The organism is Alteromonas infernus (genome assembly GCF_902705815.1).
The window spans coordinates 1-57,671 of sequence record NZ_CACSIG010000045.1 but is presented as its reverse complement, the minus strand read 5'-3'; the positions used below and the strand labels follow the sequence as shown (position 1 = coordinate 57,671).

Genomic DNA, 57,671 nt, shown 5'->3' with positions numbered 1-57,671 from the left:
CAATCAACAATGCCTGAATACGCAGAGAAACCACCGATAATCATTTTCGGCTTGTGCTCTTTCGCTAGTGCTTCAACCTGTGCGTAATCAATTTCGCCCGTTTCTTTATCTAAACCGTACTGTACCGCGTTGTACGTTTTACCAGAGAAGTTTACGTGTGAACCGTGAGTAAGGTGTCCACCTTCAGAAAGGCTCATACCTAGTACGGTGTCGCCCGCATCAAGTAGCGCCATAAATACGGCCGAGTTTGCTTGAGAACCCGCGTGCGGCTGAACGTTTGCGTAATCTGCACCAAATAGTTCTTTTGCACGGTCGATAGCAAGTTGCTCAACAACGTCTACGTGCTCACAGCCACCGTAGTAGCGCTTTCCTGGGTAGCCTTCAGCGTATTTATTAGTAAGCTGTGAACCCTGTGCTTCCATAACACGTGGGCTACAGTAGTTCTCAGAGGCAATTAGCTCAATGTGATGTTCTTGACGCTCAACCTCGTTGGCCATTGCATTGGCTAATTCAGGATCGAAGTCAGCTATATTCATTTCGCGAGAAAACATGGGGGCTCCTTAACTGCGGTTTTTATATGGCATTACGCACTGATTGCTCAAATTCGAGCCATATTCTAGTCATTTTCGGGTGCTTGTATACCGCTTTATGACCAAATTAATATAAATGGCGCAGGTTTAACGAAATACCTGCGCCAGCGGGAGATCAGACCTGTTTTTCAAGGGCTTTAACCCGGTCAAATAAACTGCCAATTTTAGCAAGGCGAACCGTATTCTTACGCCAATCACGATTTGTTTGTGCTGGCTGTCCCGAAGAATAAACACCGGGCTCTTTGATATCCTGAACAATCATGGTGTAGCCTGTTACCTGAACATTGTCACAAATACTGATGTGGCCGTTAATTCCTACACCACCACCAATGATGACGTGTTTACCAATATGACAACTCCCGGCAATGCCTGTCGCACCACAAATACACGAATGGTCGCCAATGATACAGTTATGACCAATTTGCACTTGGTTATCAATAATAACGTTGGTGCCTAAGATCGTATCTTCCATTGCGCCGCGGTCAATACTGCTGCTTGCGCCGATTTGGCTGTCGTCGCCAATGCAAACCGATCCGGTTTGAGGAATCGGGATCCACACGCCTTTATCGTTGGCATAACCAAAACCTGCAGCACCAATAACCGTTTGACTGTGAATAGTGACACGCTTTCCAATAACTACATCGTGATAAATAGTCACGTTAGGGTGGATGGTACACCCTTCTCCAATATGCGTTCCCTTCCGGATAACCGTATTCGCACCGACCGTCACTCTGTCGCCTAATACAACGTTTTCTTCAATAATAACGTTATGTCCAAGGGAGACATCACTGCCAATGCGGGCAGAGGGCGCAACCACAGCTGTTTCAGCAATCCCCGACGCCACAGCAGGTGTGGTATCGAATAATTGAGCTATGAGTGCAAAAGCCGCGTGAGGATTAGCCACAATAAGCGCGGCTACGGGGCTATCGCCTTTAAGACTCTCGTGCAAAATTACCGCGCCAGCCTTGGTGTCTTTCAACTGAGGCTTATATTTGGGGTTGGTAAGAAATGAAATTTGATGCGATGCTGCGCCTGATAGCGTACCTACTGCAGATATGATGATACTTCCGTCACCCTGCACTTCCCCACCAACGTGTTTCGCTAACTCGTCCAAACTGTATGTGCGTTTATTCATAGCGGTCATTTTAATTACCTGTTCGGATATATGAATAGTGTTTGAGTGTTAATACTCATTTTTATGGACGCTAAGTTTACATTAAATTGCCCTTTCAACCGACGCATAAATCATTCTTTTTGACATAAGCGCTTAAAATATCGCCAAGCACTAATTCAGCTAGCGTAAGTGACTGGCACAAACTACCCTGTTACGAGTAGAATATGGCCCCAGTTAGGACGTGTTGAACTTTAATGAATGCTTAGATGCGGTAAAGTTCAACACGCCTTAAACACATTTTATTTTTCACCGCTTATTCAGCGAGGATAGAGCATGGCTCAATACGTTTACAGTATGCATCGTGTGGGGAAAATCGTCCCACCTAACAGACACATTCTTAAAGATATTTCACTTAGCTTTTTCCCTGGTGCCAAAATTGGTGTGCTAGGTCTTAACGGCGCGGGTAAATCAACGCTACTTCGCATTATGGCCGGCGTTGACACTGAAATTGAAGGTGAAGCGCGACCTCAGCCTGGGCTAAAAGTGGGCTACCTTCCTCAAGAGCCTCAGCTTGATGAAAGTAAGGATGTGCGCGGCAACATCGAAGAAGCGGTAGCCGATGTGAAACACGCATTGACTCGTCTTGATGAAGTATACGCAGCTTATGCCGAAGCAGACGCCGACTTCGACGCCTTAGCAAAAGAACAAGGCGAGCTGGAAGCCGTTATTCAAGCGAAAGACGGTCACAACCTAGAAAACGCACTAGAGCGTGCCGCTGATGCCCTTCGCCTTCCAGCTTGGGATGCTGATGTAAGCAAACTATCGGGTGGTGAACGTCGCCGTGTCGCGCTTTGTCGATTGCTGCTAGAAAAGCCCGAAATGTTGCTTCTTGACGAACCGACTAACCACTTGGATGCCGAATCAGTAGCGTGGCTAGAGCGCTTCCTTCACGACTATGAAGGTACCGTGGTAGCCATTACCCACGATAGATACTTCCTTGATAACGTGGCGGGTTGGATCTTAGAACTTGACCGTGGCGAAGGCATTCCATGGGAAGGCAACTATTCTTCTTGGTTGGAACAAAAAGAAAACCGACTAGAGCAAGAAGAGCGCACCGAAACCGCCCGCATGAAAAGCATGAAACAGGAACTTGAATGGGTACGCTCGAATCCGAAAGGTCGTCATGCTAAAAGTAAGGCACGTATGGCCCGCTTTGAAGAGCTATCTACCAGCGATTACCAAAAGCGTAACGAAACCAATGAGCTATTCATTCCACCGGGTGAGCGTTTAGGCGACAAGGTTATTGAAGTAAGCAACCTTAAAAAGTCCTATGGCGATCGCGTACTTATCGATGACTTGACGTTCAAAGTACCAAAAGGAGCGATTGTAGGTATCGTTGGTCCTAACGGTGCGGGTAAATCTACGCTATTTAGAATGCTTACCGGCGCCGAGCAACCTGATTCAGGTACTATCGATTTAGGCGATACGGTGCAAATTGCTGCGGTAGAGCAGTTCCGTGACCACATGAATGAAGATAACACCGTATGGAAAGAAATTTCTGACGAGCAAGACATCATTCGCATTGGTAACTTTGAAATAAACAGCCGCGCCTACTGCAGCCGTTTTAATTTTAAAGGCACCGACCAGCAAAAGTTTATTAAAGACTTGTCAGGTGGTGAGCGCAACCGTGTACACCTTGCGAAACTGCTTAAAGCTGGCGGCAACGTGTTGCTGCTGGATGAACCAACTAACGACCTAGACGTTGAGACACTTCGCGCGCTGGAAAACGCGTTATTAGAGTTTCCGGGCTGCGCTATGGTTATCTCGCACGATCGTTGGTTCCTTGACCGTGTGGCGACACACATAATGGATTATCGCGACGAAGGTAACATTAACTTCTTCGAAGGTAATTATTCAGACTACGAGAGCTGGTTAAAGCAAGAGTTTGGACAGGATGTGGTTGAGCCTCACCGTTTGAAATACAAGCGTATGGCTAAGTAATAAGAAACACAAAGATAATAAAAAATAGGATTACCCTATTTTGACCCACAATATAAAGGGCTCTCATCTACGATGAGGGCCCTTTTTATTTGTCGGCTTTTGATTGCGAACGACAGCAATTTAGCCAATACTGACAACGTAGATGCAAACTAGGTACTTAAAAATGACGGATAAGCGCCAATTCCAAAGGGTTACCTTAAACGTAAGGGGCACCCTTGCCCATAACGACATGGTTATCGACGTGGTAGTCAGTGACGTGTCGCTGCAAGGAATAAAACTGTTTGCCAGCGAAACAGCGCTAACCCACCTGCCCTTTGACAGCCATGAGCCCTACACAGCTATGTTTCAAGCAAATGAAGATAGCCCTGTCATTACGCTTCATATTTCTCAGCTTTATCGCCATGCCGATAGCCGAAAAGAAGGGGTGTCGTTAGGTTGTAAGGTTGAAAGCATGGACCTAGAAAGCGTAAGCGCGCTTCGCCGCTTAATTACCTTAAATAGTGAAGACGCAAGTATTGAAGAAAAAGACCTTAATGCATTGGTTGATGCTGTTTACCGCGCATCCCACTAACACGTTCACGTAATATCGTGTTAGCAGGACGAAGAGTGCTGGAATAGGCGGTAGGTCAAGCCCTCTATTCTAGCGCATCTAAGGCTTCTGATAGACGGGCTACAGGCACAACTTTCATACCGTTTATGGCTTGCTTAGGAGCATTCGCTTTAGGCACAACGGCGCGTTTAAAGCCGTGTTTCGCGGCTTCAATAATGCGCTCTGTCCCGTTTGGAACAGGGCGAATTTCACCGGCTAAGCCCACCTCACCAAATACAATTAAATCGCGCGGTAAAGAGCGGTTTCGAAAGCTAGAAATCATGGCCAGAAGTAGCGCAAGGTCAGCGCTGGTCTCGGAAACGCGCACGCCCCCTACTACATTGACAAATACATCCTGGTCATTCATTTGCACATTGCCATGGCGATGAAGCACCGCTAGCAGCATGGATAATCGGTTTTGATCAAGGCCAACTGCAATTCGCCTAGGGTTAGACATTTGTGAGTAATCCACCAAGGCTTGTATTTCCACCAGCAATGGGCGCGTACCTTCCCAAATTACCATGACACTAGAACCCGGCGTTTCGTTATCGCCACGACTTAAGAAAATAGCAGAAGGGTTACTTACCTCTTTCAATCCTTTTTCTGTCATGGCAAACACACCAAGCTCGTTGACTGCACCAAAGCGGTTTTTGTGGCTTCGCAACGTACGGTAGCGGCCGTCACTCTCCCCTTCCAACATCATTGAACTGTCGATACAGTGTTCGAGTACTTTAGGGCCCGCGAGGTTGCCGTCTTTGGTTACGTGACCAACGATAAACATGGCAATATGGTTTTGCTTGGCAAAGCGGGTTAAATAAGCCGCACTCTCTCTAACTTGAGATACACTACCAGGCGCCGACTGAACATCAGAAACATGCATAACCTGAATGGAGTCGATAACCATAATTTTAGGCTTTTGGGTAAGCGCTAAATCGCAAATGGTTTCAACGTTTGTTTCTGCCAGCATCATCAACTTATCGTCAGGAAGGCTTAACCGCTTCGCCCGCATGGCCACTTGTTGCAACGATTCTTCCCCTGTTACATAGAGGGCGCTTTCGCTTTTCGCCATTTGACACATTACTTGCAAAAGCAACGTACTTTTACCTGCGCCTGGTGAGCCGCCTATCAACATGGCAGCGCCGGGGACAATACCGCCACCCAACACCCTATCGAGTTCTTTAAAAGTGGACGAAAAACGAGGAAGAGATTCAAGATCAATGGCGTTCAACGTTTCAATTTTAGCCGCCGTTTGTCCAGCATAGCCCGACGTAGTTTGACGCGTAGCGCTTTTTGCACTTGCTACAACAAACTCGCTTATGGTATTCCACGCTTTACATTCTGAACACTGCCCTTGCCAGCGAGGAAACTCTGCCCCACAGTCAGAACATACATAAGCAGTTTTACGTTTTGCCATATTCCAGTTTTATCCAAAGTCCAAAAAGAGTATTCTAACACTTAAAAAGAGTGAGTTAAGCACAATCCAACGTTCAGTTTTTGCGCACAATAGATCCAACAAAAGTATAAGGGTTCAGCGCATTAATGAGTTTTGCTGATTTGCCGATAACAACTAAAATAATGATACTTAACAACAAAGTTGCGCATTCATGAGTCAAGATTTAAAGCAGTACGCTGATATTATTGAACAGCTAAAGCCTATGGTGAACGAACCCGAGTTCAACCAGGTGTTGCTTCAAACTGCTGCAGACGTCCCTAAGGAAAAACGCTTTCTAATAAAAATGGAAGTAAAGCGTCTAGCCAAACCCTGTATGCGTACTATCGATTTGCGCGGTCATGTAGACGGTAAATGCAAAAAATATGTCCATGAAGGGCGAAGTCATTATATGGACGACTTAGCGGTTGATAAATTTGAAGAGCAGATACGCGTGTTTGGCCGCTACACTTATGGCGTGTATGAGGCGGTACAAAATACGGAAAACAATTTCCGCTTAATACGCGAAAAAGAACTTGCTCAAGAGCGGGCACACAAAGAAAATCCTACGGCCAAGAAGCGCTCTGCCGTGTTAGAGCAATTCAAAGTGCCAACGGTGAACCTTCTCGATTATCGACAGCGCAATACAGAGCGAATGAATTTCGCAGTGGCCGTAGAAGTTTTTAATAACGCCGGCCAAGCAATGCGCGGGCTGAGTGTTGATATTTCCCTCGAAGGTTTACAGATAAAACTCGCAAAAGACGCTTTTTTTAAAACCGGGGAAACCCTTTTTTATCTTTTTTAGGGGTCTTGAAAACGAATTTGCCATGGATAAAAAAAATGGCATAGCGTACAAACTCGTTAAAATAATAACGAAAAACGATGTGAACTATCTTGCGCTACAGCGGGATAAAGATTGCCCCAGCCCAGCATTTGACAAGTTTTTAGAAAGCTTTATACACGGCAACAAACGTCGTTATAAAGTGAACATGAGCAATACAATAGAAGCGATAACCAGCAAAACCTGCGAACAATACTTCTCACCAAGAAGCCCGACGCTTCCTGTCTATATCGATGTTATCAACAAAACATTAGTACCCCGCTTTGCGATGGTAAACGAGGTAAATAGAGAAACAGTACAGTATTGGCAAGACGAAGATGAAAACTGTCGGCTAAACTTTTTGCTTACACAAGAGCGACTTATGCGGCTTTTAAACAAGTCTGATGAAGTGCGCGAAATTTTTGTATTCAGCTTTACCCACCTACACAGTGATAAAGTTTACTTTTACTCGGCGTCTTTCGAAGAGTTATTGCAAAAAGACACGCTGCTTAAGGTCTTCTTAGGCTTTGGCTCAAAAAAGGCCAGTTGGAGAGTGTTCAAAATTACGCTTACCGACATGGTGCCCGAGCAGGCTCATATTCCCCTTTCCATACCTGACTCTGTGGGTAGCAAAGTCAAAAAGCTTAATACACCGCCATCGGCGCGACTCATGTCTAAGCTTAAAAACCTCAGGTATTTAGCTCACGTAACCGATGTGACGTCGGTAACCGGTCAAGAAACCTATAACGAGTTTACCTTCAATCGCGAAAACCTTTCTCATTTGCGAGTCTTTGGGCACCCTCGAAACCGAGCGCCCTCTAATATCCATTTAGTACGCTTTAAATATGAAGAACAACGTATTGAAAGCCGCTATCAGCTAAGAACGCAAATCGAAGCTCGCTTCAATAATGAGGATGTGGTTCACAAAGGCGTAAGTGAAGATATTTCTGTACACGGTTTGGGTCTGCGCGTTGAATTAAATAAAGAGTATAAAGGAAGCCTGGAAGGTAGAGTTGAAGTGGCTTTTCCCCGGCTGCAAGAAATTGCTAATACATTTGATGTTATGCACCTTCAATATGAAATTATCTACCATAACGTTGAGAAAAACATCTTACACCTGAAGACCATGCCAGGTGAGGAAGGAAAAAGCGCCCGCGCCTTCTTTGAAGAGCTAATTAAAAAGAATAAAGCTAACTTAAAAGTTGATAATGACGAAGAAGAAGTACCCGGTATCGGCCAGGCACTGCGCTGTATCAACGCTAGAAACGCGACCTCTTTGTCTTTTTTGATGAGCAAAGAAGGGGTTCGCTATACGCCTCAAGCGTGTATCGTTGGCAAGCAAGACGAGAGGATCACCACCCTCACCACGCAATATGCTGAGCAAGGCAAAGTTAATCTAGAGTTCCTCTTCAGAGACAGAAAACAGGATTCGCCTTTCGTTCAAAGCGGCATTAAAGCCGTAAAGCTTGAAAATATGCCGCTGCGCCAAGAGCTCTTTATTTCCTTTGATGCATCGCAAAAAGAACCGCGTATGGCAATTATCCCTCGTTACTCAGATAAATTTGAAAGTAATGAGCAGCGAAGAGCTTTTATTCGAGAAGCGATGGTTCGAGGCCAGTTTATAGCTATTCATGTGATGCTGACGACCACGGGTAAACCTGATATGAGCATGCTGCAAACTGAAATCAACTACGTGACTATGTATGCCATGCACAGAGCGCGAGAGCTTGAGAAAAAGATGTGGAGTATTGCCGCATGTTCACACCTTGTCGATGTGACTGACGAAGTGCTAATTCGTTATGGCTTCACCATGGAAGACATCACCGCTAATAAAACGTTAAAAAGCGCTGTAGCGCAGAACGTTGTATCAAGAATGACTTAAACACACCACCTATGCGCTACCCGTTTAGCGCATAGCACTTTTTCACGAACAAGCGTGCTAACTTCTTAAAAACGGCTAGCACAACCTCCCGCCTTCCTATTTATCAAGAAAATAAAGCATGCTGTGCAAACTGCCAATACGAATTGCGACATCGGCTTTTTCGTTAACCAAAGGCTTGCCGTGACAAGCGACACCCAGGGCCGATTCAGCCATCATCACCAAATCGTTTGCCCCGTCTCCCATTGCCACGGTCTGACTCGTTGGAATTTGCCACTTTTCGGCAAGCTGCTTAACCGTGCGCGCCTTAACATCGGCGTTCACTATTTCACCTTCAACTTTACCGGTAAGTAGGTTTTCGCTAACCGCTAATGTATTTGATATGGCAAAGTCTAATCCTAACCTTGCTTTTAAATGATCGGCAAAAAAGGTAAAACCACCGGAGGCAATAGCCAATTTCCAATTGTGCTGTTTAAGGTAAGCGAGCAAGCTTTGTATACCCGGCATGATTGGGAGGCTATCGCGAATTTTTTTAAGGTGTGCTACGGGCACGCCTTCCAAACACGCTACGCGGTGAGTCAAACTGTCGTTAAAGGCTATTTCACCGCGCATGGCCTTGGCGGTAACTTCTGCAACTTGCTCACCCAGGCCCGCCAATTTTGCAATTTCGTCAATACACTCTATGGCAATAACGGTACTGTCCATATCCATCACTAACAGACCTGGCTGAGACAGCGACGGACGAGAAGCCTGTAAACCGATATCAAAGTTGAAGGCAGATGACACATCACCAAGTAGCGGGTTTATATTTTCAAGCTGTGCGCTATTAAGCGTGCCACGAACCTCAATAACATCATCGCCAAGACATTGGTGTAGATGGTGAAAAGCCGCCCCCTGTCGGTGAAAACACATCCTTTATTTTATTGAGCACACCGTCCAAAAGGTAAGGGGTAATGGCTTGACCTATTACCGTAAGCGTGTGTGTATAGGCCTTGCTATTGTGATCAGTATTAATGTGTTGTGATAGCTGGGCAGCACTATGCTGTTCGTCATTGTTAATATTTGGGAAAAGCGTGTTTTTCATAGCGAAGCAGACACTGAGATAGTTGGCAAATGGTGGCCTAATGCTAACCAATTAGGCTAACTAATAAAATATCCTCTTTTAAATTATTTAGAATTAACCTACTGTTAGACAAACCTAGAGAATTTATGGAAATACGAATTGGTAAACGTGCTTAACAAAGCCACTACACAAACAAAGAATGACTCTCATTCATTGTATACGGCTCTGAAAAGACTCTTTCACACATTAGTTGTCAGCACGGTTTTTGCGTTAATCGTTGTATTGTTATTGTTGGTTCAGCAATACCAAAATGATTGGCTTACCGTTCAAACCCGTTCCACTGGCGAGAGCATTGCGCGCCAGTACGCCAAGCTTTTACAACCCGCCTTTTTTACTCAAGACCGCCCCATGCTAGGACAAAACCAAAAGGCTGAATCAGAAAGTGCACTAACACAAAGGCAGTATATTGAAAGCGTTGCGACTGTATTGAAAAACGAACCGCACATCCTCGCCCTATCTGTATTTGATAAAAACGGCAGGTATATCGCACCATTACCCCAAATAGACAGTATTGTCGCGATAAGCCAATCGCAAAATGTTACGCCACTTACCTATGTCGAGGCGATTAATGATGACAAGGGTAATTTATTGGGGTACGTGAACATTCATATGAATACACAGGCCGTGTTAGAAAGCCCCCTTACACTTCGGTATCAGCTTGCGCTTATCGCATGTATTCTCGTGTTTCTTGCTCTGATGCTTGGCATTTACCTTACCCGCGCGTTTTACAAATCTCGACCTTGGTTTATACACGTCATCGAGTCTAAAAAGAAACAGATGAAGCTCACTCAATAAGTGCTATTTAGCTCTCGCTAAACATGACTTTGCTCTATGCCAAATAGACGAAAATAGTTCGCTGTGGTAGTGGCTATTACTTCGCTAGGTGCAACGCTGAAAGTCGAGCTAATCGCCTCTACCACATCATTTAGGTAGCAGGGTTCATTAGGTTCGCCCTGCCGGCCGCACATGGGCATATCCGGCGAGTCAGTTTCAAGCAGAATGTGATCGAAGTGATGCTCTAATAAATAGCCTAAGGTTTCCCGTGTTTTTTTCGCGCGCTCATAGGTAATAGTGCCGCCTATTCCTAAATAAAAGCCTCGCTCTATATACCTTTTTGCTACTTCCACACTGCCCGAGAAGGCGTGGATCACCCCTTCTCCTTGATACCTTGCCTGCTTAAACGCCTCCAGTAACAGATGATGGCTTTTTCGATGATGTACAATTACGGGTAAAGAACAGCGCTCTGCAACGTTTAAATGGGCATTAAAAACCTGCTGCTGCAGTTTAAGAGGCACCTTGATATGCCCATCGATGCCGGTCTCACCAATGGCTTTTACTGACGGGTGGCGCATTGCTGCGGCATTTTCAAGTTCATAAAGCTGACCTTTTACAAGTTGCTCTTGCGATAATGAAGCAATACCGTTTTTTAAGTCGCACTCGTTAGATGAGAGGAAGTAAGGATGAACCCCAAGGGCAGTATCAATGGGAAGGAGATGTTGATACTCACTATTAAGCGCCTGTAGCGTTTGCCACGAATGAGGATTGATACTCGGCGCCATGAGGCGAGTGAGCCCCGCAGCTTTTGCCCTTTCTAAGGCTGTATTGAGGTCTTTTTTCGATGCGAGCAAATCAAGGTGGCAGTGGCTGTCTATCATGCGCAGGCGCCTCTGTATCGACTATTCAAGATGAAAACAGCGCTTATTACTGAACCGCAGAACGCTTTCGGCTAGGGCATCAAGCGCTGTGTTGACCACGTGCCATCTTCGGCTTTGTTGTATTCGAAACGGTCGTGAAGTCTATCTTCCCCGCCTTGCCAAAACTCAATTTGATGGGGAACAATTCGAAAGCCTCCCCAAAAGTCAGGTACAGGTAGCGTTTTGTTAGCAAACTTGTCTTTCAACTGCTTAAACTGCGTGAGAAGTAGCGCTCTACTCCCAATGGGTTTACTTTGTTTAGATGCGTACGCCGCGAGCTGGCTGTCTTTCGGACGAGAGAAAAAATACGCTGCATTTTCAGAAACAGACAGTTTCTCTACACTGCCGCAAACACGCACCTGGCGCTCCATAAAAAACCATGGAAAGTGGCACGAGACTTTAGGGTTTACAGATAGCTCCTGCGCTTTTCGACTACCTAGGTTGGTAAAAAACACAAAGCCTTTGTCGCTAACATCTTTTAATAAAACGATTCGCTGAGAAGGTTGGCCGGTGCTGTCTACTGTGGCAACAGTCATCGCTGTAGGGTCGGGAATACCCGCATCGATAGCGTCTTTTAACCAATGGTCAAACAAAGAAAAAGGGCTAGATGTGATATCTGACTCACTCAAACTACCTTTTGAGTATTGTCTACGCATATCTGAAATTGCCATACGACGCTCCTACAACGAAAATTAATTACCGTGTAACGCCTCTCGCTCCCTGCCTAGGGTGCCTAGCGGCGTTAATACAGTTTTACCGGGCTGGTAAAAAGCTAGAAGTTACTGTCGTCGCCATAGCCAAGAGAACGCAGTGCCCGCTCATCGTCGGCCCAGCCTTGCTTAACCTTAACCCACAGTTCTAGGAAGACCTTGTTATCGAACAAGTTTTCCATATCTTTACGGGCTTGTTCACCAATGGTTTTCAAGTGTTTACCACCCTTGCCAATTACCATTCGCTTTTGGGTTTCTCGCTCTACCAAAATAAGGCCATTAATACGGTAAACACCGTTATCAGCCATTTTGAACTGCTCAATTTCCACTGTGGTAGAGTAAGGCAATTCATCACCGGTGAAGCGCATTAATTTTTCACGAATGATTTCAGCAGCCATAAAGCGGCTTGAGCGGTCGGTGATGTAGTCTTCTGGAAAGAAGAACTCACTTTTCGGCAATGAGTCAGCAACAAGTTCTCTGATACCATCTACCATTTTTCCCTGTTTAGCACTAATAGGAACAATGTGCTCAAACGGGTGCTTTTCACCTAACTTTTGCAGATGAACCATAAAGTTTTCTTTGTCTTCCACCTTATCCATTTTATTTACGATAAGGTAGCAAGGAAGGTTTGCTTGTTTAACTTTACTTAACACCATTTCATCTTCGGCGTTAAAACGATCACCTTCGACAACAAACAATACCAGGCCCACTTCTGCAAGAGAGCTCGACGCGGCGCGGTTCATGTAGCGATTTATCGCTCGCTTCTCGTCTTGGTGAAGCCCGGGCGTATCAACATAAATCGCTTGATAGTCGCCGTCGGTGTCGATACCTAAAATACGGTGACGTGTGGTCTGAGGCTTACGAGAGGTAATACTTACCTTTTGCCCCAGTAAGCGGTTAAGTAGTGTAGATTTTCCTACATTAGGACGCCCTACAATGGCAACTAAACCACAGCGTGTTTGAATATCGGGCATTTCTGGCAAATTCGACTCATCATGCGTTGTCATCAAGCTTCTCCAATGTTAAACGAGCAGCTTCTTGTTCTGCTTTACGACGACTATTGCCAGACGCCACAACCGCGTCTGGTAGACTTTCTACTTTACAGCACACTTCAAATGTCTGTGCGTGATCTTTGCCTGAAATAGACAGCACCTCATAGGTTGGCAGCGCCTGTTTGCGCCCTTGTAAGAACTCTTGCAGGCGCGTCTTACTGTCTTTTGGGTGTGCATTAGGATCTAATTGATTAATGCGACTTTCCCATAGCCTGTCGATAACGCCTCGTACTTCGTCCATTCCTGAATCGAGGTAGATAGCACCTAAGATAGCTTCAACGGCGTCAGCCAAAATAGAACTTCTGCGGTGACCGCCACTTTTCAGTTCACCAGGACCTAAGTTGAGCAGCTCCCCCACACTGGCTTCTTTGGCCAACTCTGCCAGCGTATCACCTTTAACCAAGGTCGAACGCATTCTGGTGAGCTTGCCTTCTGGCACAGTAGGAAAGCGCTTAAATAAAGTCTCGCCTATAATCATGCCCAAAATGGCATCACCTAAAAACTCTAAGCGCTCGTTGTGCTGCTTAGCAGCACTTCGGTGAGTAAGCGCTTGTTCTAACAACGCTTCATTGTTAAATGTGTAGCCTATCGCCCTGTATAAGCGAAGATATTTATCAATTCCCTGCATTAATGAATGCCACCTGCTCGCTCAAATCGAACACCTGTAGGTACCCATGTTGGAAGGAAGTCTGATGGGCTGCGCTCGAATTCAAATGAAATCCAAATCGCCACCGCTTTTCCTACCAGATTGGCATCAGGAACAAAGCCCCAAAAACGGCTATCGCGACTGTTGTCACGGTTATCGCCAAGTACGAAATACTGCCCTTCTGGTACTATCCACTCATTGGCGCGTGTGCCGGGTTGGGTATAAAAATTAACCGGAGAAATTTCGCGAACTGGATGACGCAAGATATCGTGCTCTACCGTGCCTAAATCCTCGGTGTAACGCATAAGCTGCGCCATGTCTTGCACAAATTCGCCACGTTCTTGAAAGCTTAGTGGTACCGCCTTAAGTTTCGGGCAGTTATTACCCGTCTCGCACTTAGGCTTTATATAAACCTGTTTATTTTGATAAACCACGGTGTCACCCGGTAGCCCTATAACGCGCTTGATATAGTCAATTGAAGGCTCTTCTGGGTATTTAAATACCACTACGTCACCGCGCTCTGGCACGCCAGTTTCAATAAGCTTACTTCTGAAGACCGGGTCTTTCACACCATAAGCAAACTTTTCCACCAAGATAAAGTCACCCACCAGTAGGGTTGGCATCATAGAGCCTGAAGGAATTTGAAACGGTTCGTACAAAAACGAACGCAACACTAATACAAACGCGATAACCGGGAAGATTTGTTGCGAAGTATCAACTAAATATGGCAGCTGTGGATCTTCTCCGTAGCCCGCGCCTTCTGCGGTCGCCGCAGCCTGTAAACGGGCTTTTCGCTTTGGCGCAAACACGAGGCTATCAACTAGCCAAATCAAACCTGTTATTAAGGTGAGTGCCACCAAAATCAAGGAGAAGTAGTTCGCCATTATTTGCCCACCTTCAATACTGCAAGGAATGCATCTTGTGGCAACTCAACATTACCCACTTGCTTCATTCGCTTTTTACCTTCTTTCTGCTTTTGAAGTAGCTTTTTCTTACGACTAACGTCACCACCATAACACTTGGCGATTACGTTTTTACGTAGCTGCTTAACCGTACTTCTTGCAACGACGTGATTACCAATCGCAGCCTGAATAGCGATATCGAACATTTGGCGAGGAATCAATTCACGTAATTTTTCTACCAACTCACGACCACGGCCCTGAGAATTTTCTCTGTGCGTAATAACCGCTAGCGCATCTACGCGTTCGCCGTTTATAAGAATATCAACGCGCACCATGTCAGACGTTTGGAAACGCTTAAAGTTATAATCAAGGGAAGCGAAACCACGGCTGGTAGACTTCAAACGGTCGAAGAAATCGAGAACAACTTCAGCCATTGGTAGCTCGTAAGTTACCGCGACTTGCTTACCGTGGTACGTCATGTTGGTTTGCATACCGCGCTTTTCAACACATAGAGTAATTACGTTACCTAAATACTCTTGTGGTACCAGAATATTGGCTTCAACCATAGGTTCACGAATTTCAGCAATATCGTTAACCGGCGGTAATTTCGCCGGGCTATCAACGGTAAGTGTCTCGCCCTTTGTCGTTTCGACTTCGTAAATTACCGTAGGTGCAGTAGTAATGAGGCCTAAATCGTATTCACGCTCTAAGCGCTCCTGAATGATTTCCATGTGCAGCATGCCAAGGAAGCCGATGCGGAAACCAAAACCCAAGGCGGCTGAACTTTCTGGCTCGTAAAATAATGACGCGTCGTTAAGGCTCAACTTCGCAAGGGCATCACGGAAGTCTTCGTAATCATCTGAACTAATTGGGAATATACCCGCATAAACCTGTGGCTTAACCTTTTTGAAACCAGGAAGCATGGCATCAGCGGGGGCGCGAGCCAACGTAATGGTGTCACCCACCGGTGCACCTTGAATATCTTTAATCCCGGCAATAATGAAGCCTACTTCACCGGCTCTCAATACACCTGTATCCAAAGGCTTTGGCGTAAATACACCAATTTTGTCCACTTGGTGAGTTTGGCCATTAGACATAATTTGAATTTTATCTTTCTTGTTCAATTGGCCTTCGACAATACGTACTAATGATACAACGCCCTGATAGTTGTCGAACCACGAGTCGATAATTAGCGCTTTAAGTGGCGCTTCTCGATCGCCTTCTGGCGGTGGAATCTTATTGACGATAACTTCAAGGACATCTTCAATACCAATTCCGGTTTTCGCCGAGCAACGCACGGCGTCAAGAGCATCTATACCAACAATGTCTTCAATCTCTTCGGCCACGCGGTCTGGTTCGGCCTGTGGCAGGTCAATTTTGTTCAACACTGGAACCACTTCCATGTCCATTTCAATAGCCGTGTAGCAGTTAGCCAGTGTCTGGGCTTCTACGCCTTGCCCCGCGTCGACGACCAAAAGCGCACCTTCGCAGGCTGCAAGTGAGCGAGAAACTTCGTAAGTGAAGTCAACGTGTCCCGGAGTATCGATGAAGTTAAGCTGATAAGTTTCACCATCACGCGCTTCGTAGTTCAGCGTAACGCTTTGCGCTTTGATAGTAATACCGCGCTCTTTTTCCAGGTCCATAGAGTCGAGAACCTGTTCAGCCATCTCACGGTCTGTAAGCCCTCCACAGTGCTGGATGAGACGATCTGACAGCGTAGACTTACCGTGGTCAATGTGGGCGATAATACTGAAGTTACGAATGTGCGATTGTTGCATAATGCTGGAAATTACCTGCAGAAAAATTCATTAAACAAAAAATGCTGCTCACCTTAAATTAAGGGTTATACGCAGCGCGTGCGGATTTTACCCATTTCTCATGCGAAAAGCGAATTAGCGTATAGGAAAATTGCTACCCCGCAGTAAACCGATACTAAAGCGATGGCAATCAAGGCTGGCGGCAGTAGACTTTTTGTCCTAGATATCAGCAGTACTTAGCAACACAGGTTGGTACTTTGCACCTTCAATACGGCGCAACTTGTAAGCAATAAGCCGGTAAACTGCATAGGTAATGACCGCGCTTGGGACCATCGCCCATAATTCGTGTACAACGCCGCTTTGACTCAATAAGGTCTCAGCCCCTGCATACGCTGCAATGAACGCAACTAAGGGCAGTAAATAAAGCCATGCTGAGGCACTTAAAATACCCGCTTCAGGTATACCTACGGTGACCTTCTGACCTATGCGAACCGGCATCGGCGTACGCAGCGTTAGCTGTTGAGTTTTCGGGGCGATAGCACGAGAAATAACGCCCGTACCGCAATCGCTTTGCGCTTCACAGGCATTACACGTTGATTTAATTGCCGCTTCAACGGTGACGCTGTCGCCGTCAATCGCAACCACCGTAGCTGTTTCTCTAATCATTACTTAACATACTAGTTATTTACAGGCCTTAAGGATGTCGCAATCGCGTTAGCCGTTTGAAGTGGTATTTCACCAACCACTGTCACTTGCGCTTTTCCATCTGTTAAGGTCAAAAATGTACTAACTTCATTGCGCAGTGCCAATGTCTCACCTAACGCATCGTCGGCGGGCTGAACATATACAGACACATCCACCAACCCATCTGAGAAAAGTTTATACTCTACCACTTGCCCGGTTAAGGCTAGTCGTCTTGTATCTTGCTTTATCTCTCGCATTCCCGCGGGTAAATAAGTGACGTCCCACTTGTGCGCTCGCGCGGGTGCAGTACTTAACGCCATTGGGGCCGGTAACGACGCCGCGTTTATCCGTGAAAAGTACTCCGCTGGCGTAGGCGATATAGCAAACGCTGTTACTTGGATTTGTTCTAACAATGCTCCCTGTAAATCGAGCATGTTTAACTTGAGCAGCATTCCCGATGACTCATCAAGCCAAAGTTGATAACCAAAACGGGTATTATCGCGGCTGACAATTCTTATTTGCTGCGCTGAGCGCCCGGCTACACGCGCTCTACCTACGGCGACAAACTCATAAGCTTCTGCAAGCTGCTCGGGGTGATAAAGCAGGGCGCTGGGAATAGGCCCATTGATATGTTTAGAGCGCAAGCTATATGGCTGAACATCCGGCTCGAAAACGCTAACCACATCGTTGATGCGAATAAGCTCCCGACCAGGGCCATTTTGAAGGTTTAACTGCTCTAACTCAGAGCCATCTTCCATAATGCCATGACGCCAAAGGTAAGGAACCGTTTCCTTACCGGCAATTGTTTGAACAAACGATACTTGGAAATTGGCATTAGTAATTATATTTTGAAGCTCGGCTAACCACTGGCTTGCTGACTGGGGCTGGGTCTCAGCAGAAGCTGTAACGTCACGGGTTTCATTTACCTGAAAGTTATGCGGTGCGTCTTGCGTAGGGTCGACTTCGGCTTTATCACTCACCGCAGGAGATTGAGAAGAGGTTCTAGGTACCTGAGAAACAGCAGAAGAACTCTGGGCGTGTGTTGTTTGAACAACCGCACCCGAAATGAAAAAAAGTGCAACAATAGAACTACAGCGCATTTTTCCCGCCTTAAAACAAACATACCAGCAGTATATGCTGGTATGGTTAAAATATGAAATCGCATCTATGTCACAAACCCAAAAACGACTGTGCGCTTCTGTTCACTCTTACAGCACGCTACATCATTTTTAAAGCGCGCTAAGTGCCTGATGCGTCACACCCTAGGTGCATTAACTCACCTTAGTGATGATGAATTAAGGACGTTGCGGTCCGCTAGTATCACCTTCACTTTCGTCTTCTTGCGCTTGCTTGAGCTTTATTTGCTGTTCATGGTCAGCAATAAGCGCATTTATTTTACGCTTTTTCTCAAGCACTTCATTCATGTCGTTACGCGGCAACGTACGAGTTTGCTCTAAACTAACAGGCGCTAAACCACCTTGAGGCGCAATAGTTGGCGCAGTCATAAATGGTTCTGTAGGGGCATCCTGATTGGTGTACTGAACACCGAAGATTACCGCTACGGCTACCGAGGCAGCGACTGCAAGTTGGCCAGATTGTTTCGCAAAAGGAACAACACTACCAATCACTGGGATTGATTGCCAACGCGAACGCTTCGGCGCAACAATGGCTGGCTCGTTTTCAAGTGCGGCTGCTACGCTTGCTGTAATATCCAGTTGAGGAGCAACACTTGCTTCTTTTCGCATTGCACCGCGATACACATGGTAACGTTGCCATTTGGCCTGAAGCGCTTCATCTTGCTTAATTGCATCGATGATATCATTGCCTTCTATCTCACCATCCATGAATGCGGACAATTTTTCTTGCTGTTGCGTCATATATTCATTTCCAGATCAATGTGATCGTTAACTACCCTAACACAGCTGTTAGTCATCGTAGAAAAAAGAAAGTTCACCTTTTTTTGATTTTATTTCTTTTTAATTCTCTAACAGCGGCTGAATAACTTTATCTATCGCTTCGCGAGCCCTAAAAATACGTGATCTCACAGTGCCAACAGGACACGACATTACGTTTGCGATTTCTTCATAACTCAACCCTTCAATTTCGCGCAATGTTATCGCCATGCGCAAATCATCGGGCAATTTCTCTACCACTTTAAAAAGGGTTTCTTCAATTTCTTCAGATAACAAGCTTCTTTCTGGCGTAGACTGCTCTTTTAACGCATCACTGCCTTCGTAAAAATCAGCTTCGTCGGCATCGACATCACTGGCCGGTGGCTTGCGACCTTGAGATACAAGATAGTTCTTGGCGCTATTTACCGCAATGCGATATAGCCAAGTATAAAATGCACTGTCACCACGAAAATTAGGTAAGGCACGGTATGCTTTAATAAACGCTTCTTGCGTTACATCAGCAACGTCACCGGTGTTTTTCACATAGCGAGAAACGAGATGCATAACTTTGTGTTGGTAACGTGTTACCAACAAGTTGAACGCATTTTTATCGCCCCGCTGTACTTTTTCGACCAGTTGTTGGTCGGTTATCTGCTCGCTCATTCGAGCCATTACTCCCTACTTCAACTACACAATAGCTCTAACAAGCATGTGTATAGACGCGTTCTTTTTACAAAAGTTCGGTAAAACCATTAAATATTTTAAAAAATGCTCAACTGTGTGCTTAAGAATGTTTGTGTTTTGCCTCTCATCCTTTAGACTTGCCGAACCTTTGCTCGTTTGAATTGATATAAAAATACATGAAATCTGTATCGTCTTCACTAACTTCCACATCAAATGCAATAGAACACCGTTGTGACGTATTGATTATTGGGAGTGGCGCGGCAGGATTAAGCTTAGCATTAAAGCTTGCCGACCATTGTCAGGTAATTGTACTTAGTAAAAGTGACCGCAACGAGGGCTCTACCCGTTATGCGCAAGGTGGCATTGCGGCGGTATTTGACGAGCAAGACTCAATAGACGCCCACGTTACCGACACATTAGCCGCAGGTGCAGGCCTTTGTGAAGAGCCAGCTGTACGTTTTACTGCCGAGCGGGCGAAGTCTTCGCTTGAATGGCTAATTGGCTACGGCGTGCCATTTGATACAGAAAAAAGTGAGTCTGGCGAAGAGCGCTTCCACCTTACCCGTGAAGGGGGACATAGCCACAGACGTATCCTTCATGCAGCCGATGCAACAGGTGAAGCACTTCAAATCACCCTTAATGATGCCGTCTCTACCCATCCCAATATTCATGTGTTCGAGCGCTACAATGCCATTGACCTTATTCCCTCTAAAGAAGAGAAGAATAGCATTGTGGGCGCCTATGTATGGAATAGACAACAAGAGCATGTAGAAGTAATTCGTGCGCCATTTGTTGCATTGGCGACGGGTGGCGGGAGCAAAGTATACCAATATACGTCAAATCCTGACGTTTCCAGCGGTGATGGTATCGCGATGGCGTGGCGTGCGGGTTGTCGCGTAGCGAATATGGAATTCAATCAGTTCCACCCTACTTGCTTATACCACCCGCAAGCGCGAAACTTTCTTATTACCGAAGCGCTGCGCGGCGAAGGCGCAAATTTGTGTCATGCAGACGGCACACGCTTTATGCACAAGTTCGACGAGCGAGGTGATTTGGCACCGCGTGACGTAGTCGCCCGAGCGATTGACTATGAAATGAAGCGACTAGGCGCCGATTGCATGTACTTAGACATCAGTCACAAACCTGCCGACTTTATCGTGAAGCACTTTCCGAATATCTATCGCAAATGCCGCTCCTTAGGTATTGATATTACGCGGGAACCCATCCCCGTTGTGCCTGCAGCTCACTATAGCTGCGGTGGTGTTATTACTGATTTTAACGCTAAGACTGATTTAAACAATGTATACGCGATTGGTGAAGTGGCTTATACAGGTTTGCACGGCGCAAACAGGATGGCGTCGAACTCATTGCTTGAATGTGTAGTATTTGCTAGCGCTGCCGCTGAAGACATTATAAAAAAATTACCTAGCGCAGACTGTGAAGAGTCGATTGCGCCTTGGGACGAAAGCCAGGTATCTAACTCTGACGAAGAAGTTATCATTCAGCATAACTGGCACGAATTGCGTCTTTTTATGTGGGACTATGTGGGTATTGTTCGTACCGACAAACGGCTTGAACGGGCGATGCGCCGTATAAAGCTGCTCGAACAAGAAATTGCCGAATATTATGCACACTTTAGAGTGAGCAATAATTTGCTCGAATTGCGTAACTTAGTAACGGTTGCCGAGCTCATCGTTCGTTGCGCTATGGCAAGAAAAGAAAGCCGCGGGCTGCACTTTAACCTTGACCACCCTGAGCAGATAAACAATCCAACGCCTACTATTCTCATTCCGAGAAAGCAGCTTTCAGGTGCCGATGTGGGTTCGTTAATTACCCACGACAGCTTTTGTGATGCTGACTAGCACAACCAAGGGATGCGCCTTGGTGATATTGCATTTAATACGCTTTCGGTAAACGCCAACAGGAGTAGATGACCTACTCCTTGGTAGTAAATGCGAGGCTGGCAGATAAATGCACTACGTTGTCATTACCGTCTGTAACATCAAGGAACACACTGGCTTCTGTTTTGCAGTGCTGCTGAATATGTAATTCATTTGGCAAGAAAACGGGCTTCTTAAAGCGACAGCTTACCTCGCTCACCGTTAACGCCTCGGCATTGTCTTGGTGGCTAACAAATGCGGAAACCGCCTGCGACAATGTCCACATGCCATGGGCAATTGCCTGTTTAAAACCGAACGCTTTTGCCGAAATAGTAGATAAGTGAATGGGATTATAGTCACCTGATAGTTTGGCATAGCGACGACCAGTGTTGGCATGTGCACAAATTTCACCAATCAACACTCTGTCGTGCATATCGCAATCATCATGCATGTCGCTTTTTACAGCAAGCGGCGCTACGTGAACCGCTTTTACTTTCACCAAATAACTACTTATAGCACGATAGACAAGTTGGCCCGATTGAAGCGCTTCTAGCATGACGTCCACTTCCCACCCGCGACTGTGCGGCCTAACATCGTAAAAGCGCACTCGACACTCAAAGGGCTCACTTAGATTACAGTGCTCCACCACCGTCACCTTGTTGGCAGCATGAATGAGACCGAGCAGTGGAAAAGGGCTTTGCTTATCAAGCAAGCACTGCATCTGCAAAGGTAATGATAACATTTGCAAATAAAGTGGATGAGGATGCTGACTCTCCGGCCAGTCAACTTCTTGGCAAAACGTGCCATAATGGGCGTTATCTATCGTTAATGTTTTCGTATAGATGCGCTGCGGCAGCGTAGGCGGTTTGAATTGCATTAACTGCCGAGCATCAACACGTTTAAATAACGCTTTAGTGTACTCACGAAACATCTATTTAATTCCTTGAATGCGTTGCTTTTCTAGCCAAAATTATGGCTCGTGCAAGGCGTCGATAGTCTGCCTCACAGCACTCACCTTTTAAAACCCAAGCTAAGTGGTTATGGTCTCTTTCAAACCATTTCCGTTTGTGGCGCAGTACGTTAATGCACAATCCCCACGCAAAGAGCTGCGAAGCATGGTGAATTTTCATAGCGGTACCCGCTTCTTTTGCCTCACGCAAAGTATGACTTAGCAAGTGGTTCTGCGTATAGAAACAACTGCGATTATTTGCCGCGTTATCATCGCCAACCACTCGAATAACGCCATCGCTTGAAAGCGAAAGTGCGTATTGAACAGGTAAGACATTGCGGCTAAGCACATCATAAAGACGCCAAGAAAACCACGATACTATTGCGATAGATACAAAGGTTAACGTGACCGGGAAGTTTATCCACGTCCAAAGGTATTGGGGAAGACTCAACATGGCAGCGTAAAAGCACACCGCCACACACGCCTCCCCCATTAGGGGCCTTAACTTATAACCGCTGATTTTAATTCTATGCTTTAACACGGTTCACAATGGTTGCTACCATCGCAGCGAACTCAGGGTCTTCACACTTTTGATGCCCCATTATCCAAGCAAAGAGATCGGGGTCGTCACTGGTCAGTAGCCGTTCAAATGTTTCTTGTTCTTCGTAGCTAAGAGAGTCAAACGCTTCTTCAACGAAAGGCAGTAATAGTACATCTAATTCCAGCATACCTCTGCGGCATGCCCATTTTAAGCGGGCTAATCTTTTTGGTTCAAACATATGTCTTTCTTACCGTTTTTTATTCGATATCAATAATACCATGCCCTGTATAGCGGGATCACTGCTCTTTTGGTCTGATAAAGAAACTAAATAGAACTTAATCTACGTATAATCGTGCACTTTACCCTTGAATAATGATGGTTTTGCCATACCTTGACTAAATACAGTTAAACGAATAAGTGGTGAACATGACCTCTATTGCATCATTACACGAGCTTCCCGACGAATTCATAGTTGATCTTTCAGATACCATGGTGATTTCATTGGAAGGCGAACAAGCCGACAGCTATTTGCACGGCCAAATCACGGTGAATATCAATAAGCTTGATGATAAGTCGGCGCGGCACTTCGCACACTGTGATAACAAAGGTAAAACCTGGTCTACGGGTTATGTCACACGCCATTTAAGCAAATTGCTACTGGTGGCTAATAATGATGCGGGCAATCACTCATTAGCACAACTTAATAAATATGGGGTTTTCTCCAAAGTAGATATTTTAGATGATACGCCAAACTACAGTGCTTATTTCCTGTCGCTAAAAGCGGCGAAGAATAGCGGTGTAACGTCTGTCCTTTCAAAAATGTTTGATGTGACAGACTTAGAAGCGCTGCTAGATACCCAACACGGTGATAACCACGCGCTTCAAAAGATAGAGAGTGAAAGCGGTCTACTGTTTACAGCGAACACTGCCCAAGAGGGTTTTGTATTGCTTCTAAACAAAGGCGCGCAGCAACTGGTTGAAGAAGTGAACACCCAATCAATTCCTTGCTATCCCGCCGTTGTATTTAACGCCATTCAGATTAAAAGTGTCCACGCCATGCTTCAAAAAGAAGCAGTAGGTGAATACATTCCACAAATGATTAATGTGCAAGCGCTTAACGGCATCGACTTTGACAAAGGCTGCTATATGGGCCAAGAAGTTGTTGCCCGTACTCGCTTTCTTGGCAAAAACAAGCGCGCCGCGTTCAGCTTCAAATTAGAAGGTAAAGTTGACGTCACCCCTGGCGATGCCCTTGAAAAGCAGTTAGGCGAGAACTGGCGGGTTGCAGGTAAAATAATCGATGTGGCTATACTGGACAACGAAACGTGGTTCATTGCTGTGCTCAGTAATGATACAACGCCTGAAGATTTACACAGACTGGCTGAAAATGACGCTATTACCTGTTACCCTAACGCCTTGCCGTACAGTATTGAGCAACAAGCTAGCAATATTGTGAAAAAACGTCGCTAAGCAGTATTTTTACTGCATTTCATTCATTGCCCTATTTTCAATGATAGTTTTGGAATAGGGCCGATATAGGATTTGTTATGACAATTACTTCTGACAGCGTTGTAACGCTACACTACACCGTATCTACCGAAGACGGCACAACGCTAGACTCTTCAGAAGGGAAATCTCCGCTAGTTGTGTTATTAGGTCGCCGTTTCTTAATTGAAGGGCTTGAAGACGCGCTAATCGGTAAAACAAAAGAAGATAGCTTCAACGTTTCTGTTGACCCAGAAAAGGCCTACGGTGAACGTGTTGATGAGCTAGTTCAAACAGTACCTCGCTCTATGTTTGAAGGTATGGATGTGGAAGTTGGTATGTCTTTTCGTGCAACCACACCTCAGGGCGAGCAATCTGTCATTATCATTGAAACCACAGACGAAGAAGTCGTTGTTGATGGTAATCACCCACTAGCAGGTATTCCGCTTACATTTGATGTAACCGTTGTTGATGTGCGTGAAGCTACGAAAGAAGAACTAGAGCATGGCCATGTTCACGGTGAAGGTGGCTGCGGTCACGACCACTAATTGCGCCTTTTCACCAAAATCGAATAAGGTGATTTTTCAAAACTAAAAAGGGAGCGTTCTGCTCCCTTTTTTAATGGAAAATGCTAACCGGTTAGTGTTTTAGATAGCGTCTTCGTTCTGCTCGCCAGTTCGAATGCGTACAGCACTCTCTACACTGTAAACGAAAATTTTCCCATCGCCAATTTTGCCTGTTTTAGCCGATGACTGAATGGCTTCAACCGCTTGTTCAACGCGATCGTCATCCAGTACTAATTCAATTTTAATCTTTGGAAGGAAGTCAACTTGGTACTCGGCACCGCGATAAAGCTCAGTATGGCCTTTCTGACGACCAAAACCTTTCACTTCTGACACAGTCATCCCTGCGATACCTACTTCAGCTAGCGCTTCCCTAACATCGTCCATTTTGAACGGTTTAATGATAGCTTCAATTTTTTTCATGACTACAACTCATCGTAAATTGTTGGAATTGGCACACGTTTATGTTGTGTGCGCTCATAAATATAGAGCAATTTCTCTTCCACTTCTGCAGAAACGTGTTTGCCTTCTAAGAAATCATCGATTTGATCGTAAGACATCCCTAGCGCTTGCTCATCGGCTTTTTGCGGAGAAAGGCTTTCCAAATCGGCCGTAGGCGCTTTTGTAATAACGTTGTGGGGTGCACCTAAATGGGCAGCGACTGCACGCACTTGGCGCTTACTCAACCCAAACAGAGGTGCCAGATCACACGCACCATCTCCGTATTTGGTGTAAAAGCCTGTAATATTTTCAGCAGAATGATCAGTGCCTAGGACCAAACCGTCTACCATGCCTGCAATTTCGTACTGAATAACCATACGAGTGCGCGCCTTAACATTGCCTTTTACAAAGTCTTGCTTTGCTTCACTTTCAGGAAGAAGATTAGCATCTGATAAAGCCTGTGATGTGGACGCATGAATAGCATCAGCACCTGGCTTTACGTTTACTGCAATGGAATGGGTGGGCTGAATAAAGTCGATAGACTTTTGCGCATCTTCTTCGTCAGCTTGTGTATCGTAAGGCAAACGAACCGCAATGAACTGATAGGTTTCGTGATGCTCTTCATTCAATTCATCTACTGCCAATTGGGCTAAACGGCCCAGCGTACATGAATCAATACCCCCACTGATACCAAGTACCAGAGAATTTAAGCCTGAAGTAAGCAACTGCTTTTTGATAAACGAGACTCGACGTGCAACTTCATATTCCACGTCAATTTCAGGCAGCACTTTCATTTCATCAATAACTGCTTGTTTTTGCATTATAATATCCACGTATTTTTGAGGCGTCCTGGAACTCGATTCTACGACAATATCACTACAGATGTTAGTGGTATCCTCGTATCAATTAGGAATACCTTGACCTTCCTCAGCCACAGTCAGGTCAGCTTATCGTTTTTTTAATGTTGAAACATCGGTACTCTCCGTGGAAGGCCATTAACCATAAGGCGTATGGTCAAATATGCGATAACACGGTAAAACATACCTTTGCCGTTGCGTTTTAGTTTACCCTAAAATAACGAGGAGTAGCGCACATTTATCCCGCTGTATCATTACATTGAAGATAGAAAGCGTTAGCCTAGCGCTCGTTCTCTTAGGTGAGTGTTAACACAGAGCTAAATTGCGCGCGTACTATCGCAGTTTATAAATAAGGTCGACCCATAGCTTATAAAACGTATTACGTACTGTATTTACGAGTAAACCATTGAAAATTAGCGTTCAAATTATGACAACACAAAGGCAAATAAAAAGACCTCACCCAGCATTAACCCAAGCAGGACTTACCCTGCTAGAAATGCTGGTCGCGGTAGCAGTACTTGCCATTATTCTTACCACGGTTGCGCCGGGCATTCAGAATATAATCATCAAAAATAGAATCACTGCTGACTTGAACAACTTAAGTGCCGTTGCTCAGCGTGCTAGGTTCACCGCAGTAGACGAACAAACCAGCGTGACCCTTTGTCCAACAACTAATTACACGGCCTGCACCAATAATTGGAGAAATGCCAAAATGGTATTTGTTGACGCTAACGGAAATGGCAGCCGAGATAATAGCGAGGCGCTTATTATCGCAAGTGACCCACTTAATACTGCAAATGCGGTTTACGGCATCACGGGGAGCTTAGTATTTGACGAACAAGGGGGGATAAATAGAGCGGCGACGATTACCCTATGTCCTAGCGATAACAATGCGGATTATGCATCTGCTCTTTTACTTTCCCTTTATGGAAGAATTTCAGTGGCTGTAGATAGCAACGGAGATGATATAAAAGAAGACCTTGCTGGTGATGATTTAGCCTGCAGCTAACCCGTTTGTATTTATTCTATTTACACCTTTTTTTCGTGGCTTTTTTCGTCGCCTTAACAGTTACTATTTTATCGACTAGGCTGTGCGTAAAAGTAAAGTCTCATCATTTACCAACAGCTTTTAGGTGACAGAGCCGTTTCACTAATTTTTATTGTTCGACAGCTATCGTTTGCATCCTTAAACAAAAAAGTGGCAACAACCTCATATCCGCTACCTTGATGATTAATTTGACTAAAACTGACGTTTTGAACGTCAGCTTGTGGTAGTGCACTTAACGGGAGGTAAAGACCCGTTTCAAGCCAACTTCTCGATTGCATTGCCTGTATAGAGAGTAAGTAGGCCTTAACTTTATTTGTTTGGCTTAACTGCCAACTTGAATTAACGGCCGATGAAGCGGCAACACTCAAAATCCCCACTATCGCCATTGTTATCAGCGCCTCCACAAGCGTGAAACCTATTATAAGATAGCGCTTGCCACCCTTTTTGTAATTCCCTTCCATGGTACAGCTTTCTCTTAATCAATTATTCGATACATTGAGCCTATCAACTTACTCCCAACGCTTTAACTGGACTTACGCATGGCTTTTCACCTATCAAATGGGAAAGTAAAACAGACTCACGCACTTAACATGGTTATGGGGTTTACTCTGTTGGAGGTACTCATTGCGGTTTTACTTTTAAGCATATTGTCTATGATAGCCGCCCCCTCTTTTCAGCGATGGCAAGAGCGCCATGCTTTCAAGCATTTTGCTACCCATTTTGCGAACTTAGCAAGACATGCACGCATTTACGCGCTCACTCATAAAAAGCCTTTTTACCTCATTGCAAAAGTGGAAAATACGCACTGCGTAATAATAAGTGATGACGAAAACTGTACCTGCTCGACACACCAAAGTTGCGCAGTCAATGACGCTGCTTATTGGGAGCCTCCTACGCAATGGAGCACTCAATTTGCTACCTTAAACGGTACAGACAAAACTGTTGCTTTCAATCAGCACGGTACGCTGAACTTTGGTAGCAACACTACCTTCACACTAGCTAGTCAGCACTTTAACGCGAAAGTGACAATTAACGCACTGGGGCGAGTGAAACTATGCAGCGTGCAAAGCGTTGTTGGTGTTGCGTCATGTTAAAACAACGACAAAGCTCGAACAGTGAGAGTGGCTTCAGCACTACCGAACTTATGGTGGCGTGTGCTTTATCAGGCTTGCTGATCGCCGCTGTTAGCACGTATGCGGCTCAGTCTCACATTGACTTAGCTTCGCTACAACACGCCACCAGCATAGAAGAAGACATGCGTGCCGTGCAAAGTACTATCTCACGACATTTAAGCCGGGCGGGCTTCATCCAAGATACCAATGTACTTACACCGTTCATTTCACTTCAAAACAATAATAATGGCTTGTCCAACGTTGCAATTAGTCAGCGTGTGGGCGAGCCACCTAATAGCTGTATAACCTTTTCTTACGACAAAAATGGAGATGGCTTAATCTCTGCGTCCCAAGGAGAGTTTTTTGGCTACCGCCTTCACGATAAGGCAATAGAATACCGAGTGAGCGGAAAAACATGCCTGCAAGGCGGATGGTTTGATTTAACCGACCCTCAAACGGTTAAAGTAACGCAGTTTAGTGCGAACTTACTACACCAAAGCAGTTGGGGAGCAACCTATGAGATTGTTATAGCGTTAAAGAGCGCCATTAACCCAGTGGTGGAGAGTGAAGAAAAATTTGTGATTGAGGTAGCCAATGACAGTTAGAAAAGGCACAGGGTACTTAGCTGTTAGCTCACGCTGCACTCGCTTGCAACAAGGTATGGCCGTACTCACCATTGTGGCCATACTGCTTAGCGCAATTACTTTCGCTACCTTAAGCACGTCTCAAAAGGTCCAACAATACTACGCGATAGAAAAAGTAAGACTGCACACTGAAAACTCACAAGTCATGCTTAAACAGCATATTAGAGGTATAGCAAGTGCGCTACGTACACAAAGCGTGTCCAGTGTGTTAAATACAATAAACAACACTAACTTCCTGACGACAATACAGGTTGACGAACTAGAGGGTGCGCAGCACCAGCCCCTTACTCACTATGAAATAAGCGTATCTCACGATACAGAGAACATTAAGTACAAGGCAAAGTTTCTTCGCTACCCTGCTCTTTTAAGAATTCCAACGCCAGCCCAACAATTTTCGTGGGACAGTGAGTTAACCCAATGGTTATTCAATCGTGACGTGACAGCGCTGAGCGCTGACTTTTTCCCCAGTAGCATAACAGCCACCCAGTGCCACAATATAGTGCCTGCAAGTATATACTGGATCGATGGCAACTGCGTTTTAGATAGTAGCGCTCTGTCTCATAGCTCAAATTCACAGCCCACGTTACTGTTCGTTGTAAATGGTGATGTGAGCCTTAGCGCGAATACGCACTTTTATGGGCTTATTGTCATGCTTTCAACAACATCTTCTAGCTATACGCTAAACGTGAGCGCTTCAGCAAGTGTTACTGGTGCTTATGTCTCTAACGCCCCTATTTACAGCAATATTAATGGCATTATAGCTCCCTCACCTGCCCTGCTAAAAACGCTGCAGGCACACACCGCTTTGGCAAAAATTATTCCCATTCCAGGAACTTGGCATGACATTGATTAAAAAACGACACGTAACGGAAGGCCTGATAGGGTCCCCCCACTGCCAGTACGATTTAAATAGGGTAAGGACACGGTCTTTTGCTCACAGAGGCGGGACGCTAGTAGAGGTACTAGTTGCGCTGGTTATTTTCATGAGTACCAGCACTTATTTACTGTCCAGCAAAATCGACGCGTTAGGGCTTTGGCAGGCTACCCTTGATAAACGAACGAATCAAACCCTGGCGACGAACGCGGCGCGACTAGCCTACACACAAGATAATGTAGAGCAGCATTGGGGCGACATTGCGATATTTGGTAATTTGGTATACCTACCCCCCGACCAAATGGACCCTAGAGAAAAAGGGGTGCTACGAAGGTCGACTCTGAGAACGTTAACAAGACCAGCAATATTCGCTGGATTCTAGGCTACCATTGTTGTTCTTATCCCAGCCTTTTCTCCCATCGCTGAAATAAAACAGCGCGCCGTCTGTGGCTTGGGCCGAACCCGACACCGGCGTGGCTTTAAGTTCATAGGCAGTAGCACTAGCTGCAACAATAGACAGTGTATAACGCTTATTCGCTTGTGGTTCGGAAGACGGAGAGTAGGATGCAAAAATAGCGGGCGCCCCTGTGTTTGCTCCCCCACTTGCTGCTCCTTCATAGCTAAATGAGCCATTGTGGTGGCGCTCCATTGCCGAAGCAAAGCCCAATAAGTCTGCCTGCCCAGTACCGCGATACCCATCTGCGATAACTCCTTGGTATGAGGGGTAGGCTATCGCGGCGATAATACCGACAATAGCCACAACGATCATGAGTTCTATAAGTGAAAAACCCTGTTGAGATACTTTCGTTTTCATGATTACTCTCTTTCCGTTTCAGAATGCCAACTGCCGCGCTGAATGCGTTCGAAACGGCCATAGATATTTTCAGCTAAACATTCAAATGCATTGACGCAATCAACATCATTGCCGTCTTCATCCACTTCTATTACTGCAGACGCGCACTCGGTACCTAAACATACTACGGGGCTTACAATATCTTCGATTAGGATTTTCGTTTCTGCCGCTATACCCGTTTGTTTTAAATCAGCGGAGCGATCCTCTCCATTCACTTCACCATCGTTGTTGACATCGGTTACTGCATTACCGTTAAACATACTGACGAGATACGCGCGGCTGTTGCCTGTAGGCGGCGCACAGGCACTGGTACTACTCTCAGCAGGTACGTAGGTGGTAAAGAACACCTTGTAATCAATAATGAGCGGTGAAGACAGCACTTTTTCACCGTTGATTGTTAGATTTAGATACCAACCGGCTTTATTCGCGAAGGTTTGAGAAGCAAGTGCTCGCTCACTCTCATCGCTACTATTTAGAGCATGACTGGTGGCGTTATACATATCTGATTCAGTTACTGTACTCATGTAAGTGTAATCACCGTTCGTATCGCGGTTGAATACGCCACTGTCTTTTAGCATATAGAAATTATCTTCTACTACCGTATCTAAAGGAGATGCACGCCATCCGCTGCCTAGCGCTATGCCATAATATAGCTCATCGCCCAATGCGATTTCCGTGACATCAGGGCCATAATATAAACGGCGGTTTGTTTCTTCTGTATCACCACCAAAATCAGCAAGACGTGCCCCTTTGATAAAGTCTGCCCCAGACTCACCATTGTAGATGTCCAAGCGGAATAATTGTCCGCCTGTATCGGAAACATACATGTGGTCAGCGAACCCATCATTGTCCCTGTCGATGACAGAAAATACGCCCTGGCACACTGTACGTCATATTACTAAGGTTCAAGTCTGCATCTTCGTTACTCGCATGCCACAGTAAGCTTCCGGTATCTGCATCGAACATAAACACGGCGTTGCCCATCACATCACTCGCTCTTACAGAGCGATCATCCTGCGCGTCGTCGTAACCACCACCTATAATCATGACGTTTTTAACCTGCTCCCCCATATTTACTTTAGTAATAGTAGGTCTAGACCAAGTTTGCCCTAGTTTCGCAAGGGTACCTGCCCCCCCTTCTATTTTGAATTTAAGCTTCGGAGAATCTTTTTGTGTAACGTCAAATACATAGTAATTACGACCGCCTCGACGCATACCTACGTAAAGGTATTTTTTATCATCGACGGTTCGTAAGATCATGTCGCCATCTAGGCCATATTCATGCTCTAACGTGGGTGTGTCCTTATAAAAATGGTGCAAATTCTGCAGTAACTCTTTTGGCATGATGGCAAAATTCTCTTCCCCGCTTGAGGTATCGAAAGAATGCAGCATCCCCTGGTTAGTTGCGACGAAAATAGCGGAGTCGTTGGAGCCATAATTAACGATAATAGGCTGAGAGTGGATAGGATCTCCCATTTGTGTTCGGTAGTCACTGGTACTGCCATCACCATTGCTGTCTTTTACATCTACGCCTCTCGCCCACTTTAAAATGGCATCTCTTAAGTCGTCCGCATCGGTTTCACCTTGAATAGCTAGATCAGCCTTGGTGATGCTTGTGTTGTCTTCATGCAGCGCGTTTGCACTACTTGCAATGGTGCCAGCTCCGTCAAAGACATAGATATTTCTGTTTGCTCCCAAACGGCTAGATGCACCGCCTTCACTTACTTCACTACCATCAGCCAGCGTTGACCAGTAGCTATGTGCGTTTTCTGTAAAGAACCCTGTTTCGCTGTCTACGGCATTTAAGCTATTTTTGTCGAGAATTTTATCGCCGCTTAAGCGATAGCGTTTTAAATTACCCGGCCACATTGCGCCCTCGCTTGGCTTAAATAAAGCAAAGTAAAGCTCATCTCTGTGTGTAAGACGGTTAAGTTGGTTTACCGCCACGCCAGGCGAAACAAAGGTAGCATTAACGTCTTTTACTGAACGTAAAATGGTGTTGAAGGCCTCTAAAAGGTCAGTACTGTTGTCTGCTTGATAAAAACCACCGCCGCTTTGCAGCGCCAGTTGGTTTAGGAAGTTATTTGCGGTGTTATTCGCCGCAAACCCTATTGTATGGGTAATAACCCTGGGACCAATTACGGATGTCGAGGTATCGCTAATATTTCTAACCAGATCCAAGCCACACTTTTCTCCACCATTTCCCGTACAGCTTTGACCCAGTAAGGTTTGGATTTTCGAAACGCTATGATTGTTATTGGCTTCACCGTCAGATAGCAGCACAATATGATTATTGGTTTGGCACTGTAAGTCAGACACCGGAGATATGTAAGTTGCAGGCGTAGGGATTTGTTCGGTGATACAGTCACTGTCAGATAGGTTATCTTCGGTACACCCCCACGGTAAAATAGAATCAGCCCCTAAATAAGAACTGCGATGGCTCACTCGCGTGCTTCGCCTTACAGACCAATTCACGTCGTTTTCGCCACGCTTTCGCCCATAGTCAACGCTTCTACCACCATAATAATTGGCCGCTTCCAATAGCGTATCCACAATTGGAGTAAAGCCATTTGCACTTAATTCATCTATTTTACTGACTAGATGTTCACGCACGGTAGCCGATGCACCTGGGGTAGCAGCTCCATTAAATTTAACGATAAGCTTTGGCGCCTTTGATGGCGAGTTGTAAGTGTGAGCACCGCGGTAAGAAACAAAGTTATCCATCACGAACGCCATATCATTACCAGATTGCCAACCAGAGCGGTCGACTATTTGCTTCACAATGCCACTTATGTCGGGCGTTCTATAGACGTAATTGTTATAAAAGTCGGGCATTGACCAAGTGATACCAGAGGTCTTAGGAAGGTTTCGTAGCCGGTAGCGTCGGTTCGGGTGAAAGTCTGATGCATCATCGTCAGCCACCCCGCGAATGCGCATACTCGGGTTGCCATACGTTCGGGTAGAGTAGGCAGTAAACTCTAAATAAGCGTCGGTTATAACTGCGCCCTGTGGAATATTTACATTTCTAAAACGTACGCCAATATAGTCGTTGTAAGAAGAATTAAAAGACAGTTCGCCCCCCGTATTTGGGTAGCCATTTACATCTTCTTCGGAATTATCTTTCGCATCAGCAACCTGATAGATCCCCTCGCCCTGCACGCACCCTGATGCTGTAGAATCGTCGTAGGATACAACTAACTGTGGCGCACCACTTTGTCCCACATCACTCGCCCTTACTTCACGTGCACTGGCCGAGTCTGCGCTTGTACCTTCAATTAAAATATTTATGTTTTTGCCACCACACCACGCTGATAAATCCACCACCTCTTGAATAACTGCACTTATATCCGGCGTGGTTATTACTTCGCCCGACGCAGGAAAGCTGTTGTCGGTTGACCACTCAATATTAGCTGCGGTTTTAGTGCGTTCGCTAAGATTGTTGCTAGACGATGAAAAAGCGCTACTTGATGCTGAGGCTTCAGCTGATATCACCAGCGATGTGCCAGCCACATTGAATCTTTCAGACGTAAACCGAATGCTCGCATTTAAAATCGTCGCGCCCTGAGGGATATTTAATTCAGTAAAACGCAGTCCAGATGTTACCGTTTGGGTGCCGCTGCTTAAGATTAAATCATTACTATCTGTGGTCACACTTCCATTTATTTCATGGGCATCATGGTCGTCGTCATTGGTGGAAATGATAATTTCAGGCCGTACCGACTCATCAATATTGCGAACAGGGTATAGAATAGGGCCGCCGTAGTCAGAAAAGCGCATGAGCCCGGCATTGATATTCGTTGCTGAACTCAACGCCTCTTTGAGGGCATTTTGGACGCGAAGCATTCTTGTTTGGCTAGTGTTATCGTAATTACCCATACTGCCCGACGAGTCCATAATAAACAGTACGTTAGGATTGTAGGTTACCGCGTTACTGGCGTTTCCAAGGTAAATGTCTAGGTCATCACCAAAAGCGGAAAAACCGATACAGCTAAACAGCGAAATGGAAGCAAGGTAAGTTGTTAGTTTTTTCATTGTGATACCTATTGTGAAGCCGGGCCAAACACTGATGCAGCTAAACTATTAGCTACCACTGAGGATTTACCCGAAACTTTCCCACAGCCTCTTATAATAAATACGTGACAGTTAACGTTACTTCCCCCGATAACGTTACTAGACCCTCTGCACGCCTGCTCGCGTATAAATGCCGTTCGAGACCAACTTTTAGATGACGCTTCACTTTGATAAGTACCGTCAGTGATATGCCGGTCTCCAATCGAAAGTCCCCCTTCTGTCATATACCTATCTGTCCATTCTCCTTCGTCAAAACAGCTCATGGTATCTACAGTTGGGTCAAAAATATTACCTTGCCTTGCTTCAGATAGCGGGTCTGTCTTTGTTGCATCGGTTAAGAGGGTTTCATCTTCCGACTCAAAAAATACCCCCGCAATAGCCGCTTCAGCCGCATCGAACGCTAACCCGCTTTGCTGCATAGACACTGCCATTTTAGATTGTGACAAACTACTAGTAACCGCGCTTACACCTAAAACAGTAATAGAGAGTAATACAAGCAGTGCAAACACCATCACTAGCCCCTGCTGTTTCATTGTGAACTCCTGACAAAATTTTTCATATTTCGAAGTGCCAGCGTCTTTGAGAAAACCTGGTAGTAATGCGCCGTGTCCATGGTTTTAGGCGCTTCGTTTAACAGTGCAAACTTTTGCGCGTTAGTTTGCCTAACTTCATTTTGATAACTTTTAATCATGAGGGCCCATCGCAGTGACACAACTTGTTGATTAAGTGCTCTTAATCCCGCTATCTCATCGGCGGTTACGTAAGAGATGGCTTGTCCTTGAGATGTGCTGATACTGTCGGAAATGCCAAATTGCACTTGAAAGCTTTCTACGTTATCGAGAAGGGTGACAGTAACTGGTGAAACCGACTGCGGCTTTAACCCCCGCAAAACACGTCCATCGTATCCGGTACACTTAAGCGTACTGCCGCTCACAAAGTAGTGATTAACCACATGAAATTCGCTGCCTAAAGCGTAACCGTGTTGGTTTCCCGTGCAATCCTCTTGACCTAGCAGGCTCACTACAAGTTTATCGCTGCCGCCGCTAGACGTTTGCACGCTGCCTAAGGTAGCGTTGTTAACAAAATCACCAGCAACAGCAATAGGATGATTTTCAACGTAGGCAGCTTCGGCCACTATATCAACTGAGGTGTCTACATTCGCGGTAATCTGGTCATAGCGGCCTACTTCGTAAAATTCAGCGGAAAGGCGTCCCATGATAAAGCGCCCCGACTCTTGTACTTGAGCGACAGCTTGGTTCAGTTTGTTAGTAACACTGCTACTAACAAGTACTTGAATAATTGCACCAGAAATAACTAAACCTAAGGTTAAGGTAATCATGAGCTCGACTAATGAAAAGCCCCGCTGACTCATGTGTTTCACACCTCTCATAGTGTTATGTCCTTAAACACACAAGCGTTACTATCGCCATCGTTGGGGTTACAACGTGAGTTGAGCGTATATATTTGATTCCCTGATGAGGCAACTGGCCAGGTTAGCAATATTTCTACCCTAGAACCTGCACTACAGCTATAAATGTCAGCGTTATTGGTGTCATCACAGGAGACCGACACCTTCGTTTGAGGGTTGGTTTGCACTGCCGAGCAAGATAGAGCCCAGCCATCGTAAGCGGCCATTTGGGTTTCGCTGCAGGTTTGCCCTTCGCAATTGGGAATATCAGCGGGTCTCGATAGACAGCAGCCGTGATAGGGATGAGAAGCATTCGAACAGCTTAGACCTGAAAAGTTATAAGTCGTATTTGAAAAGTAGGCGTTATTCGCTACCATGCCATCGCCTACCGTAGCAGGCCGCGCTGCAGCTCTTAAACGTTCAGCAACCTGCGCAGCAACCATTTCAGCTTGCGTACGACTAATGGCATCCTTGTTAGCGAATGAACCAGTAAATTGTAATGCAGCAACGCCAAGCAAGCCTACCGCCAGGATAAATAGCGTGATTAAGATCTCTATCAGACCTACACCCGTTTGTGCGCGAATACCACTTCCTTTTGCTCGCTTCATTATCACCTTTTCAGCTTTCATTACCTTTGCCATATACCTAGTGTTTCGCTTGGTGTTATCACCAATTTAGTATAGTAAGACAAAAGCGTACTATGCTGGGTATCGTTGGTTATCAAAACGTATAATTTTAACAATCCTTTCTCATCGATTGGATTAGCGTGCCATTACCTAGCTTCTATGTCGTTTCACATCTGCATTACACGTTTAATGCCCTTCAATGCGGAAGATCACGGTACTTAAACAGAGGGATTCATAGTTTACTATGACCAGGCTCATCACGGAAAACGCCATCTACGTTACGTTTTAGTCACTTATGATAATACCTAAGGTATTATTATCTATCCGCAAGTGATTGAAATACCAGTAGACAAAAGCATAAAAAAACACCGCAACGAAGTGCGGTGTTTTTTTAAGTTCAAATAGGCTTTATGGGGTATCAGACTACTTGTTTAACCCTTAATTCTTTCGGTACAGCAAACTCTACGTTTTCTTCACGCCCTGAACGCTCAGAAGCTGAAACAGCCCCCCACGCTTTAAGCTTGTTTACCACACCCTGCACCAATACTTCGGGGGCAGATGCGCCAGCGGTAACGCCAATATGTTCAATACCTTCTAGCCACTCTTGCTGTATACAGTTGGCATCAGCGATTAAGTAAGCCTTCGCACCAATTTTTTCCGCTAACTCACGAAGGCGGTTGGAATTAGAGCTGTTCTGTGCGCCAACCACTAACAGTACCTGACAGTCTTGCGCTAAATCGCGCACCGCGTCTTGGCGATTCTGCGTGGCATAGCAAATATCATCTTTTCTCGGGCCATTGATTTTTGGAAACTTAGCGCGAAGGGCGTCGATAACATCGGCAGTATCATCAACAGATAACGTAGTTTGGCTGCAATAATAAAGGTTCGTTGGGTCTTTAACTTCCAATGTTGCCACATCAGCCTCAGACTCTACTAAATAAATACCGCCTTCGTCATTACTGTATTGGCCCATAGTCCCCTCTACTTCGGGGTGACCGGCGTGACCAATTAAGATACATTCAGTACCTGTTTTACTAGCGCGGGTTACTTCCATATGCACTTTTGTGACTAATGGACAGGTTGCGTCAAACACCTTAAGGCCGCGATTTTCCGCTTCCTTTCTAACCGCTTGCGACACGCCGTGGGCAGAGAAAATCACAATGCTATCGTCTGGCACTTCATGAAGCTCATCCACAAACAGCGCGCCGCGCTCACGTAATCCGTCTACTACGAATTTATTGTGCACAACTTCGTGGCGCACATAGATGGGCGGCTCAAACATTTCAAGCGCCCGTTCTACAATAGTGATAGCTCTGTCTACGCCCGCACAGAAACCACGAGGGTTAGCTAAATGTATCTGCATAACTAGTTTCCACCTTGAGCTGAAGCGCCAGGTTTAACATCAATAATTTCAACATCAAAAATAACGGTTTGGCCCGCTAACGGGTGGTTAAAATCAACCGTTACAGAGTCGCCCGCTGCACTTCGAATGATACCTGGAATTTCGGTGCCATCAGGCTGAGAGAAAGCTAAAATCATACCTTCCTCAACGTTTAAATCAGCGCCAAAACGACTTCTATCCATGTAGTGAATATTATTAGGATCGGGTTGACCAAACGCGTCTTGAGGGCCTAACGTGAAAGCCTTTTTGTCGCCTTTCGCAAGACCAAGTAGACACGCCTCAAAATTTGGCGTTAGGCTACCGTCACCCATCACCATTTTGGCGGGTTTATTGTTTACGCGCGTACTATCAGCGGCAGAACCATCTTCTAGCTTCAAATCAAAGTGAAGAATGACTTCGCTGTCAGCGCCAATTACTAATGAGTCTGTCATAACCTATCCAAATACTACTTAATGGTTTCGCTACTATTTGCAGAGCCTGCTTTTGACTCCGCACCGTTTTCTTCACTTTTCTTGTCGCCATTTTTAAACATGTCGATAATAAGTAAAGCCGCGCCTATAAATATTGCGCTGTCGGCAATGTTAAATGCTGGCCAGTGGTAATTATTTACGTAGAAATCTAAAAAGTCGATGACATAGCCATGAACTAGACGGTCGTAAACGTTACCTAGTGCTCCACCTAAAATAAAGGCAAAGGCAACCGGCAGCATTTTTTGCGAGCGAGGTGACTGCTTAAGCCACCACAAAATCACTACACTTACCACAACAGCAATGGCAGTGAAGAACCAACGCTGCCAGCCACCCGCATTTTCTAGAAAGCTAAATGCGGCACCGTAGTTATGAACATACGTGAAGTTAAAAAACGGTAACACTTGAATCGACTGATAAAGCGACATAGTGTCGATGACCGTATATTTGCTCCATTGGTCTAGGATAAACGCTAACGCGCTTATCCATAGAAATCGCAATCCAGTTTCGCGAAAAAGCTTAAGCATAATGACGCGTTTCCCCGTCACCATCAATGTTCGTCACACAGCGGCCACACAGTTCTTCGTGTCCTTCGTGTGAACCAACATCTTCGCGATGATGCCAGCAACGTACGCATTTTTCGCCGTTTGCCTTATTTACAGCTAACCACAAACCGTCGACGCTTGTCGCTTTAGCACCAATTGGCGCGCTATCTACTTTAGTCAGCGTTACGCCTGATGTAATAAGCACAAAGCGAAGCTCGTCTTCTAGTTTGTTCAATACGTCGTGTAGCGACTCTGTTGCATAGAGCTCAATACTCGCTTCCAGAGAACCACCTAGCTCACCATCTTTACGTGCCTGTTCCATCGCCTGGTTTGCCGCGTCTTTTACGCTTAGTACTTGATGCCAAAGGTTATCGTTAAATGTCTCACTTTGGGTGAAACCGTTAAAACCTTCATACCAGGTTTCAGTAAACACAAACTCGCTGCGCTCACCCGGTAACGTTTCCCAGATTTCCTGTGCAGTGAAGCTCATTACCGGCGCCATCCAGCGAACAAGCGCTTCAACAATATGGTACATCGCCGTTTGACAAGAGCGCCGTGCAAGACCATCAGCTTTAGCGGTGTATTGACGATCTTTAATAACGTCTAAATAGAATGAGCCCAGCTCAATTGAGCAGAAGTGCATAAGCTTTTGCGACACAACGAGCAAATCGTACTTTTCGTATGCTTCAATCAGCTCTTCTTGTAGCGCCTTGGCACGGGCAACAATCCAGCGATCCAGTGCTACCATCTCGTTTTCTGCTACCGCATCTTCAACGTTGAAGCCATTGAGGTTTGCAAGAAGGAATCGTGACGTGTTGCGTACACGGCGATACGCATCTGCGGCCCGCTTTAGAATTTCATCCGATACCGCTATTTCACCGCGGTAATCAGTCGACGCAACCCATAAACGAAGAATATCAGCACCTAGTTTGTTGGTAACTTCCTGAGGGGCTACAACGTTACCTACCGATTTCGACATTTTTCTGCCGTGCGCATCTACCGTAAAGCCGTGGGTTAACACTTCTTTATATGGCGCGTGACCGTGCATGGCGGTTGACGACATCAATGATGACATGAACCAGCCACGGTGTTGGTCTGAACCTTCAAGGTATAAGTCAGCAGAAGCCGGAATGTCATCGCGGCGGTCTACGACAAAGTAGTGTGTTACGCCTGAGTCAAACCACACATCTAAGGTGTCGGTAACTTTGTCGTAGTTATCTAAATCACTGCCTAGTAGCTCGGCGTCATCTAAATCCCACCACGCTTGAATACCTTTAGATTCTACTTCAAGCGCCACTTTTTCCATTAACGCTGAAGACTCTGGGTGAATTTCGCCGGTAAGTTTATGAACGTACAAAGGAATGGGGACACCCCACGTACGTTGGCGTGAAATACACCAATCAGGACGACCTTCGACCATTTTTTCAATGCGATTTTGGCCCCAGTCTGGGATCCATTTCGTTTGTTTGATTTGTTCAAGAGATTCAGCGCGTAGCCCTTTCTTGTCCATGCTGATAAACCACTGAGGGGTAGCGCGGAAAATAATAGGTGTTTTGTGACGCCAGCAGTGTGGGTAGCTGTGCTCGTATTTTACGTTTAATACAAGGTTACCCTTTTCTTTCACCGTCTCAATAATTTCATCGTTAGCTTTAAATACAAACTTGCCTGCGAATAACGGGGTGTTTTCAAGGTACACACCATTGTTACCTACCGGATTATAAACTTCGATATCGTATTGCTTGCCAACGTTGAAGTCGTCAACACCGTGGGCAGGTGCGGTGTGTACACAGCCAGTACCTGATTCAGTGGTGACGTGTTCACCTAGAATCAATGGAACTTCGAGTTCAAGGAAAGGGTGATTGACTTTAAGTTTATCGAGGGCTTCACCTGTGCACGTTGCCACTTCACGGAAGTCTTCGACACCATATCGGCTCATACAGCTTTCAAGCAGGTCTTGCGCTACTACCAACCATTCGTTTGATGGCTGCACTTCAACAATGGCATAAGTCAATTCAGGGTGTAAGCTAATTGCACGGTTTGCAGGTAGCGTCCACGGCGTGGTAGTCCAAATAACAACGCCAGCTTTGTGAGCGGTTAAATCAGCTTCAGACACGCCAAACGCTTCGGCAATAGCCGCCACATCAGCCACTGGGAACTTTACATCGATAGCTGGCGACACTTTATCTTTGTACTCGACTTCGGCTTCTGCAAGTGCAGAGCCGCAATCAGTACACCAATGTACTGGCTTAAAGCCTTTCTCTAAGTGACCAGAGTCAACAATTTTGCCTAGCGCTCGAATAATATCGGCTTCAGACTTGAAGTCCATGGTTTTGTAAGGGTTATCCCACTCACCAAATACGCCTAAGCGTTTGAAGTCAGCCATTTGACCGTCAATTTGCTTTTGCGCATATTCGCGACATTTTTGGCGAAATTCAGCCGCAGTAACTTTCTTACCTGGCTTACCTACTTTCTTTTCTACCATCAATTCGATTGGCAGACCGTGACAGTCCCACCCTGGAACGTACGGAGAATCGAAGTCAGAAAGGTTTTTAGACTTTACAATAATGTCTTTAAGAATTTTATTAACCGCGTGACCAATGTGAATATCGCCATTAGCATAAGGAGGACCATCGTGAAGAATAAATGGCTTTTTGCCTTTTTTCGCTTCACGAATTTTGCTGTATACCCCTTTTTCCTGCCAGTCTTTAAGCATTTTCGGCTCGCGCTGAGCAAGGTTACCGCGCATCGGGAACGCAGTTTCTGGGAGGTTCAGTGTGGCTTTGTAATCACTCATAAAATTGTATTATCCGGTTACCTTAGTTTTCACCCAATGCGGTAGCGCATTGTAAAGGCGATATTCATTTTGCGATGTTTATTTGCAATATTGCGTTGTTCTGGCAGAGGCAAGAGCAACTTAACGTGTTTTAGCACAGTGATGATGTTAAGCGGCTACTTCAATAAGAGACGAAGCTCTGTTTGAAAAATGAACCCAATACGCGCCATTACGGTCTGCGACTTTATCACGTTTAACTATGCTAATAACAGACGGGCTTTCGCCGCATCTGCTTGAATTTGGTCTTTTAATGCCTCAAACGAAGCAAATTTAATTTCATCTCTAATTTTTGCCATCGGAAAGACAGTAATTGGTTTTCCATATAAGTCAGATGACAAATCGAAAATATGTACTTCCAGCTGATTTCTGACACCGTTTAGCGTCGGGCGAGTGCCAATATTGGCAACCCCATTAAAGTGTTTTCCATCCACATCAACGCGCACCGCGAATACTCCGTGAATTGGCGTTTTTTGACGCTTTAACATTACATTAGCCGTTGGAAACCCAATAGTACGACCCTTTTTCTCGCCGTGAACTACCCTGCCATGAATAGCAAAGGGGCGGCCTAACATTTCTGTTGCCAGCCCAAAGTCGCCGTCAGCGAGCGCCTCGCGCACCGCTGTCGAGCTTATACGGTGAGCATGCATGGTAAAGCTATGGGTACTCACAACGTCGAAACCGTATTGTTCGCCAGCAGCTTGAAGCATTTTAAAGTCGCCTTTACGACCATGCCCAAAGCGGAAATCGTCACCTACAACTAAAAATTTTACGCCCAGTTTGTCTACCAGCAAATCGTGAACAAAGGTGTCCGCACTTTGTTGAGCAAACTGAGCGTTAAATCGAACCGCCAGTAGCCTACCCACGCCCTGCTGTCGCAATAATTCATATTTTTCACGAAGTGGACTGATGCGCGCGGGCGCTTTATCTGGCATGAACACTTCTTCAGGCTGTGGTTCAAACACCATAACGGTGGCAGGAAGCGAAAGCGACTTTGCCTTTTCAAGCACATTGGCCAGTACAGCTTGATGACCACGGTGTACGCCGTCGAACTTGCCAATAGTGAGCACGCACCCTTTGTGATGCGGTTTTACATTGTTTAGCCCGCGGATAAATTCCACTGTTAGCCACTACCTTTTTAACTGCTAGAAAATCAAAGCTCGCGATTATAGCCGACCCCGAGCACAATACCAAGCACGCGCGCGCTATTCGCGCGGCCAGCTTGAAGGACTATTCCCCGCCACTTCTAAAGTGCCGCGGGCGCATCCCCAGCCCCACCATCGTTATCATAAACAACAACACCGAGAGTCCAATGGTTATCCCTACCTCTACCATTTGTGCAGAAAGGGATAAATCAAAGAAGGCTAAGCCTTGGTCTCTGTAATAAATAAGCGCCCCCATCGCGGTGCTTGCAACAATAACGCGGGCTATAAATAACACCGATGTGCGACTTAGCGCAAACACCCCTTGGCGATGTAACGTAATGTAAAGCAGTACAGCATTGAGTGTAGCCGACATACTGGTAGCGATAGCCAAGCCTACGTATCCAAAAGGTATGGCCAAAACAACATTGAACACCATATTCGCTACCATGCACCAAATGCCAAATTTTACCGGTGTTTTGGTGTCTTGACGGGAGTAAAAACCAGGCGCTAAGACTTTTACCAACATGAAGCTAAGTAAACCAAATGAGTAAGCCGTTAACGAGTAGGACGCCATGATGGCAGTCTCTGCAGTGAACGCACCACGCTGAAAAATAACCGTTAAAATAGGGCGTGCCATTACGCCTAAGCCTACAGCTGCCGGTATGCCTAATAGGCACACCATACGAAATGCCCAATCAATATTGGCTGCGAAAGCTTTGGGGTTTTTGCTTACATGGTTTCGCGACAACGTTGGTAGGATTACCGTTGCAATGGCAATACCAAACAAGCCTAATGGAAACTCTAGTAGCCGGTCTGAATAGTACAACCAGCTTATGGACCCCGTAACAAGAAAGCTGGCAATAAAGGTATCAAATAATAAATTGATTTGACCAACCGACACGCCAAATAGCGCTGGGATCATTAACGTGCGTACCTTTACAACATTTTCATCATGCCAGCCCCATTTGGGCTTTACCAAAAGCCCCGCTTTAAATAAAAACGGAAGTTGAAAAAGGAACTGCACGATACCACCGATAAATACCCCCCACGCTAAGGCGTAAGCAGGCTGTTCTAAAGTAGGCGCTAACAGTATTGCGCTGGTGATAATACATACGTTAAGGAGAACTGGCGTAAAGGCGGCAACGGCAAATTTATTCAGTGTATTTAAAATTGCCCCGGCCAGTCCGGTTAGTGAGATAAACGCTAAATAAGGAAAGGTAATTTTCAGCATGGTCGAGGCCAAGACAAACTTATCCCCTCCCGCGTCACCCTCAAGCCACGCCACAAACCACCCTGTGCCGAACAGGGCCGCAAGGACGGGCGAGGCAATAACACCTATAATAGACACCACGAATACAATAGCGCCCAAAGTGCCACTTATTTTAGCCACGAACTCGCGAAGCTGTTTTTTATCGTCGTTTTCGTGAACCTCGGTTAATACCGGAATAAACGCTTGTGCAAATGCGCCTTCAGCGAAAAGACGACGCAGAAAATTGGGGATTTTGTTGGCAAAGAAAAATACGTCTGCTGCTGCCCCATCGCCCATTAAGCGAGCAACGACAACGTCGCGCACTAAACCTAACACGCGAGAGACCAAGGTCATAACGCTAACTATAAGACCTGATTTAATTAACTTCCGTGACACGCCACATTTCCACTAGATAAATAAAAGACAAGGCATTTTTTTGCAAAAGCCATCGCTGTAAAAGTATTGCCCTGCTACCCCGCCCCTAGGACGCTGCTACCGAGCAGACCAAAGGGAACGAGGTCTAACGCCTCTATTAAGCGAGCCATAATAGCGAAAGGCCATGACTGGTGAAACGATTTATTCAAAATAGTTGTGCATCTTTGTGAAGTTTCTTGCTATAATCCGCGCCCGATATGGGGTGCTGTATAACTGCATATCTAACGTTTTTAATGTTTGCAAAGGATATCTATTAAGATATACCTGTAAAATGTCGCAAAGAATGTGCAACGTGTTGAGCATACTTTGTGTTCAATAGCTTGCGCGTTTTAACGCGGAACGATTTAAGTTTTAAACCGTTTGACATTTGGGCGTTTGATAGGCACAATCCGCACCCTCGTTTTTGACATGAATTTATTTTGGGAGTTACACCTTGGCTAACATTAAGTCTGCTAAGAAGCGTGCAATCCAAGCCGAAAAGCGTCGCCAGCATAACGCTAGCCGTCGTTCGATGACTCGTACAAGCATCAAGAAAGTAATCGCTGCAATTGCTAGCGGTGACAAAGAAGCTGCACAAGCTGCACTTTCTGCTGCTACTCCAGTACTTGACAGAATGGCTACTAAAGGCTTGATTCACAAGAACAAAGCTGCTCGTCATAAGAGCCGTCTAGCTGCACAAATCAAAGCACTAGGCTAATCTTAAAGATTAGTAGTTAAAAAAGCGCCCTACGGCGCTTTTTTTGTATCTACTGCTTTTATACTACCTGGCTTGTGCATTATTGAATTTCTTACACTCGCCGTGGGCGCCCTTATTTTTCTAAGTATGCCCTTGTATACACGGTTAACTCATTTTTCTTATGCTGCTTGCCGGCGCAACTCGCATTACCCAATGTAATACCGACCAGGGCCAGCTTGGTACATAAGCGTTCGCCTTTTCTTTATTAATTGCCTTAACCATCGCGCGACATCCCACATCGGTATCCACAATAAAAGGGACTTTCTCAACTTTTTCGTTTATTTCACTACGAATGAACCCTGGATGAATGCAGGTCACTTTAATGGGGGTGTTCATCACATCCATTCTAATTCCCTCAGTCAATGACGTAAGCCCAGCCTTCGTGGCAGCATAGACCGTCATAGCACGCCTGAAACCACGCACCGCACTGATAGATGAAATCGTTACAAGATGACCACTGTTTTGCGCTCTAAAGATAGACATAGCCGCTTCACACTGGGCTAATGCCGAAACAAAGTTAGTCACTGCCGTTTGCTTATTAGCGTGAAAAAAACCCGTGCCCACCGACGCGCCTTTGCCCATGCCTGCATTAACGATTACTCTATCAAGGGACCCCATATCGGCTTTGAACCCGTCAAATATCTCAAAAACTGCATCGTGATCGTTAACATCTAAAGAGCGAATATAAACGTCTATATTTGGGTTTATAATAAGTAGCTCTTCTTTGAGTTTTTCTAAATTTTCAAAGCGTCTAGCACATAGCGCCAAGTTACAGCCTTGTTTGGCAAACTCTATAGCCATGCCTTTTCCCAAGCCAGAGCTTGCGCCTGTGATCAGAATATTTTGTCTTGTTGTCATTATGGTTTTCCTGATGCTTTAATGGCCTTATTACAACGCCACATTAAGTAATGAATGAAGATCCAAAAATTTTTAAAGGCTGGATTATTTGTTTGCTTGTGGTGATAGCGATAGTAAATTTGCTGGGCAATGCCGGCTAGGCGGAAAAGCCCGTAAACCTCATAAAAGGTAAAATCATCTACATCTATCTCCATTTCTTTACAATAATACGCCACCACTTGCTTACGACTTAGCATGCCGGGTAAATGCGTGGGCTGCCTACGAGTAGACTGGGCTAAAAAGTCGTCGTCGGCTTGTACCCAATAGGCCAAGGTGTTACCCAAGTCCATAAGTGGGTCGCCCAAGGTTGCTAGCTCCCAATCCAACACGCCCATAATTTGTGTGTAGTCTTCTGGCTTTAACACCACATTATCGAACCGGAAATCGTTGTGAGTAATACAAATACGCTCATTAGCGGGCATGTTATTTTCTAACCAGCGCATAACTTTTTTACCCGACGGTACGTTCCACGTTTTCGCTTTGCTATAGCGTGCGCTCCAGCCGCTGATTTGACGCTCTATGTACCCAGCGCCTTTTCCTAAGTGTTCAAGCCCCGCTTTTTGGTAATCGACTTTATGCAGCTCAATTAAACTATCAAGTACATTAGTGCAAAGCTGCTTTGTTTGCAGCTCTGTTGCCTTTAAACCTCGGGGTAAATTCTTGCGCGGAATAACACCGGTAAACTTTTCCATCACGTAAAATTCAGTACCAATTACACGCTCGTCTTCACATAACCCAAGCATCTCTGGCACATAGCGGTAGACGGGTTTTAGCGCATGCTGCAACCGGTATTCCCGGCCCATATCGTGAGCCCCTTTCGCCTTTGTACCCGCCGGAGCCCTGCGCAAGATTAGCGAGAATTGTTGGTAATTGTCTTGGCTACTCTCTTGGTTGTCACCTTGGTAGTCTAAGCAGTATGTCCAATTGGAAGCGCCACCGGAATACTGGGTTATTTTAGGCAGAGTATTGCTACTTCGAATAGCGACAGACAACGATGGATCGGTTGCGCTAATATTTTCTTTAAGCCAGCTGTGTACGGCACTGACGTCTAGTTCTTCGCCCTCGCGCACGCTGTCTGCTTTATCTACGACGTGTTGATGCATATGTCATTCTTCTTTTAATTATATTTTAAAACACTTATTCCCAACGAAGCTATTTAAGCGCCTATTTAAAAGCCTTTATAAGAACCGGCTTCTGCTTTTACCCTGTTTTTGCGCAAGTTCAAATGAGCATGCACAAAGAGTTCGGCGATAGTGTGTAGGGCAAAAAGATGTTAATTTATAAATTAGTTCTGCTTTTCCATTGCCCGTTTCATCGTCTTGGTTTGATTGAGCATATTGCTTATATAACGCTGAGTTGGTAGCAGCTTTTTCAGCAGGAAAGCGCGTTTACCTAATTTATGAGTAAGAATTAGGAACTGCTTTTTACTAACTTGTTGGTAAATGGACTCGGCTACGTCTTCCTTCGTCATATCAGCCTTGGCAAAAAACTTATTGATCATCTTGTGCGAGGCCGGATTATTGCTTCGCATCGACTCATCGAGATTCGTTTTAAAGAAGCTGGGACAAACCACACTAACATTAATATTGTCGGGGGCTAACTCCAACTTCATAGTTTCTGAAAACGATACCACAGCGGCTTTCACCGCGTTGTAACTTCCCATGTAAGGAATAGGCGTTAACCCCGCTTGCGATGCGATATTAATAAAGTAGCCACCGCCTTGTTTGCGCATTATCGGTAAGAGTGCACGACTTACTCTTACCATACCGAGTACGTTAATATCGAAAACCCATTGCCACTGGTCTATGGTTTCATCTAAGAGGCTACCGCCAGTAGCAACGCCGGCGTTATTAAACACAGTGTCAATGCCGCCCCAGCGCGCTTCAATAGTTTGAGCTAGCGTCTCAACATCACTATCAGAGGTGATATCACAATGCACATAGAAGGCTTTGGCACCTTGTGTAGTAAGCGTATTTACTGTTTCATCGCCCCTTTCTTGATTGATGTCAGCAATGCAAATTTCTATACCCCCTTCTTTGCCTTTCCACTTTTCCGCCCACTTAAAGGCAATGGCCTGGCCTAAGCCGGTGGCGCCACCGGTAATCAATACGCGCATGGTATGTTTCCTACTTGTTCTGGTTTCATTATTCTTATTCAGTTGTTCTTTTTGCACTGTACTTGGCGCATGTAAACAGAGCGCCTTATCAGTCCAGTCATACCGACTCTGTCTTGTGTAAAGATCCTAATTCTTGACCGTTTCGCATTGTTCGCTTTGCCCACACGGCTAATAAGGCGGGGCCAATATACATAGCGATACCATAAACGCCTGGCGCAATTGCATAGTCAGGCGCATCTAAAAAGGTTATGCATATCAGCATAGCAAGGGCAGCATTTTGAACTCCTATCTCAATTGCCAGGGTAAGTGAGTCTTTGAACACCAGTTTTGATGACTTGGCTAATAAAAGCCCTAGCAGCACCGAAGAAAGATTAAGCGTTACGCAAACCAAAAACGCGCTTTCAAGCGACGACGCTAAGCTATGTCTTTCAGAAACCAATACGCCAACGATCATGAGCAACATAAAGTACATGGAAAACTGTCGAAAGAAGTTCTCAGTCTTCATTGCAAACGGCGTATTAAAGCGACGAATTGTCATTCCAATGATAACCGGTAAGATTGAAACGCCAACCAGGCCAGTCACGGTTTGAAATATAGAAAACTCGGGGGCATTTTCTTTTACAAAGTAATCGATAGTAAATTGAATAATAAATGGCGTGGTGAACACGCAAGCAATGGTTGAAATTGCGGTTAGGCTAACTGAAAGGGCTAGGTTGGCTTTTGCAATATGGCTGATTAAATTACTGGTGGTACCGCCAGGACACGCAGCTAAAACCATTACGCCAACAGCAATATAGTCGGGCACTCCAAACGCAATACATAAACCTAAAGCTAGCAAAGGCAACAAGATAATTTGACCTATAAAGCCGGTTACGACCGCCTTAGGCGCTTTAATCAATCGGGCAAAGTCAGCAAGGGTTAGGGTTAGCCCCATGCCAAACATCACAAATGCCAACGCTAGAGGTAACAACACCTCGGTAAGTACAGATGCCTGCATGCACACGCCCCTTACAAAAGAAACCTTTTATTAACATTTAACACAGTGTACTCTGTTCAACAATAAATAGAAATGATGCCTTATTATGGAAACCCATAAATAATATGCATGGAAAATTAGATTTTAATTTGTTTGTGGTGCTACGTGCAGTCTATGAGCACGGCAGTATTACGAAAGCCGCTAATGCACTACATATTACTCAGCCTGCAGTAAGTCACGCATTAGGGCGGTTACGAGATAAATTTGATGATCCTCTGTTTATTCGTCACGGGCGACAAGTAATCCCTACCCCGTTCTGCCAAGGCATCATTACATCGGTCGTGACATCAATTGAAACCCTTGAAAATACCTTAAAAGGCAAGGTGGAGTTCGATATAGGTGATAAACCACGCACGGTTAATCTTGGACTGCGCGATATTCTAGAATCTATATTTTTTCCGACGATAATTCCTGAACTTGTTCAAAACACGCCTAATATCACGGTAAATAGCAGGCAGGTAACCTGGCCCGAACTTGCCCCGGCACTTACTAACAAAGAGATTGATATCGTCATTGATGCCCTCGTTCCTACCAGCAGTGAGATACGTTCTCAGTTTATCTGCGAGGAAACCTTTGTTGTGGTGTGTGCACCAACTAATAGCTACCTAGACAACCCCAGTATTGAGCACTACTCAGCAGCACAGCATGCGCTTGTGTCTTTAAAAGATTCCAAGCTGGACACTGTTGATCTCGCCCTTGCCCAACACAATTTGCATCGAAAAATATCCCTTCAATGTGAGCACTACTTTGCCGCTGTTAATGTAGTGAGTCAGTGCGGCCTTTTGCTGACAATGCCAGCACGATTTGCTCAACAATTCAGTAATAAATTCGATATTGAAATCTTGCCCCTTCCGTTTGAGGTACCGCCACTCCCCGTACACATGTACTGGCATAAAAATGCCGATGAGGATTTAGTAAATATATGGATGCGGGAGAAGCTTTTAGAAGTGGCGAATAAGTTGGGGCTATAAAAAAGCCGATACACTAAGGTATCGGCTTATATTCACATCACTTTTCTAGAGCTAAAGAATTGGAAGTGTTAACTTACCCGATGCATTTTCCCCAGCTTTTGTTTGATATTCATAACTAAAGGTCGCACTAACTGGATTTTCAGCAGTATTATCCTCTAGATATAGGCCGATACTATCTCTGTAGATGTACTCACCGTCGGCTACTGTAGTACCTCTTAGATAAGACATACCAGACTGGTTAGAAATACTCTCATTTTGGGCCACGTTTATTGCAAACTGACGCTGCATAAAAATGTTTTCGTCTCGAACTAGCTCATAGCTGTTAACAAACGCGTATTGATTTCCATATTCAGTGTAACTTTCGAAATTAATAATAAGGTAATTAAGCGACTCGACTGATGTTGGCAGCAAGATACTCACTGAATTTCCATAATTATTTGCCGAGTTTGAGACTCCAGCTGTATTTTCACTCACGATAACTGAACCATTAGAGTAAAAATTGCTGTTATCTAATTTTAGCGCGTTTATATCGAACTCTGCGGTTTCATCTGTGGGAGTGGTGAACGAATAATCGTCACCATAAACATTTGCTGAAACGCCACCAGAGGCTGGAGAAACCTCTCCTATTGCAAAACGGTAGTTAGTATTAGCTTGTAATTCGGTTGCGGGAGTAAATGTGTGCTTAACGCCGCTTAAGGCCACATTCTGACTTAGCTCTACGCTTGCCTCTTCACTTAAAATATAAGTGTAACCATTAGGAACGCTATCATCAGCAGACTCGTTACCACGAACAATTGAAACTTGGTCATAGGTCAGGCTGACCTCGTCAAGATCTATGTCGACTGCTTCGCTGTAATACACTGAATAAGCAAAACTAGACGGGTTAACATTCGTAGTAATAACTTCAACGGTTGCTTGAGGCTCAACTTCAGTAGGGACTAGTACTAAGTTAATAATTTCAGAATCGGCGACTGAGTAATAGCTATTTGATTCAAACCCACTCGTATTAACGTTAATTGAAGTTTCTCCCGTCGCATAACGTGTTGAACGACTGAGATTAATACTGCCCGTCGAATAGGTGATATCACCTACTTGGAAAGAGGACATTTCGAACGAAATACCACCATCAAATGGAACGACCAACTCGTAAGAACCACTTTCTTCATCATATTCAGATGTGTACGTCTCATCTGTCGAATCCATCATGAACTCAGCGCCTGCGATAGGCTCGCCCATACTGTCAATCAGACTTATTACAACAGTTTTCTCTTCTGCTGCCGCTTCATCGTATTGACTAAGGCTGATTTCCTCTTCTGAAAACTCACTTGCATCGTAAATAAACAGTGTATCACCAGAAATATTCACGTTGCCGGTGTTAGTGAAATCGAAGTCTGCTTCTCCGTCGTTATCTATGTCGATATTCGCGCGTAGTGTAACGTTCAAGTCACGCGGTAAAGTGATTTGATAAGTTTGTGTTTCGTCATTGAATTCGCTCTCATGGGCAAAGTCAAACACATTGCTGGTAGACGAACCTGAAAAAGAGAAACCGATAAAGCTAAGCCCGCTTATTGCTTCCCCACTTTCTGCGTCTGTAACGCTAAACTCTACTTCGACTGGTGCTGAAACCCCAACGATACCGATGTCATCGTAGCCTTCTCCTGAATCCACAGGCCCAGTAGTTATGAAGAATGCGCGCTCTAAATAGCTTTCATCAGTGGATGAAACAACAACGGTCAAGTCTGCACTTGCTGGTAAGCCTTCTAAGTTAAAACCGCCGTTCTCTGAGGTTACACCTTCAGCAACCAGTTTATTTCCTTGATAAACAGTAACATTTAATCCCACTAAAGGAGTATCAGTTCGTGTATCAACTACAGCGCCTGCCAGCGTAACCGATGTTTGATTATTTTCGATTTGCTCTGCAAGCAGGTTATTTTGTTCAGTAAGTACAGCATTTTGTTGATTAAGCGCATCAACAACTCCGTCGTTACTATCGTCATCAACTTCAATACATCCTGTAAGAGCGAGAGATACAAAAAGTGGGATCGGGGCGAGCTTTTTATTTATTTTCATGAGTGGCCTCTTAGTTTTTACGTTACATCGCAATAGAAACTAAGGACGAAGAGAGAACGAGAGGATATTAATAACGGTCTGAATACTGAGATTGAACTACCTTGTACGTTACGAAACTTCATCCTTGAAACACCAGAGTATCCGATACGAATTTAATTTGCATGTAATTTATAACGATAATTGCCGCCATCTTCTTATACTTTAGATTAAGTTTGTAACACAATAGTCAAGCAAGCGTCACGGTAGTGTCAATTTGCAGACCTATAGTGATGGTCCGAGGCATCGCTTTGGGAAACCGCTATGAAAAAGACACACTATCGTACGCTTTGGCTTTCAGATATCCATTTGGGAAATCGCGACTGCAAAGCTGAATACTTACTTTCCTTTCTGGACAGCATCACAGTAGACACCTTGTATTTGGTGGGTGACATTATTGATATGTGGCAAATGACGAAGCAATTTCGCTGGCCAAAAGCACACAATCAAGTCATGCATAAATTCATGCAAATGAGCCAGGAAGGTACACGTGTAGTGTATTTACCCGGCAATCATGATGAGCCAATTCAATCTTACTCTGGTATGGCCTTTGGTGATATTGAAATAGAACGAGAGCTGGTGCACACCACAGCGCAAGGAAAACGCTACTTGGTTTTACACGGCGATCAGTTCGATGGCGACGTTACCATGGGTAGATTTCACGCGTGGATTGGCGATAAAGGCTACGACCTTCTGCTGTTTTTAAATCGTGAATTTAACCGTTTTAGAGCTTGGCGAAAACGAGAGTATTGGTCTTTGGCTGGCTATATTAAAAAACACATTAAAGGCGCAAATGAAGCGATTGCTCGATATCGTGAAGCCTGCTGTAAACGCGCCGATGAAATGGGGCTTGATGGCGTTGTGTGCGGCCATATCCATCACCCTGAAAGCACAATGGAAAATGGTATTCATTACATCAATGATGGCGACTGGGTTGAGAACTGCAGTGCATTAGCGGAAGACGAAAACGGCGAGCTTTCACTAATTCATTACCTTGAGGTTGTCGAGTCAGCCAGCGTCACGTCGATCACAGTAAAAGACTCTTCGTCTAAAGCGGCATAGCAGAGCAGTGTTTACCGCATTGTTAGCTTGAATACTGGCGCAAAAGAAAATAGGGGCTGGTGACGCAATTACAATTTATTAACACTGTCAAATAACTGCCATTAAACTGTGTAAAAAGCGTCACATTGTATTGCTATTGTTCGCCAAAACCGAAAGAGAAAAAGGTTCTATGTTTACTGTAAATGAAGTACTGAACAAGCATTACCCTCAGGTAGCGAACAACCCCATTCTTTTTAAATCGCTATCTTTCGTATTGAGACACTTGCTCCATGAGCGTGAAATTACGGAGTTCGGTGAGACCTACCCTCATTATGAAGATATTGATTTTGTGGAGCAGGTTCTCGAGTACTTTAATATCAGCTATTCGACTCGCGACGTGGAAAAAGAACGGATTCCGAGTGAAGGGCGCGTGGTTATTATTGCTAACCACCCGATAGGCTCTCTCGATGCGTTGGCGTTGATAAAGCTTGTAAGTGAAGTACGTCACGATTTAAAAGTTGTGGCAAATGAAATGCTGATGGCCATTGAACCGCTGCACGACATGCTATTGCCAGTGAACAATATGCAAGGGGGCACACCCAAACAGCACTTATCGGCTATTCAGGCTCATTTAAACGGCGATGGTGCCATACTTATTTTTCCAGCTGGTGAAGTCTCGCGGCTGCGACCCCAGGGCGTGCGCGATACACGCTGGCACACAGGTTTTTTACGTATAGCAAGGCAAGCCAAAGCGCCGGTTTTACCGGTTTATATTGATGCCAAAAACAGCCCCCTTTTTTATGGGGTGTCTATGGTATATAAACCCCTTGCTACCGCACTCTTGGTCAAAGAAATGTTTAAGCAACGCAAAAAGCACCTGCCTATGCGTATTGGAGAACTCATTCCTTTCGAGTCTTATCAACAAACAAACATCCCGCTAAAAGAGCAAGTGAAGCTTTTTAAACGTCACTTGTACCGTATTGGCAGTAACAAAAAAGGCGTTTTCGAAACACAAGCATCAATCGCTATGCCTGAAGATAGAAAAGAACTTTCACGTGCAATACGTGAATGTGAGCATCTAGGTACCACGGGAGACGGTAAATCTATTTACTTGTATCAACATAAAAGCTGCTCACCAATTATGCGAGAAATTGGTCGCTTGCGAGAAGTCGCGTTCAGAGCCGTCGGCGAAGGTACAAATAAGCGCAGAGACATCGATCATTATGACTCTCACTACTATCATTTAGTACTTTGGGATGAGAGTGATTTAGAAATTGTTGGTGCCTATCGCTTCGGGGATGCAGAACTACTGACCGCCCCAGACCACCCTACCGGCTTGTACTCGGCCACCCTATTTAATTACAGCAAAAATAACGATAAACTTTTTAAAGAAGGGTTAGAGCTAGGACGGAGTTTCGTTCAGCCTCAATACTGGGGCAAACGCAGTTTAGATTACTTGTGGTTTGGTATTGGCGCATTTTTAAGTCGTTATCCCAAATATCGTTATCTATTTGGTGCAGTGTCACTTAGTAATGCCTATCCAGAACCAGCTAAAGACCTATTGGTACAATTTTACTCCACGTATTTTCCTGCAAAGTTTGGTGAAGCGACCTGTAAACGCCCTTATCAAATGGCTAACGATGCGCTGCACCAATTTACCGGCCATGACTATAAAGCTGAGTTTACACAGTTAAAACACCTATTGGCGAATATGGGTGTTAATGTTCCTACCCTTTATAAACAGTACTCAGAAGTAGCTAAGGACGGCGGCGTTGCGTTTTTAGGCTTTAACGTTGACCCGGATTTCAACGATTGCATTGATGGCCTAGTAGTAGTTGATATGCAGACCTTAACTGATAAAAAGCGCAAGCGCTATTTGAATGATATCCAATTAAAAGCGTCAGCCTAATGCAATAGACATGCGCGTGACAGTAAAGTGAATAAAAAGATAGGAGCGGTTAATTCCGCTCCTTTTTACGCTTTATTGATGCCGCAGTTCAAAACTAATACGCCAAGCCGCGCTTAGTTTTATTAGCTTTTATTTGCTTAAGTTAAGCAGGATATCAGTGTAGATATCTTCAAGAGTGAGTAAGTCTGACAGGTGAATATGTTCGTTTACCTGGTGAATTGTGGCATTCGGCACCCCCACCTCTACAACTTGCGTTTTTTCGCTGGCGTAGAATCGCCCGTCAGAAGTGCCACCCGAAGTACTGATTACGGGATAACGCCCTGTTGCCGCTTTAATGGCTTTTTCTACGCTAGTAATAAGACAACGTTTGGCGTTGTTATGTGGCTTACTTAAATAGGCTTCGCAAGGCCTCGAAAAACTAACTAATGCAGACATATCTACCGAACTGATGATTTGGCGAAGTAATTCAGCCAAACTACCTTGGTTGTATTGCCACGAGTAGCGTACGTTAAACTCTATTCTTACCGCACTAGGCACGATATTATCGGTAAAGCTTCCCGTGTCCATATGCGTTATTTGAAGCGTGGTACCTGGAAAGTCATCACTTCCCTCTTCGAAGGGATAGTGGGTGAGCGCATTAACGATATTGCTGGCTTTGTGGATAGCATTAACAGCCGTTTTGGGGTATGCAACGTGACCTTGTTTACCTGCAACAGTAATGGTGCCTGAGAGCGACCCTCTGCGCCCTACTTTAATAGTATCGCCCGTTTGAGTAGTGGCCGAAGGCTCACCGACCAAGCACATATCAAGTTGAACATTACGTTTGGTCAAATACTCGTTTATCCATTTAGAGCCCCATTCAGCCTCTCCCTCTTCGTCACTGGTGATAAGCCACCAGTACGTCACCTCACGTTCATCTAGCGAAGCAATTGCCCGTTCGGTTGCTGCTAGCATGGCTGAAATTCCAGTCTTCATATCCGCAGCCCCTCGGCCATATAATTTATTTTGGCTTACAACAGGGCTGAAGGGAGGCGACTTCCATTTCTCAATAGGGCCTGGCGGTACCACATCAGTATGACCACTAAACGCGAAATGTAACGGGCCATCCCCCCATTTGGCAATAAGGTTTTTAACACCATTAATCGTGTGACGCTCACAGACAAACCCGAGCTTTTCAAGCTTATACATGAGGTAACTTTGACAGCCTGCATCAACGGGCGTTATGGACTCTCTCGCCATCAAAACTTCGGCAAAATGAAGGCTACGGGCCGGTGCAGCGGTTATTGAAGGCTGAATAGACATTCGTAAATCACCTAAATGAAACGTGGGTTTATTAGACGAATTTAAGGTGACACGTTTATAACAGTTTTGAGAAGATGCAATGACAGGTACGATTGAATTTCTATACAACCACAATCACTTAGGCGTAACTCGCGCTGAGCGTTGAGGTATAAAGCCCTACAAGCTTTAGTATTTGTTTAACGTGCAACAGCTTGTTATAAATAGAAGCGTTGAAATAGACCTTCACTGTAAAAAAAAGGCGCGGCCGTGTTAAAAATAATTGTCTTAATACCTCTAATTCTGTCTCTACTTTGGTTTGGCTACCTGCAAACCAAAAACTATACCCTTGAACAGGGCAAGCAAGGGTTTCTCTATATCTTTGTACTATCGGGGGTTATTGCAGCGTTTTATACCCTGATGCTATTTTTAACCCATTAGCAACAAGCCATAACGTAATCGAAAAAGCGAAACCTCCTCCTTTATCAAGATGACCGCGCTGGGCCTTGAAAGCATCAACCACGTAGGCGCTTCACCAAGCCCATATCGAGTAGGGTGAGGCGTCACCGCCTCATCCCTCTCACAGAACC

General features: G+C 45.2%; 53 protein-coding genes and 1 pseudogene (1 of these 54 running past the window's edge). 17 read left to right on the top strand and 37 right to left on the bottom strand.

Going from position 1 to position 57,671, the window contains the following annotated elements:
* Both glyA and lpxD read right to left on the bottom strand, forming a co-directional pair.
* Window positions 1-551: the beginning of a serine hydroxymethyltransferase gene (glyA, locus tag ACX5J7_RS11810; protein ID WP_012517537.1), read on the bottom strand. It extends 706 nt beyond the left edge of the window; 551 of the gene's 1,257 nt are visible here — the first part of the coding sequence; its start codon is at window positions 549-551; its stop codon lies beyond the left edge, outside the window.
* A gap of 154 nt (window positions 552-705) precedes the next feature.
* Complete coding sequence (gene lpxD, locus ACX5J7_RS11805; RefSeq protein WP_012517536.1) at window positions 706-1,734, bottom strand: UDP-3-O-(3-hydroxymyristoyl)glucosamine N-acyltransferase; 1,029 nt, start codon at window positions 1,732-1,734, stop codon at window positions 706-708.
* A 303-nt stretch (window positions 1,735-2,037) separates the two neighbouring features.
* Between lpxD and ettA the strand changes: the two genes are divergently transcribed.
* Together ettA and ACX5J7_RS11795 are read left to right on the top strand one after the other, a co-directional pair.
* Window positions 2,038-3,705 (top strand): energy-dependent translational throttle protein EttA, encoded by a 1,668-nt coding sequence (gene ettA / locus ACX5J7_RS11800; protein WP_012517535.1) that lies wholly within the window; start codon window positions 2,038-2,040, stop codon window positions 3,703-3,705.
* A gap of 163 nt (window positions 3,706-3,868) precedes the next feature.
* The gene (locus ACX5J7_RS11795; RefSeq protein WP_012517534.1) at window positions 3,869-4,276 is read left to right on the top strand and encodes a PilZ domain-containing protein; all 408 of its coding nucleotides are present in this window, start codon (window positions 3,869-3,871) and stop codon (window positions 4,274-4,276) included.
* Between the two features lie 64 nt (window positions 4,277-4,340).
* Here the strand turns inward: ACX5J7_RS11795 and radA are convergent, their stop codons facing one another.
* Entirely contained in the window at window positions 4,341-5,708 is a 1,368-nt protein-coding gene (radA, locus tag ACX5J7_RS11790; protein ID WP_474369522.1) for a DNA repair protein RadA, read from the bottom strand.
* Between the two features lie 190 nt (window positions 5,709-5,898).
* Between radA and ACX5J7_RS11785 the strand changes: the two genes are divergently transcribed.
* Both ACX5J7_RS11785 and ACX5J7_RS11780 read left to right on the top strand, forming a co-directional pair.
* Complete coding sequence (locus ACX5J7_RS11785; RefSeq protein WP_498707272.1) at window positions 5,899-6,528, top strand: PilZ domain-containing protein; 630 nt, start codon at window positions 5,899-5,901, stop codon at window positions 6,526-6,528.
* 22 nt (window positions 6,529-6,550) lie between these two features.
* Entirely contained in the window at window positions 6,551-8,425 is a 1,875-nt protein-coding gene (locus tag ACX5J7_RS11780; RefSeq protein WP_498707271.1) for a PilZ domain-containing protein, read from the top strand.
* Between the two features lie 96 nt (window positions 8,426-8,521).
* On the opposite strand, the gene serB is transcribed toward ACX5J7_RS11780, so the two are convergent.
* The gene (serB, locus tag ACX5J7_RS11775) at window positions 8,522-9,334 is read right to left on the bottom strand and encodes a phosphoserine phosphatase SerB (RefSeq protein WP_498707270.1); all 813 of its coding nucleotides are present in this window, start codon (window positions 9,332-9,334) and stop codon (window positions 8,522-8,524) included.
* Window positions 9,335-9,653: 319 nt separating this feature from the next.
* Between serB and ACX5J7_RS11770 the strand changes: the two genes are divergently transcribed.
* Window positions 9,654-10,340 carry a hypothetical protein gene (locus tag ACX5J7_RS11770; RefSeq protein ID WP_498707277.1) on the top strand — a complete coding sequence of 229 codons (687 nt, stop codon included), beginning with the start codon at window positions 9,654-9,656 and terminating at the stop codon, window positions 10,338-10,340.
* A gap of 17 nt (window positions 10,341-10,357) precedes the next feature.
* On the opposite strand, the gene ACX5J7_RS11765 is transcribed toward ACX5J7_RS11770, so the two are convergent.
* The 10 genes from ACX5J7_RS11765 to rpoE form a co-directional block, all read right to left on the bottom strand.
* Window positions 10,358-11,200, bottom strand: coding sequence for a TatD family hydrolase (locus ACX5J7_RS11765; protein WP_287150771.1), 843 nt, complete (start codon window positions 11,198-11,200; stop codon window positions 10,358-10,360).
* Window positions 11,201-11,271: 71 nt separating this feature from the next.
* Window positions 11,272-11,910 carry a pyridoxamine 5'-phosphate oxidase gene (gene pdxH, locus ACX5J7_RS11760; RefSeq protein ID WP_287150772.1) on the bottom strand — a complete coding sequence of 213 codons (639 nt, stop codon included), beginning with the start codon at window positions 11,908-11,910 and terminating at the stop codon, window positions 11,272-11,274.
* Between the two features lie 101 nt (window positions 11,911-12,011).
* Entirely contained in the window at window positions 12,012-12,923 is a 912-nt protein-coding gene (gene era / locus ACX5J7_RS11755) for a GTPase Era (RefSeq protein ID WP_020743926.1), read from the bottom strand.
* Window positions 12,924-12,942: 19 nt separating this feature from the next.
* A complete protein-coding gene (gene rnc, locus ACX5J7_RS11750) occupies window positions 12,943-13,629 on the bottom strand; it encodes a ribonuclease III (protein ID WP_020743927.1) in 687 nt (228 codons plus the stop codon).
* On the bottom strand, window positions 13,629-14,531 hold the full coding sequence (lepB, locus tag ACX5J7_RS11745; RefSeq protein WP_020746241.1) for a signal peptidase I: 903 nt from the start codon (window positions 14,529-14,531) through the stop codon (window positions 13,629-13,631). Before lepB ends, rnc begins: the two co-directional genes overlap by 1 nt.
* Window positions 14,531-16,327, bottom strand: a complete 1,797-nt coding sequence (lepA, locus tag ACX5J7_RS11740; RefSeq protein WP_020743929.1) for a translation elongation factor 4 — start codon at window positions 16,325-16,327, stop codon at window positions 14,531-14,533. The genes lepB and lepA overlap by 1 nt, the downstream gene beginning before the upstream one ends.
* 198 nt (window positions 16,328-16,525) lie before the next feature.
* Complete coding sequence (locus ACX5J7_RS11735) at window positions 16,526-16,972, bottom strand: SoxR reducing system RseC family protein (RefSeq protein WP_012517523.1); 447 nt, start codon at window positions 16,970-16,972, stop codon at window positions 16,526-16,528.
* A gap of 11 nt (window positions 16,973-16,983) precedes the next feature.
* Window positions 16,984-18,090, bottom strand: a complete 1,107-nt coding sequence (locus tag ACX5J7_RS11730; protein WP_012518955.1) for a MucB/RseB C-terminal domain-containing protein — start codon at window positions 18,088-18,090, stop codon at window positions 16,984-16,986.
* Window positions 18,091-18,285: 195 nt separating this feature from the next.
* Entirely contained in the window at window positions 18,286-18,867 is a 582-nt protein-coding gene (locus tag ACX5J7_RS11725; protein ID WP_024016588.1) for a sigma-E factor negative regulatory protein, read from the bottom strand.
* Between the two features lie 99 nt (window positions 18,868-18,966).
* Window positions 18,967-19,545, bottom strand: a complete 579-nt coding sequence (gene rpoE / locus ACX5J7_RS11720) for an RNA polymerase sigma factor RpoE (RefSeq protein ID WP_012518957.1) — start codon at window positions 19,543-19,545, stop codon at window positions 18,967-18,969.
* A gap of 197 nt (window positions 19,546-19,742) precedes the next feature.
* Here rpoE and nadB point away from each other — a divergent pair, with 197 nt between their 5' ends.
* Complete coding sequence (nadB, locus tag ACX5J7_RS11715) at window positions 19,743-21,428, top strand: L-aspartate oxidase (protein ID WP_020743931.1); 1,686 nt, start codon at window positions 19,743-19,745, stop codon at window positions 21,426-21,428.
* A gap of 73 nt (window positions 21,429-21,501) precedes the next feature.
* Here the strand turns inward: nadB and ACX5J7_RS11710 are convergent, their stop codons facing one another.
* From ACX5J7_RS11710 to ACX5J7_RS11700, 3 genes are read right to left on the bottom strand one after another with little or no spacing between them, the layout of a single operon-like run.
* On the bottom strand, window positions 21,502-22,377 hold the full coding sequence (locus tag ACX5J7_RS11710) for a MaoC family dehydratase (RefSeq protein ID WP_487528952.1): 876 nt from the start codon (window positions 22,375-22,377) through the stop codon (window positions 21,502-21,504).
* A 4-nt stretch (window positions 22,378-22,381) separates the two neighbouring features.
* Window positions 22,382-22,873 (bottom strand): hypothetical protein, encoded by a 492-nt coding sequence (locus tag ACX5J7_RS11705; protein WP_474116492.1) that lies wholly within the window; start codon window positions 22,871-22,873, stop codon window positions 22,382-22,384.
* Window positions 22,874-22,922: 49 nt separating this feature from the next.
* Window positions 22,923-23,174 (bottom strand): FAD assembly factor SdhE, encoded by a 252-nt coding sequence (locus ACX5J7_RS11700; protein ID WP_012517515.1) that lies wholly within the window; start codon window positions 23,172-23,174, stop codon window positions 22,923-22,925.
* Between the two features lie 188 nt (window positions 23,175-23,362).
* Between ACX5J7_RS11700 and ygfZ the strand changes: the two genes are divergently transcribed.
* Together ygfZ and ACX5J7_RS11690 are read left to right on the top strand one after the other, a co-directional pair.
* The gene (gene ygfZ, locus ACX5J7_RS11695) at window positions 23,363-24,406 is read left to right on the top strand and encodes a CAF17-like 4Fe-4S cluster assembly/insertion protein YgfZ (RefSeq protein WP_462835933.1); all 1,044 of its coding nucleotides are present in this window, start codon (window positions 23,363-23,365) and stop codon (window positions 24,404-24,406) included.
* Between the two features lie 77 nt (window positions 24,407-24,483).
* Window positions 24,484-24,969 (top strand): FKBP-type peptidyl-prolyl cis-trans isomerase, encoded by a 486-nt coding sequence (locus tag ACX5J7_RS11690; protein WP_012517512.1) that lies wholly within the window; start codon window positions 24,484-24,486, stop codon window positions 24,967-24,969.
* Window positions 24,970-25,068: 99 nt separating this feature from the next.
* Here the strand turns inward: ACX5J7_RS11690 and ACX5J7_RS11685 are convergent, their stop codons facing one another.
* Both ACX5J7_RS11685 and nadE read right to left on the bottom strand, forming a co-directional pair.
* Window positions 25,069-25,407, bottom strand: a complete 339-nt coding sequence (locus ACX5J7_RS11685; RefSeq protein ID WP_012517511.1) for a P-II family nitrogen regulator — start codon at window positions 25,405-25,407, stop codon at window positions 25,069-25,071.
* Between the two features lie 2 nt (window positions 25,408-25,409).
* On the bottom strand, window positions 25,410-26,246 hold the full coding sequence (gene nadE / locus ACX5J7_RS11680) for an NAD(+) synthase (RefSeq protein ID WP_012517510.1): 837 nt from the start codon (window positions 26,244-26,246) through the stop codon (window positions 25,410-25,412).
* 463 nt (window positions 26,247-26,709) lie between these two features.
* On the opposite strand from nadE, the gene ACX5J7_RS11675 reads away from it, so the two are divergent.
* Complete coding sequence (locus ACX5J7_RS11675; protein ID WP_498707269.1) at window positions 26,710-27,291, top strand: GspH/FimT family pseudopilin; 582 nt, start codon at window positions 26,710-26,712, stop codon at window positions 27,289-27,291.
* A gap of 107 nt (window positions 27,292-27,398) precedes the next feature.
* Here ACX5J7_RS11675 and ACX5J7_RS11670 read toward each other — a convergent pair whose 3' ends face one another.
* Window positions 27,399-27,791, bottom strand: coding sequence for a type IV pilin protein (locus ACX5J7_RS11670; protein ID WP_012518960.1), 393 nt, complete (start codon window positions 27,789-27,791; stop codon window positions 27,399-27,401).
* A gap of 78 nt (window positions 27,792-27,869) precedes the next feature.
* Here ACX5J7_RS11670 and ACX5J7_RS11665 point away from each other — a divergent pair, with 78 nt between their 5' ends.
* Genes ACX5J7_RS11665 through ACX5J7_RS11650 form a run of 4 tightly spaced genes read left to right on the top strand, consistent with a single transcriptional unit; the run spans window position 27,870 to window position 30,342 of the window.
* Entirely contained in the window at window positions 27,870-28,424 is a 555-nt protein-coding gene (locus ACX5J7_RS11665) for a GspH/FimT family pseudopilin (protein WP_498707268.1), read from the top strand.
* Entirely contained in the window at window positions 28,418-29,047 is a 630-nt protein-coding gene (locus tag ACX5J7_RS11660; RefSeq protein WP_498707267.1) for a potassium:proton antiporter, read from the top strand. The genes ACX5J7_RS11665 and ACX5J7_RS11660 overlap by 7 nt, the downstream gene beginning before the upstream one ends.
* Complete coding sequence (locus ACX5J7_RS11655) at window positions 29,037-29,939, top strand: hypothetical protein (protein WP_498707266.1); 903 nt, start codon at window positions 29,037-29,039, stop codon at window positions 29,937-29,939. The genes ACX5J7_RS11660 and ACX5J7_RS11655 overlap by 11 nt, the downstream gene beginning before the upstream one ends.
* Entirely contained in the window at window positions 29,926-30,342 is a 417-nt protein-coding gene (locus ACX5J7_RS11650) for a type IV pilus modification PilV family protein (protein ID WP_498707265.1), read from the top strand. Before ACX5J7_RS11655 ends, ACX5J7_RS11650 begins: the two co-directional genes overlap by 14 nt.
* Here ACX5J7_RS11650 and ACX5J7_RS11645 read toward each other — a convergent pair.
* From ACX5J7_RS11645 to murJ, 11 genes and pseudogenes are all read right to left on the bottom strand, one after another.
* Entirely contained in the window at window positions 30,310-30,774 is a 465-nt protein-coding gene (locus tag ACX5J7_RS11645) for a type IV pilin protein (protein WP_012517503.1), read from the bottom strand. The genes ACX5J7_RS11650 and ACX5J7_RS11645 overlap by 33 nt on opposite strands.
* A 2-nt stretch (window positions 30,775-30,776) precedes the next feature.
* Window positions 30,777-34,845: pseudogene (locus tag ACX5J7_RS11640) on the bottom strand (PilC/PilY family type IV pilus protein).
* A gap of 8 nt (window positions 34,846-34,853) precedes the next feature.
* Window positions 34,854-35,417, bottom strand: coding sequence for a PilX N-terminal domain-containing pilus assembly protein (locus tag ACX5J7_RS11635; RefSeq protein WP_012517501.1), 564 nt, complete (start codon window positions 35,415-35,417; stop codon window positions 34,854-34,856).
* On the bottom strand, window positions 35,414-36,274 hold the full coding sequence (locus ACX5J7_RS11630; protein WP_071952108.1) for a PilW family protein: 861 nt from the start codon (window positions 36,272-36,274) through the stop codon (window positions 35,414-35,416). The genes ACX5J7_RS11635 and ACX5J7_RS11630 overlap by 4 nt, the downstream gene beginning before the upstream one ends.
* The gene (gene pilV, locus ACX5J7_RS11625) at window positions 36,271-36,921 is read right to left on the bottom strand and encodes a type IV pilus modification protein PilV (RefSeq protein WP_278383057.1); all 651 of its coding nucleotides are present in this window, start codon (window positions 36,919-36,921) and stop codon (window positions 36,271-36,273) included. Before pilV ends, ACX5J7_RS11630 begins: the two co-directional genes overlap by 4 nt.
* Window positions 36,922-37,336: 415 nt before the next feature.
* Window positions 37,337-38,281 (bottom strand): 4-hydroxy-3-methylbut-2-enyl diphosphate reductase, encoded by a 945-nt coding sequence (gene ispH / locus ACX5J7_RS11620; protein WP_012518965.1) that lies wholly within the window; start codon window positions 38,279-38,281, stop codon window positions 37,337-37,339.
* 2 nt (window positions 38,282-38,283) lie between these two features.
* Window positions 38,284-38,751 carry an FKBP-type peptidyl-prolyl cis-trans isomerase gene (gene fkpB / locus ACX5J7_RS11615; protein ID WP_012517497.1) on the bottom strand — a complete coding sequence of 156 codons (468 nt, stop codon included), beginning with the start codon at window positions 38,749-38,751 and terminating at the stop codon, window positions 38,284-38,286.
* A gap of 14 nt (window positions 38,752-38,765) precedes the next feature.
* A complete protein-coding gene (gene lspA / locus ACX5J7_RS11610; RefSeq protein ID WP_012517496.1) occupies window positions 38,766-39,314 on the bottom strand; it encodes a signal peptidase II in 549 nt (182 codons plus the stop codon).
* Window positions 39,307-42,126, bottom strand: a complete 2,820-nt coding sequence (ileS, locus tag ACX5J7_RS11605; protein WP_498707264.1) for an isoleucine--tRNA ligase — start codon at window positions 42,124-42,126, stop codon at window positions 39,307-39,309. Before ileS ends, lspA begins: the two co-directional genes overlap by 8 nt.
* 236 nt (window positions 42,127-42,362) lie before the next feature.
* Window positions 42,363-43,283, bottom strand: a complete 921-nt coding sequence (ribF, locus tag ACX5J7_RS11600; protein WP_278383053.1) for a bifunctional riboflavin kinase/FAD synthetase — start codon at window positions 43,281-43,283, stop codon at window positions 42,363-42,365.
* Between the two features lie 109 nt (window positions 43,284-43,392).
* A complete protein-coding gene (gene murJ, locus ACX5J7_RS11595) occupies window positions 43,393-44,952 on the bottom strand; it encodes a murein biosynthesis integral membrane protein MurJ (protein WP_020743938.1) in 1,560 nt (519 codons plus the stop codon).
* Between the two features lie 472 nt (window positions 44,953-45,424).
* Between murJ and rpsT the strand changes: the two genes are divergently transcribed.
* Window positions 45,425-45,688, top strand: a complete 264-nt coding sequence (rpsT, locus tag ACX5J7_RS11590) for a 30S ribosomal protein S20 (RefSeq protein ID WP_012518968.1) — start codon at window positions 45,425-45,427, stop codon at window positions 45,686-45,688.
* A gap of 144 nt (window positions 45,689-45,832) precedes the next feature.
* On the opposite strand, the gene ACX5J7_RS11585 is transcribed toward rpsT, so the two are convergent.
* From ACX5J7_RS11585 to ACX5J7_RS11570, 4 genes are all read right to left on the bottom strand, one after another.
* On the bottom strand, window positions 45,833-46,585 hold the full coding sequence (locus ACX5J7_RS11585; RefSeq protein ID WP_071959581.1) for an SDR family oxidoreductase: 753 nt from the start codon (window positions 46,583-46,585) through the stop codon (window positions 45,833-45,835).
* Complete coding sequence (locus tag ACX5J7_RS11580; protein WP_498707263.1) at window positions 46,585-47,727, bottom strand: phosphotransferase family protein; 1,143 nt, start codon at window positions 47,725-47,727, stop codon at window positions 46,585-46,587. The genes ACX5J7_RS11585 and ACX5J7_RS11580 overlap by 1 nt, the downstream gene beginning before the upstream one ends.
* Window positions 47,728-47,909: 182 nt before the next feature.
* A complete protein-coding gene (locus tag ACX5J7_RS11575) occupies window positions 47,910-48,740 on the bottom strand; it encodes an SDR family oxidoreductase (RefSeq protein ID WP_278383045.1) in 831 nt (276 codons plus the stop codon).
* Window positions 48,741-48,837: 97 nt separating this feature from the next.
* Window positions 48,838-49,737: a bile acid:sodium symporter family protein gene (locus ACX5J7_RS11570; protein ID WP_498707262.1), complete on the bottom strand. Its 900-nt coding sequence runs from the start codon at window positions 49,735-49,737 to the stop codon at window positions 48,838-48,840.
* Window positions 49,738-49,841: 104 nt separating this feature from the next.
* On the opposite strand from ACX5J7_RS11570, the gene ACX5J7_RS11565 reads away from it, so the two are divergent.
* Window positions 49,842-50,747 (top strand): LysR family transcriptional regulator, encoded by a 906-nt coding sequence (locus ACX5J7_RS11565; protein ID WP_498707261.1) that lies wholly within the window; start codon window positions 49,842-49,844, stop codon window positions 50,745-50,747.
* 51 nt (window positions 50,748-50,798) lie between these two features.
* Here the strand turns inward: ACX5J7_RS11565 and ACX5J7_RS11560 are convergent, their stop codons facing one another.
* The gene (locus ACX5J7_RS11560; RefSeq protein WP_498707260.1) at window positions 50,799-52,817 is read right to left on the bottom strand and encodes a carboxypeptidase-like regulatory domain-containing protein; all 2,019 of its coding nucleotides are present in this window, start codon (window positions 52,815-52,817) and stop codon (window positions 50,799-50,801) included.
* A gap of 300 nt (window positions 52,818-53,117) precedes the next feature.
* On the opposite strand from ACX5J7_RS11560, the gene ACX5J7_RS11555 reads away from it, so the two are divergent.
* Window positions 53,118-53,915: a UDP-2,3-diacylglucosamine diphosphatase gene (locus ACX5J7_RS11555; RefSeq protein WP_498707259.1), complete on the top strand. Its 798-nt coding sequence runs from the start codon at window positions 53,118-53,120 to the stop codon at window positions 53,913-53,915.
* 169 nt (window positions 53,916-54,084) lie between these two features.
* On the top strand, window positions 54,085-55,803 hold the full coding sequence (gene olsF, locus ACX5J7_RS11550; protein ID WP_498707258.1) for a bifunctional ornithine lipid synthase OlsF: 1,719 nt from the start codon (window positions 54,085-54,087) through the stop codon (window positions 55,801-55,803).
* A 129-nt stretch (window positions 55,804-55,932) separates the two neighbouring features.
* Here the strand turns inward: olsF and dapE are convergent, their stop codons facing one another.
* Window positions 55,933-57,105 carry a succinyl-diaminopimelate desuccinylase gene (gene dapE, locus ACX5J7_RS11545; RefSeq protein ID WP_498707257.1) on the bottom strand — a complete coding sequence of 391 codons (1,173 nt, stop codon included), beginning with the start codon at window positions 57,103-57,105 and terminating at the stop codon, window positions 55,933-55,935.
* Window positions 57,106-57,671: the final 566 nt, after the last annotated feature.

Coding starts and splice junctions, on each gene's coding strand:
- rpoE (WP_012518957.1), bottom strand. CDS start 19,545: ATGAGCGAGCAGATAACCGACCAACAACTGGTCGAAAAAGTACAGCGG.
- rnc (WP_020743927.1), bottom strand. CDS start 13,629: ATGCAGGGAATTGATAAATATCTTCGCTTATACAGGGCGATAGGCTAC.
- fkpB (WP_012517497.1), bottom strand. CDS start 38,751: ATGACAGACTCATTAGTAATTGGCGCTGACAGCGAAGTCATTCTTCAC.
- ACX5J7_RS11795 (WP_012517534.1), top strand. CDS start 3,869: ATGACGGATAAGCGCCAATTCCAAAGGGTTACCTTAAACGTAAGGGGC.
- nadE (WP_012517510.1), bottom strand. CDS start 26,246: ATGCAAAAACAAGCAGTTATTGATGAAATGAAAGTGCTGCCTGAAATT.
- pilV (WP_278383057.1), bottom strand. CDS start 36,921: ATGAAAGCTGAAAAGGTGATAATGAAGCGAGCAAAAGGAAGTGGTATT.
- radA (WP_474369522.1), bottom strand. CDS start 5,708: ATGGCAAAACGTAAAACTGCTTATGTATGTTCTGACTGTGGGGCAGAG.
- ACX5J7_RS11660 (WP_498707267.1), top strand. CDS start 28,418: ATGTTAAAACAACGACAAAGCTCGAACAGTGAGAGTGGCTTCAGCACT.
- ACX5J7_RS11560 (WP_498707260.1), bottom strand. CDS start 52,817: ATGAAAATAAATAAAAAGCTCGCCCCGATCCCACTTTTTGTATCTCTC.
- ACX5J7_RS11685 (WP_012517511.1), bottom strand. CDS start 25,407: ATGAAAAAAATTGAAGCTATCATTAAACCGTTCAAAATGGACGATGTT.
- nadB (WP_020743931.1), top strand. CDS start 19,743: ATGAAATCTGTATCGTCTTCACTAACTTCCACATCAAATGCAATAGAA.
- ACX5J7_RS11725 (WP_024016588.1), bottom strand. CDS start 18,867: ATGACGCAACAGCAAGAAAAATTGTCCGCATTCATGGATGGTGAGATA.
- ACX5J7_RS11585 (WP_071959581.1), bottom strand. CDS start 46,585: ATGACAACAAGACAAAATATTCTGATCACAGGCGCAAGCTCTGGCTTG.
- ygfZ (WP_462835933.1), top strand. CDS start 23,363: ATGACCTCTATTGCATCATTACACGAGCTTCCCGACGAATTCATAGTT.
- ACX5J7_RS11710 (WP_487528952.1), bottom strand. CDS start 22,377: ATGTTTCGTGAGTACACTAAAGCGTTATTTAAACGTGTTGATGCTCGG.
- ACX5J7_RS11575 (WP_278383045.1), bottom strand. CDS start 48,740: ATGCGCGTATTGATTACCGGTGGCGCCACCGGCTTAGGCCAGGCCATT.
- ACX5J7_RS11690 (WP_012517512.1), top strand. CDS start 24,484: ATGACAATTACTTCTGACAGCGTTGTAACGCTACACTACACCGTATCT.
- ACX5J7_RS11580 (WP_498707263.1), bottom strand. CDS start 47,727: ATGCATCAACACGTCGTAGATAAAGCAGACAGCGTGCGCGAGGGCGAA.
- ACX5J7_RS11650 (WP_498707265.1), top strand. CDS start 29,926: ATGACATTGATTAAAAAACGACACGTAACGGAAGGCCTGATAGGGTCC.
- ACX5J7_RS11570 (WP_498707262.1), bottom strand. CDS start 49,737: ATGCAGGCATCTGTACTTACCGAGGTGTTGTTACCTCTAGCGTTGGCA.
- ACX5J7_RS11630 (WP_071952108.1), bottom strand. CDS start 36,274: ATGAGAGGTGTGAAACACATGAGTCAGCGGGGCTTTTCATTAGTCGAG.
- serB (WP_498707270.1), bottom strand. CDS start 9,334: ATGTGTTTTCACCGACAGGGGGCGGCTTTTCACCATCTACACCAATGT.
- dapE (WP_498707257.1), bottom strand. CDS start 57,105: ATGTCTATTCAGCCTTCAATAACCGCTGCACCGGCCCGTAGCCTTCAT.
- ACX5J7_RS11635 (WP_012517501.1), bottom strand. CDS start 35,417: ATGAAACAGCAGGGGCTAGTGATGGTGTTTGCACTGCTTGTATTACTC.
- ACX5J7_RS11555 (WP_498707259.1), top strand. CDS start 53,118: ATGAAAAAGACACACTATCGTACGCTTTGGCTTTCAGATATCCATTTG.
- ACX5J7_RS11655 (WP_498707266.1), top strand. CDS start 29,037: ATGACAGTTAGAAAAGGCACAGGGTACTTAGCTGTTAGCTCACGCTGC.
- lepA (WP_020743929.1), bottom strand. CDS start 16,327: ATGCAACAATCGCACATTCGTAACTTCAGTATTATCGCCCACATTGAC.
- pdxH (WP_287150772.1), bottom strand. CDS start 11,910: ATGGCAATTTCAGATATGCGTAGACAATACTCAAAAGGTAGTTTGAGT.
- ACX5J7_RS11675 (WP_498707269.1), top strand. CDS start 26,710: ATGACAACACAAAGGCAAATAAAAAGACCTCACCCAGCATTAACCCAA.
- ACX5J7_RS11665 (WP_498707268.1), top strand. CDS start 27,870: ATGGCTTTTCACCTATCAAATGGGAAAGTAAAACAGACTCACGCACTT.
- ileS (WP_498707264.1), bottom strand. CDS start 42,126: ATGAGTGATTACAAAGCCACACTGAACCTCCCAGAAACTGCGTTCCCG.
- era (WP_020743926.1), bottom strand. CDS start 12,923: ATGCCCGATATTCAAACACGCTGTGGTTTAGTTGCCATTGTAGGGCGT.
- lspA (WP_012517496.1), bottom strand. CDS start 39,314: ATGCTTAAGCTTTTTCGCGAAACTGGATTGCGATTTCTATGGATAAGC.
- ACX5J7_RS11645 (WP_012517503.1), bottom strand. CDS start 30,774: ATGAAAACGAAAGTATCTCAACAGGGTTTTTCACTTATAGAACTCATG.
- ACX5J7_RS11730 (WP_012518955.1), bottom strand. CDS start 18,090: ATGCGCTGTAGTTCTATTGTTGCACTTTTTTTCATTTCGGGTGCGGTT.
- ACX5J7_RS11780 (WP_498707271.1), top strand. CDS start 6,551: ATGGATAAAAAAAATGGCATAGCGTACAAACTCGTTAAAATAATAACG.
- lepB (WP_020746241.1), bottom strand. CDS start 14,531: ATGGCGAACTACTTCTCCTTGATTTTGGTGGCACTCACCTTAATAACA.
- ettA (WP_012517535.1), top strand. CDS start 2,038: ATGGCTCAATACGTTTACAGTATGCATCGTGTGGGGAAAATCGTCCCA.
- ispH (WP_012518965.1), bottom strand. CDS start 38,281: ATGCAGATACATTTAGCTAACCCTCGTGGTTTCTGTGCGGGCGTAGAC.
- ACX5J7_RS11670 (WP_012518960.1), bottom strand. CDS start 27,791: ATGGAAGGGAATTACAAAAAGGGTGGCAAGCGCTATCTTATAATAGGT.
- ACX5J7_RS11565 (WP_498707261.1), top strand. CDS start 49,842: ATGCATGGAAAATTAGATTTTAATTTGTTTGTGGTGCTACGTGCAGTC.
- ACX5J7_RS11765 (WP_287150771.1), bottom strand. CDS start 11,200: ATGATAGACAGCCACTGCCACCTTGATTTGCTCGCATCGAAAAAAGAC.
- ACX5J7_RS11785 (WP_498707272.1), top strand. CDS start 5,899: ATGAGTCAAGATTTAAAGCAGTACGCTGATATTATTGAACAGCTAAAG.
- olsF (WP_498707258.1), top strand. CDS start 54,085: ATGTTTACTGTAAATGAAGTACTGAACAAGCATTACCCTCAGGTAGCG.
- ACX5J7_RS11700 (WP_012517515.1), bottom strand. CDS start 23,174: ATGTTTGAACCAAAAAGATTAGCCCGCTTAAAATGGGCATGCCGCAGA.
- lpxD (WP_012517536.1), bottom strand. CDS start 1,734: ATGACCGCTATGAATAAACGCACATACAGTTTGGACGAGTTAGCGAAA.
- ACX5J7_RS11735 (WP_012517523.1), bottom strand. CDS start 16,972: ATGATTAGAGAAACAGCTACGGTGGTTGCGATTGACGGCGACAGCGTC.